This window comes from Streptomyces sp. NPDC086989, from assembly GCF_044745505.1.
Classification (GTDB): domain Bacteria; phylum Actinomycetota; class Actinomycetes; order Streptomycetales; family Streptomycetaceae; genus Streptomyces.
In genome coordinates this window covers 294,046-350,248 of the sequence record NZ_JBIVAL010000006.1, presented here as the reverse complement: position 1 = coordinate 350,248, position 56,203 = coordinate 294,046, and the positions used below count along the sequence as shown (strand labels likewise).

At 72.0% G+C, this 56,203-nt stretch carries 53 protein-coding genes and 1 pseudogene (1 of these 54 cut by a window edge); 21 read left to right on the top strand and 33 right to left on the bottom strand.

Annotated features, from left to right (window positions below; translation table 11 throughout):
• Positions 1–253 carry the end of a L,D-transpeptidase family protein gene (locus ACIPK4_RS17180; protein WP_402313404.1) on the top strand. Its footprint begins 446 nt before the window's first position, so 253 of the gene's 699 nt are visible here — the last part of the coding sequence; its start codon lies off the left edge, out of view; it ends in the stop codon at positions 251–253.
• A gap of 109 nt (positions 254–362) precedes the next feature.
• Entirely contained in the window at positions 363–1,388 is a 1,026-nt protein-coding gene (locus ACIPK4_RS17175; protein WP_402313402.1) for a sigma-70 family RNA polymerase sigma factor, read from the top strand.
• On the opposite strand, the gene ACIPK4_RS17170 is transcribed toward ACIPK4_RS17175, so the two are convergent.
• From ACIPK4_RS17170 to ACIPK4_RS17115, 12 genes and pseudogenes are all read right to left on the bottom strand, one after another.
• Positions 1,275–1,610: an STAS domain-containing protein gene (locus ACIPK4_RS17170; RefSeq protein ID WP_402313400.1), complete on the bottom strand. Its 336-nt coding sequence runs from the start codon at positions 1,608–1,610 to the stop codon at positions 1,275–1,277. The genes ACIPK4_RS17175 and ACIPK4_RS17170 overlap by 114 nt on opposite strands.
• A 130-nt stretch (positions 1,611–1,740) precedes the next feature.
• Complete coding sequence (locus tag ACIPK4_RS17165; RefSeq protein WP_054221197.1) at positions 1,741–3,018, bottom strand: thymidine phosphorylase; 1,278 nt, start codon at positions 3,016–3,018, stop codon at positions 1,741–1,743.
• Between the two features lie 99 nt (positions 3,019–3,117).
• Positions 3,118–3,507, bottom strand: coding sequence for a cytidine deaminase (locus ACIPK4_RS17160; protein WP_054221198.1), 390 nt, complete (start codon positions 3,505–3,507; stop codon positions 3,118–3,120).
• A complete protein-coding gene (locus tag ACIPK4_RS17155) occupies positions 3,504–4,769 on the bottom strand; it encodes an ABC transporter permease (protein ID WP_402313397.1) in 1,266 nt (421 codons plus the stop codon). Before ACIPK4_RS17155 ends, ACIPK4_RS17160 begins: the two co-directional genes overlap by 4 nt.
• Complete coding sequence (locus ACIPK4_RS17150) at positions 4,766–5,881, bottom strand: ABC transporter permease (protein WP_402313395.1); 1,116 nt, start codon at positions 5,879–5,881, stop codon at positions 4,766–4,768. Before ACIPK4_RS17150 ends, ACIPK4_RS17155 begins: the two co-directional genes overlap by 4 nt.
• Complete coding sequence (locus ACIPK4_RS17145; RefSeq protein WP_376197676.1) at positions 5,878–7,470, bottom strand: ABC transporter ATP-binding protein; 1,593 nt, start codon at positions 7,468–7,470, stop codon at positions 5,878–5,880. Before ACIPK4_RS17145 ends, ACIPK4_RS17150 begins: the two co-directional genes overlap by 4 nt.
• 227 nt (positions 7,471–7,697) lie before the next feature.
• The gene (locus ACIPK4_RS17140) at positions 7,698–8,759 is read right to left on the bottom strand and encodes a BMP family protein (protein ID WP_402313394.1); all 1,062 of its coding nucleotides are present in this window, start codon (positions 8,757–8,759) and stop codon (positions 7,698–7,700) included.
• 218 nt (positions 8,760–8,977) lie between these two features.
• Entirely contained in the window at positions 8,978–10,222 is a 1,245-nt protein-coding gene (locus ACIPK4_RS17135; protein WP_402313670.1) for an amidohydrolase, read from the bottom strand.
• Between the two features lie 137 nt (positions 10,223–10,359).
• Positions 10,360–11,574 carry a hypothetical protein gene (locus tag ACIPK4_RS17130; RefSeq protein ID WP_402313392.1) on the bottom strand — a complete coding sequence of 405 codons (1,215 nt, stop codon included), beginning with the start codon at positions 11,572–11,574 and terminating at the stop codon, positions 10,360–10,362.
• A 53-nt stretch (positions 11,575–11,627) separates the two neighbouring features.
• Entirely contained in the window at positions 11,628–12,539 is a 912-nt protein-coding gene (locus ACIPK4_RS17125) for an N-acetylneuraminate synthase family protein (protein ID WP_402313390.1), read from the bottom strand.
• A 47-nt stretch (positions 12,540–12,586) separates the two neighbouring features.
• Positions 12,587–13,300, bottom strand: a pseudogene (locus tag ACIPK4_RS17120) (cytidylyltransferase domain-containing protein); the annotation flags it as partial.
• 56 nt (positions 13,301–13,356) lie between these two features.
• Positions 13,357–14,694, bottom strand: a complete 1,338-nt coding sequence (locus ACIPK4_RS17115) for a DUF6716 putative glycosyltransferase (RefSeq protein WP_402313389.1) — start codon at positions 14,692–14,694, stop codon at positions 13,357–13,359.
• A gap of 176 nt (positions 14,695–14,870) precedes the next feature.
• Here ACIPK4_RS17115 and ACIPK4_RS17110 point away from each other — a divergent pair, with 176 nt between their 5' ends.
• Positions 14,871–15,848, top strand: coding sequence for a glycosyltransferase family 2 protein (locus ACIPK4_RS17110; RefSeq protein WP_402313668.1), 978 nt, complete (start codon positions 14,871–14,873; stop codon positions 15,846–15,848).
• Positions 15,848–17,230: a polysialyltransferase family glycosyltransferase gene (locus tag ACIPK4_RS17105; protein ID WP_402313387.1), complete on the top strand. Its 1,383-nt coding sequence runs from the start codon at positions 15,848–15,850 to the stop codon at positions 17,228–17,230. The genes ACIPK4_RS17110 and ACIPK4_RS17105 overlap by 1 nt, the downstream gene beginning before the upstream one ends.
• A gap of 18 nt (positions 17,231–17,248) precedes the next feature.
• Here ACIPK4_RS17105 and leuE read toward each other — a convergent pair whose 3' ends face one another.
• Positions 17,249–17,950, bottom strand: coding sequence for a leucine efflux protein LeuE (gene leuE, locus ACIPK4_RS17100; RefSeq protein ID WP_402313385.1), 702 nt, complete (start codon positions 17,948–17,950; stop codon positions 17,249–17,251).
• Positions 17,951–17,993: 43 nt separating this feature from the next.
• Positions 17,994–19,574 carry a methylmalonyl-CoA mutase gene (locus ACIPK4_RS17095; RefSeq protein ID WP_402313383.1) on the bottom strand — a complete coding sequence of 527 codons (1,581 nt, stop codon included), beginning with the start codon at positions 19,572–19,574 and terminating at the stop codon, positions 17,994–17,996.
• Positions 19,575–19,753: 179 nt separating this feature from the next.
• Between ACIPK4_RS17095 and ACIPK4_RS17090 the strand changes: the two genes are divergently transcribed.
• A complete protein-coding gene (locus tag ACIPK4_RS17090) occupies positions 19,754–20,644 on the top strand; it encodes a peptidoglycan-binding protein (RefSeq protein WP_402313381.1) in 891 nt (296 codons plus the stop codon).
• A gap of 289 nt (positions 20,645–20,933) precedes the next feature.
• Here ACIPK4_RS17090 and ACIPK4_RS17085 read toward each other — a convergent pair whose 3' ends face one another.
• The gene (locus ACIPK4_RS17085; protein WP_402313380.1) at positions 20,934–21,956 is read right to left on the bottom strand and encodes a hypothetical protein; all 1,023 of its coding nucleotides are present in this window, start codon (positions 21,954–21,956) and stop codon (positions 20,934–20,936) included.
• Complete coding sequence (locus ACIPK4_RS17080; RefSeq protein ID WP_402313666.1) at positions 21,956–22,699, bottom strand: RNA polymerase sigma factor; 744 nt, start codon at positions 22,697–22,699, stop codon at positions 21,956–21,958. Before ACIPK4_RS17080 ends, ACIPK4_RS17085 begins: the two co-directional genes overlap by 1 nt.
• A gap of 383 nt (positions 22,700–23,082) precedes the next feature.
• On the opposite strand from ACIPK4_RS17080, the gene ACIPK4_RS17075 reads away from it, so the two are divergent.
• The 6 genes from ACIPK4_RS17075 (at position 23,083) to ACIPK4_RS17050 (ending at position 28,018) form a co-directional block, all read left to right on the top strand.
• Positions 23,083–23,691, top strand: coding sequence for a 2-oxo-4-hydroxy-4-carboxy-5-ureidoimidazoline decarboxylase (locus ACIPK4_RS17075; RefSeq protein ID WP_402313665.1), 609 nt, complete (start codon positions 23,083–23,085; stop codon positions 23,689–23,691).
• Between the two features lie 152 nt (positions 23,692–23,843).
• Positions 23,844–24,224 carry a succinate dehydrogenase, cytochrome b556 subunit gene (gene sdhC / locus ACIPK4_RS17070; RefSeq protein ID WP_082410218.1) on the top strand — a complete coding sequence of 127 codons (381 nt, stop codon included), beginning with the start codon at positions 23,844–23,846 and terminating at the stop codon, positions 24,222–24,224.
• A gap of 5 nt (positions 24,225–24,229) precedes the next feature.
• Positions 24,230–24,712, top strand: coding sequence for a succinate dehydrogenase hydrophobic membrane anchor subunit (locus ACIPK4_RS17065; RefSeq protein ID WP_402313378.1), 483 nt, complete (start codon positions 24,230–24,232; stop codon positions 24,710–24,712).
• Positions 24,713–24,734: 22 nt separating this feature from the next.
• A complete protein-coding gene (sdhA, locus tag ACIPK4_RS17060) occupies positions 24,735–26,489 on the top strand; it encodes a succinate dehydrogenase flavoprotein subunit (protein WP_376197651.1) in 1,755 nt (584 codons plus the stop codon).
• The gene (locus ACIPK4_RS17055) at positions 26,489–27,247 is read left to right on the top strand and encodes a succinate dehydrogenase iron-sulfur subunit (protein ID WP_054221472.1); all 759 of its coding nucleotides are present in this window, start codon (positions 26,489–26,491) and stop codon (positions 27,245–27,247) included. Before sdhA ends, ACIPK4_RS17055 begins: the two co-directional genes overlap by 1 nt.
• A gap of 204 nt (positions 27,248–27,451) precedes the next feature.
• On the top strand, positions 27,452–28,018 hold the full coding sequence (locus ACIPK4_RS17050; RefSeq protein WP_402313375.1) for a hypothetical protein: 567 nt from the start codon (positions 27,452–27,454) through the stop codon (positions 28,016–28,018).
• Positions 28,019–28,052: 34 nt separating this feature from the next.
• On the opposite strand, the gene ACIPK4_RS17045 is transcribed toward ACIPK4_RS17050, so the two are convergent.
• The gene (locus ACIPK4_RS17045) at positions 28,053–28,664 is read right to left on the bottom strand and encodes a CAP domain-containing protein (protein ID WP_402313373.1); all 612 of its coding nucleotides are present in this window, start codon (positions 28,662–28,664) and stop codon (positions 28,053–28,055) included.
• A 227-nt stretch (positions 28,665–28,891) separates the two neighbouring features.
• Here ACIPK4_RS17045 and ACIPK4_RS17040 point away from each other — a divergent pair, with 227 nt between their 5' ends.
• The 3 genes from ACIPK4_RS17040 to ACIPK4_RS17030 are packed head-to-tail and all read left to right on the top strand — an operon-like array spanning position 28,892 to position 30,561.
• Positions 28,892–29,296: a hypothetical protein gene (locus ACIPK4_RS17040; RefSeq protein ID WP_054221486.1), complete on the top strand. Its 405-nt coding sequence runs from the start codon at positions 28,892–28,894 to the stop codon at positions 29,294–29,296.
• Positions 29,297–29,299: 3 nt separating this feature from the next.
• On the top strand, positions 29,300–29,737 hold the full coding sequence (locus tag ACIPK4_RS17035; protein ID WP_402313371.1) for a thiol-disulfide oxidoreductase DCC family protein: 438 nt from the start codon (positions 29,300–29,302) through the stop codon (positions 29,735–29,737).
• 11 nt (positions 29,738–29,748) lie between these two features.
• Positions 29,749–30,561: a TetR family transcriptional regulator gene (locus ACIPK4_RS17030; RefSeq protein WP_402313369.1), complete on the top strand. Its 813-nt coding sequence runs from the start codon at positions 29,749–29,751 to the stop codon at positions 30,559–30,561.
• Positions 30,562–30,565: 4 nt separating this feature from the next.
• Here the strand turns inward: ACIPK4_RS17030 and ACIPK4_RS17025 are convergent, their stop codons facing one another.
• From ACIPK4_RS17025 to ACIPK4_RS17015, 3 genes are all read right to left on the bottom strand, one after another.
• Entirely contained in the window at positions 30,566–32,125 is a 1,560-nt protein-coding gene (locus tag ACIPK4_RS17025) for an ABC transporter substrate-binding protein (RefSeq protein ID WP_402313367.1), read from the bottom strand.
• A 133-nt stretch (positions 32,126–32,258) separates the two neighbouring features.
• The gene (locus ACIPK4_RS17020; RefSeq protein WP_402313365.1) at positions 32,259–33,524 is read right to left on the bottom strand and encodes a metallophosphoesterase; all 1,266 of its coding nucleotides are present in this window, start codon (positions 33,522–33,524) and stop codon (positions 32,259–32,261) included.
• Positions 33,521–33,787, bottom strand: a complete 267-nt coding sequence (locus ACIPK4_RS17015) for an SCO4848 family membrane protein (protein WP_385180666.1) — start codon at positions 33,785–33,787, stop codon at positions 33,521–33,523. Before ACIPK4_RS17015 ends, ACIPK4_RS17020 begins: the two co-directional genes overlap by 4 nt.
• Positions 33,788–33,908: 121 nt before the next feature.
• On the opposite strand from ACIPK4_RS17015, the gene ACIPK4_RS17010 reads away from it, so the two are divergent.
• Complete coding sequence (locus ACIPK4_RS17010; protein WP_402313363.1) at positions 33,909–35,159, top strand: D-alanyl-D-alanine carboxypeptidase family protein; 1,251 nt, start codon at positions 33,909–33,911, stop codon at positions 35,157–35,159.
• Here ACIPK4_RS17010 and ACIPK4_RS17005 read toward each other — a convergent pair.
• The 4 genes from ACIPK4_RS17005 to glyA form a co-directional block, all read right to left on the bottom strand.
• Positions 35,156–36,073 (bottom strand): YihY/virulence factor BrkB family protein, encoded by a 918-nt coding sequence (locus ACIPK4_RS17005; protein ID WP_402313361.1) that lies wholly within the window; start codon positions 36,071–36,073, stop codon positions 35,156–35,158. The two genes, ACIPK4_RS17010 and ACIPK4_RS17005, sit on opposite strands and share 4 nt — an antisense overlap.
• 172 nt (positions 36,074–36,245) lie before the next feature.
• Positions 36,246–36,857, bottom strand: a complete 612-nt coding sequence (locus tag ACIPK4_RS17000) for a 2'-5' RNA ligase family protein (RefSeq protein WP_402313359.1) — start codon at positions 36,855–36,857, stop codon at positions 36,246–36,248.
• 85 nt (positions 36,858–36,942) lie between these two features.
• Positions 36,943–37,956, bottom strand: coding sequence for a tryptophan--tRNA ligase (gene trpS, locus ACIPK4_RS16995; protein ID WP_054223550.1), 1,014 nt, complete (start codon positions 37,954–37,956; stop codon positions 36,943–36,945).
• Positions 37,957–38,101: 145 nt separating this feature from the next.
• Positions 38,102–39,370, bottom strand: coding sequence for a serine hydroxymethyltransferase (gene glyA / locus ACIPK4_RS16990; protein ID WP_402313357.1), 1,269 nt, complete (start codon positions 39,368–39,370; stop codon positions 38,102–38,104).
• 296 nt (positions 39,371–39,666) lie between these two features.
• On the opposite strand from glyA, the gene rocD reads away from it, so the two are divergent.
• A complete protein-coding gene (gene rocD / locus ACIPK4_RS16985) occupies positions 39,667–40,854 on the top strand; it encodes an ornithine--oxo-acid transaminase (RefSeq protein WP_402313663.1) in 1,188 nt (395 codons plus the stop codon).
• A 127-nt stretch (positions 40,855–40,981) separates the two neighbouring features.
• Here the strand turns inward: rocD and ACIPK4_RS16980 are convergent, their stop codons facing one another.
• Both ACIPK4_RS16980 and ACIPK4_RS16975 read right to left on the bottom strand, forming a co-directional pair.
• Complete coding sequence (locus ACIPK4_RS16980; protein ID WP_402313355.1) at positions 40,982–42,172, bottom strand: glutathionylspermidine synthase family protein; 1,191 nt, start codon at positions 42,170–42,172, stop codon at positions 40,982–40,984.
• Positions 42,173–42,177: 5 nt separating this feature from the next.
• The gene (locus ACIPK4_RS16975) at positions 42,178–42,471 is read right to left on the bottom strand and encodes a hypothetical protein (protein ID WP_402313661.1); all 294 of its coding nucleotides are present in this window, start codon (positions 42,469–42,471) and stop codon (positions 42,178–42,180) included.
• 124 nt (positions 42,472–42,595) lie between these two features.
• On the opposite strand from ACIPK4_RS16975, the gene ACIPK4_RS16970 reads away from it, so the two are divergent.
• Positions 42,596–43,423 (top strand): hypothetical protein, encoded by an 828-nt coding sequence (locus ACIPK4_RS16970; RefSeq protein ID WP_402313659.1) that lies wholly within the window; start codon positions 42,596–42,598, stop codon positions 43,421–43,423.
• Positions 43,424–43,507: 84 nt separating this feature from the next.
• On the opposite strand, the gene ACIPK4_RS16965 is transcribed toward ACIPK4_RS16970, so the two are convergent.
• On the bottom strand, positions 43,508–44,914 hold the full coding sequence (locus tag ACIPK4_RS16965) for a PLP-dependent aminotransferase family protein (RefSeq protein WP_402313353.1): 1,407 nt from the start codon (positions 44,912–44,914) through the stop codon (positions 43,508–43,510).
• A 46-nt stretch (positions 44,915–44,960) separates the two neighbouring features.
• On the opposite strand from ACIPK4_RS16965, the gene ACIPK4_RS16960 reads away from it, so the two are divergent.
• Complete coding sequence (locus tag ACIPK4_RS16960; protein WP_402313351.1) at positions 44,961–45,464, top strand: carboxymuconolactone decarboxylase family protein; 504 nt, start codon at positions 44,961–44,963, stop codon at positions 45,462–45,464.
• 156 nt (positions 45,465–45,620) lie between these two features.
• On the opposite strand, the gene ACIPK4_RS16955 is transcribed toward ACIPK4_RS16960, so the two are convergent.
• The 3 genes from ACIPK4_RS16955 to ACIPK4_RS16945 all read right to left on the bottom strand — a co-directional run bounded on the left by ACIPK4_RS16955 (position 45,621) and on the right by ACIPK4_RS16945 (position 48,399).
• Positions 45,621–46,610 carry a malate dehydrogenase gene (locus ACIPK4_RS16955; RefSeq protein ID WP_030290642.1) on the bottom strand — a complete coding sequence of 330 codons (990 nt, stop codon included), beginning with the start codon at positions 46,608–46,610 and terminating at the stop codon, positions 45,621–45,623.
• A gap of 327 nt (positions 46,611–46,937) precedes the next feature.
• Entirely contained in the window at positions 46,938–47,435 is a 498-nt protein-coding gene (locus ACIPK4_RS16950) for a DUF3017 domain-containing protein (protein ID WP_402313349.1), read from the bottom strand.
• Between the two features lie 100 nt (positions 47,436–47,535).
• Complete coding sequence (locus tag ACIPK4_RS16945) at positions 47,536–48,399, bottom strand: bifunctional methylenetetrahydrofolate dehydrogenase/methenyltetrahydrofolate cyclohydrolase (protein ID WP_054222818.1); 864 nt, start codon at positions 48,397–48,399, stop codon at positions 47,536–47,538.
• 261 nt (positions 48,400–48,660) lie between these two features.
• Here ACIPK4_RS16945 and ACIPK4_RS16940 point away from each other — a divergent pair, with 261 nt between their 5' ends.
• Positions 48,661–49,305, top strand: a complete 645-nt coding sequence (locus tag ACIPK4_RS16940) for a hypothetical protein (protein WP_054222819.1) — start codon at positions 48,661–48,663, stop codon at positions 49,303–49,305.
• Between the two features lie 85 nt (positions 49,306–49,390).
• On the opposite strand, the gene purH is transcribed toward ACIPK4_RS16940, so the two are convergent.
• Entirely contained in the window at positions 49,391–50,986 is a 1,596-nt protein-coding gene (purH, locus tag ACIPK4_RS16935; protein ID WP_402313347.1) for a bifunctional phosphoribosylaminoimidazolecarboxamide formyltransferase/IMP cyclohydrolase, read from the bottom strand.
• Complete coding sequence (purN, locus tag ACIPK4_RS16930) at positions 50,983–51,606, bottom strand: phosphoribosylglycinamide formyltransferase (protein ID WP_376204862.1); 624 nt, start codon at positions 51,604–51,606, stop codon at positions 50,983–50,985. Before purN ends, purH begins: the two co-directional genes overlap by 4 nt.
• A 245-nt stretch (positions 51,607–51,851) precedes the next feature.
• Here purN and ACIPK4_RS16925 point away from each other — a divergent pair, with 245 nt between their 5' ends.
• A complete protein-coding gene (locus tag ACIPK4_RS16925) occupies positions 51,852–52,466 on the top strand; it encodes a hypothetical protein (protein ID WP_402313346.1) in 615 nt (204 codons plus the stop codon).
• A gap of 31 nt (positions 52,467–52,497) precedes the next feature.
• Here the strand turns inward: ACIPK4_RS16925 and ACIPK4_RS16920 are convergent, their stop codons facing one another.
• Positions 52,498–54,285, bottom strand: a complete 1,788-nt coding sequence (locus ACIPK4_RS16920) for a DUF6350 family protein (RefSeq protein ID WP_402313344.1) — start codon at positions 54,283–54,285, stop codon at positions 52,498–52,500.
• Positions 54,286–54,408: 123 nt separating this feature from the next.
• Between ACIPK4_RS16920 and ACIPK4_RS16915 the strand changes: the two genes are divergently transcribed.
• The gene (locus ACIPK4_RS16915) at positions 54,409–56,055 is read left to right on the top strand and encodes a helix-turn-helix domain-containing protein (protein ID WP_402313342.1); all 1,647 of its coding nucleotides are present in this window, start codon (positions 54,409–54,411) and stop codon (positions 56,053–56,055) included.
• Positions 56,056–56,203 lie beyond the last annotated feature (148 nt).

Genomic DNA, 56,203 nt, shown 5'->3' with positions numbered 1-56,203 from the left:
CGAGACCCGGACCGGCCTGAAGCGGATCTACTCCCGCAGCATCGACCACTGGTCGACGATCTACGACGTGCCGATGCCGTACGCGCAGTTCTTCGACGGCGGGATCGCCTTCCACTCCGTCGACAAGAGCATGTGGAACCCGCCGGGGTCGGGGGGCTGCGTGAACATGCGGCTCGCGGACGCGAGGGCGTACTGGAACCTGCTGGCCAAGGGCGACGACGTGTTCGTCTACGGCCGCAAGCCCGGCACGTAGCACGTCGTGCGGGAACGGCTTCCGGCTGCTGCGGGAACGGCTTCCGGCTGCCGTTGTCGGACCCCTCCGGTAGCTTGCGGAGTATCGGATCTACTGGGGGACGACAGCCATGAGTGACCTCGCGACCGGCACCGCGACCGCCCCGGAGTCCGACCTGGATGCGGCGATGGACCGCTACCGGGTCGAGCTCACCGGCTACTGCTACCGCATGCTCGGCTCTTCCTTCGACGCCGAGGACGCGGTGCAGGACACGTACGTCCGCGCCTGGCGCAGCCACGCGAAGTTCGAGGGCCGCTCCTCGCTGCGGTCCTGGCTGTACCGGATCGCCACGAACGTCTGCCTGGACCAGCTGAGCGCGGGCAACAGGCGGGCCCGCCCGATGGACCTCGGCGCCCCGCAGCACCAGGCCTCCGCGATCCTGAACGAGCGGCCCGAGGTGACCTGGCTGGAGCCGGTCCCGGACGGGCGGGTGCTGCCGCAGACCGCGGATCCGGCGGAGATGGCGCTGGCGAGGGAGTCCGTGCGGCTGGCGTTCGTGGCGGCGCTCCAGCACCTGCCGGCCAAGCAGCGGGCGGTGCTGATCCTGCGCGAGGTGCTGGCGTGGAGGGCGGACGAGGTCGCGGCGCTGCTGGAGACGACGGTGGCGTCGGTGAACAGCGCCCTCCAGCGGGCCCGGGCGACGATGTCGGCGACGCGGGTGCGCGAGAGCGATGCGGCGGACCCGCTGGACGCGGAGCAGGTGAAGCTGCTGGAGCAGTACCTGTCGGCCTTCGAGGCGTACGACATCTCCCGGCTGACCACCCTGCTGCACGACGACGCGGTGCTGTCGATGCCGCCGTTCGACCTGTGGCTGCGGGGCCGGGCGGACATCGCGGCCTGGCACCTGAACCAGGGCATCGGCTGCAAGGGCTCCCGCCTGGTCCCGACCACGGCCAACGGCCTGCCGGCGTTCGGCCAGTACCGGCCGCGGGCGGACGGGGGGCGGGGGCACGTGCCGTGGGCGCTCCAGGTCCTGGAGATCTCAGACGGCAAGATCGTCGGGCTCAACGCCTTCCTGGACACCGCCCGCTGGTTCCCGCTCTTCGGGCTCCCCGAGGAGCTCGGCGAGTCCGACGAGGCCGAGCAGGGCGCGTAGGGCGGGCGGGGCGCCGTCCACCCGCAGCGGCCGTCCCCGGGCGGTCAGCCGCAGCCGGGCCAGGGCCTCGACGGCGCGCAGGTCCGGCGCGGTGACGGCTGAGGCGTCGCACACCACCGCCTGCGCGCCGTCGTCGTACAGCCGGGCCAGGTGCGCGCACAGCAGCACGGCGTCGCGTGCGGTCGGGCCGGGTCCGGGCAGCACGAGTCGGGTGATCTCCATGAGGGGATGACCGGACCGCGGTGCGGAACTCATCGGTGCCCGCCGGCGCCGGCCCGCCCGGCACGACGAAGCCCTCCCCCGCCTGCGGCGCCGTGGGCGCGGGAGGCGGGGAAGGGCTCGGCGGACGGTCCTACGCGATGCGGTCCAGGACGATCGGCGTTGCGGTGAACGCCGTGCCGGCCGGGGCGATGTCGTAGGTGCCCTCCAGGGAGGCCAGCGCGTAGTCGAACTTCTCCGGGGTGTCCGTGTGCAGCGTCATCAGCGGCTGTCCGGCCACGACGGTGTCGCCCGGCTTGGCGTGGAGCTCGATGCCCGCGCCCGCCTGCACCGGGTCCTCCTTGCGTGCGCGGCCGGCGCCCAGGCGCCAGGCGCCGACGCCCACGCCGTAGGCGTCCAGGCGGGTCAGGACGCCGGACTCGGGGGCGGTGACCACGTGCTGCTCGCGGGCGACGGGCAGGGCCGCGTCCGGGTCGCCGCCCTGGGCCGCGATCATCCGGCGCCAGACGTCCATGGCGGAGCCGTCGGCCAGGGCCTTGGCCGGGTCGGCGTCCTTGATGCCCGCCGCGTCCAGCATCTCCTTGGCGAGCGCGATGGTCAGCTCGACCACGTCGGAGGGGCCGCCGCCGGCGAGGACCTCGACGGACTCGCGGATCTCCAGGGCGTTGCCGGCGGTCAGGCCGAGCGGGGTGGACATGTCGGTGAGCAGGGCGATCGTCTTGACGCCGCTGTCGGTGCCGAGGGCGACCATCGTGGAGGCGAGCTCGCGCGCGTCCTCGATGTTCTTCATGAACGCGCCGGTGCCGACCTTCACGTCGAGGACGAGCGAGCCCGTGCCCTCGGCGATCTTCTTCGACATGATCGAGGAGGCGATCAGCGGGATGGCCTCGACCGTGCCCGTGACGTCGCGCAGGGCGTACAGCTTCTTGTCGGCGGGGGCCAGGCCGTCGCCCGCCGCGCAGATGACCGCGCCGGTGGTGTCCAGGACGTGCAGCATCTCCTCGTTGGAGAGCAGCGCGCGCCAGCCGGGGATGGACTCGAGCTTGTCCAGGGTGCCGCCGGTGTGGCCGAGGCCGCGGCCCGACAGCTGCGGCACGGCCGCGCCGCAGGCGGCGACGAGCGGGGCCAGCGGGAGGGTGATCTTGTCGCCGACGCCGCCCGTGGAGTGCTTGTCGGCGGTCGGGCGGGAAAGGGAGTCGAAGTTCATCCGCTCGCCCGACGCGATCATCGCGGCGGTCCAGCGCTTGATCTCGGCCCGGTTCATGCCGTTCAGCAGGATGGCCATCGCCAGCGCCGACATCTGCTCGTCCGCGACGACACCGCGCGTGTACGCGTCGATGACCCAGTCGATCTGCTCCGGGCTCAGCTCGCCGCGGTCCCGCTTCGTACGGATGACGGAGATGACGTCCATGTGGTGCTTCCTTCTACGCGCATAGAGAGGGGGTGAGGAGAGGGGTCCGCAGAAGTGCGACGGCCCTTCGCCCGGCAGGGCGAAGGGCCGTCGGCACGGCTATCTCAGGTGGTCCGGCCCGAAGGCCTGCGGCAGCATCTCGGCCAGCGGGAGGATCCCGTTCGGGGTCTCCACCAGCAGTTCCGGTCCGCCGAACTCGAAGAGCAGCTGGCGGCAGCGGCCGCACGGGACGAGGATCTCGCCCTTGCCGTCGACGCAGGTGAAGTGCGTCAGGCGGCCGCCGCCCGTGGCCTGGAGGGAGGAGACCAGCCCGCACTCGGCGCACAGGCCGAGCCCGTAGCTGGCGTTCTCCACGTTGCAGCCGACCACGGTGCGGCCGTCGTCGACCCGGGCGGCGACACCGACCGGGAAGCCCGAGTACGGGGCGTACGCGCGGGACATGGCGTCCCGGGCGGCCGCGCGCAGGGCTTCCCAGTCCACGTCGGTCACTTGCCCTGGCCCTTGCGGTACGGCAGGCCGTCGGCCTTGGGCATCCGCAGCCGCTGCGAGGACAGCGCGAGCACGAGGAGCGTCGTGACGTACGGGGCGGCGTCGACGAACTGGCTCGGGACGGAGTCGGTCAGCGTGTACCAGACGAACAGACCGGCGGCGCACGCAGCGGCGATGGCGGCCTGGAAGTGCTTGCGCTTGTACAGCTGCCAGACGACGACCGCGACGAGGAGGATCGCGAGGAGCAGCAGCATCGCGTGGACGTTCTCGGCGCCACCGCGCAGCCGGAGGCTGTAGGTGAAGCCGAAGAGGCCCGAACCCAGCGCCATGCCGCCCGGCATCCAGTTGCCGAAGATCATGGCGGCGAGACCGATGTAGCCGCGGCCGCCGGTCTGGCCCTCCTGGTAGATGCCGGTGGAGACGATCGCGAGGAACGCGCCGCCGAGGCCGGCCATCGCGCCGGAGACGATCACGGCGATGTACTTGTACTTGTAGACGTTGACGCCGAGGGACTCGGCGGCGACGGGGTTCTCACCGCAGGAGCGCAGGCGCAGACCGAAGGCGGTGCGCCACAGCACCCACCAGGTGGCGGGGATCAGCAGGATCGCGACGACGGTCAGCAGGGACAGGTTGGTGACCAGACCGCCGATCACACCGGCGATGTCCGAGATCAGGAACCAGTGCTTGGCCTGGAGCGTGGCCATCCAGTCCGACAACCCCGGGACGGTGATCTCCGTGATCGGGTCGATGCGGGGGGACTGCTTGGAGGAACCGCCCGGGACCTTGTCGAAGGTGAAGTTCGACAGGTACTGGGTGAAGCCGACGGCCAGGATGTTGACCGCCACACCGGAGACGATGTGGTTGACGTTGAACGTCACCGTGATGATCGCGTGGAGCAGGCCGCCGAGGGCGCCGCCGATGATGCCCACGAGCACACCGGTCCAGGGGCCCCACTGGTAGCCGGCCCAGGCGCCGAACCAGGTGCCGAGGATCATCATGCCTTCGAGGCCGATGTTGACCACGCCAGCACGCTCGGCCCACAGGCCGCCGAGGCCCGCGAGGGCGATCGGCACGGCGAGCTGGATCGTGCCCGAGATCTGACCGACGGAGGTCAGGTCCTGGGCGCCGGAGATGACGCGGACCAGCGAGATCAGGGCGAGTCCGCCCGCGCTGATCAACAGGATCCAGGGCAGGGTGAGCTTGCGGCGGCCGCCGCCCTTCTTGGGCGCGGCGCTCGTCGCGGAAACGGTGCTGGTGCTCACGCCGCGACCTCCTTGTTGTCGGTCTTGAGGGCGTGCCCGGCGGCCAGCTCCTGGCCGACCTTCTGCTGCTGGCGGCGGATGCCGTAGCGGCGGACGAGCTCGTAGCTGACGACGACCGCGATCACGATCAGACCCTGCATGATCACGCCGATTTCCTGGGCGTAGCCGTTCTGGTCGAGCCCGGCGGACGTCTGCTTGATGAAGGCGAGCAGGAACGCGGAGAAGAGGATGCCGATCGGGTTGTTGCGGCCGAGCAGCGCGACGGTGATGCCGGTGAAGCCGATGCCCAGGGGGAAGGACAGGTTGTACGTGTGGGACTCGCCGAGCAGCAGCGGCATGCCGGTCAGGCCGGCGACCGCGCCCGAGATGAGCATCGCGGTCATGATCATCTTCTTGGCGTCCACGCCGGAGGCCTGCGCGGCGGACTCGCTGGAGCCGGTGGCCCGCAGGTCGAAGCCGAAGCGGGTCCGGTTGAGCACGAACCAGTAGACGATGCCGAGGGCGAAGGCCACGAAGGTGAAGCCGTAGATGTCGCCACCAGGCAGGGAGAGGGCCGGGAACCAGCCCGACTCCGGGATGTCGCCGGTCGTCAGGTCGTTCGAGCCCGCAGGCTGGACACCGAGGTTCTTCGGCAGGATCAGCCAGGCGATCAGGGAGGTCGCGATGGCGTTGAGCATGATCGTGGAGACGACCTCGCTCACGCCGCGCTTGGCCTTGAGGATGCCCGCGATGCCGGCCCAGAAGGCACCGGTGACCATGGCGACGAGCACGATCAGCAGGATGTGCAGCGGCCCGGGCAGCGAGACCGAGGCGCCGACCACGGCGGAGATCACCGCCGCGAGACGGTACTGGCCGTCCACGCCGATGTTGAAGAGGTTCATCCGGAAGCCGATGGCCACGGCCAGGGCTGCCAGGAAGTAGATGCCGGCCTGGTTGACGATCAGGACCTGGATGTCCTCATAGCCGGCCTGTTCGACCATGATGCGCAGCGGTTCGATCGGGTCCACGCCCGAGGCCGCCAGCACGATCATGGTCAGTACGAAGGCGCTGATCAGTGCGAGCGCCGGGCCGGCGGCCGCCAGGAGCAGCCGGTCCTTGTCGAATTTCTTCATCGGGCCTCGTCCTCCGTCGTGTCACCGTCGGCAGCGGCGGAAGGGTTGTCGGTGGCTTCCAGGTGTCCGCGGGCGGCACCCGTCATGGCGGTGCCGAGCTCCTCGGGCGTGATGGTCGCCGGGTCGGCGTCCGCGACCAGGCGGCCGCGGTAGATGACGCGCAGGGTGTCGGACAGGCCGATCAGCTCGTCCAGGTCGGCGGAGATCAGCAGCACGGCCAGGCCCTCGCGGCGGGCCTCGCGGATCGCGTCCCAGATCTGCGCCTGCGCGCCGACGTCCACACCGCGGGTGGGGTGGGCGGCGATGAGGAACTTCGGGGCGTGGCTCATCTCGCGGCCGACGATCAGCTTCTGCTGGTTGCCTCCGGAGAGGGAGGCCGCGGTGACCTCGATGCCCGGGGTGCGGACGTCGTACTCGCGCACGATCCGCTCGGTGTCCTTGCGGGCGGCCTTCGGGTCGAGGATGCCGCGCTTGGAGTTGGGCGCCTCAGTGACGTGGCCGAGGATGCGGTTCTCCCAGAGCGGGGACTCCAGCAGCAGGGCGTGGCGGTGGCGGTCCTCGGGGATGTAGCCGATGCCCCCCTCGCGGCGCTTGCGCGTCGGCGCGCCGGAGATGTCCTTGCCGTCGAGGGTGATGACGCCGCCGTCCGGCAGGCTCATGCCCATGAGGGCCTCGATGAGCTCCGTCTGGCCGTTGCCCTCGACACCGGCGATGCCGAGGACCTCGCCCTTGTGGATGGTGAAGTCGATGCCGGCGAGCACCTCGCGGACGACGCCGTCGGGGTCGGTGTCGGTCAGGCGCAGGTCCTGGACCTTGAGCATCGCCACGTCGGTGACCGTCGACTCGCGGGTCTCGGGCGTGGGCAGCTCGCTGCCGACCATCAGCTCGGCGAGCTGCTTGGTGGTGGCGGTCTTCGGGTCGGCGGTGCCGACCGTGGTGCCGCGGCGGATGACGGTGATGTCGTCCGCGACCTTCAGCACCTCACCGAGCTTGTGCGAGATGAAGATGACGGTCAGGCCCTCGGCCTTGAGCTCGCGCAGGTTGTCGAAGAGCGCGTCCACTTCCTGCGGCACGAGCACCGCGGTGGGCTCGTCGAGGATGAGGGTGCGCGCACCGCGGTAGAGGACCTTGAGGATCTCCACGCGCTGCCGGTCGGCGACGCCGAGGTCCTCGACCAGCGCGTCGGGGCGCACGCCGAGGCCGTAGGCGTCCGAGATCTCCATGATCTTCTTGCGGGCCTTGGCGCCGATGCCGTACAGCTTCTCGCCGCCGAGAACCACGTTCTCCAGGACGGTGAGGTTGTCGGCGAGCATGAAGTGCTGGTGCACCATGCCGATGCCGCGGGCGATGGCCTCGCCGGGGTTGTTGAAGGAGACCTGTTCCCCGTCGATGGCGATGGTGCCCTCGTCCGGCTTCTGCATGCCGTAGAGGATCTTCATCAGGGTCGACTTGCCGGCACCGTTCTCACCGATGAGGGCGTGGACCGTGCCCTTGCGGACGGTGATGGCGATGTCCTTGTTGGCGACGACGCCTGGGAAGCGCTTGGTGATGCCGTTGAGTTCTACGGCGGGGGGGCTGGACGCGTTGATGACGCACTCTCCTTGGCGCGAAAGGAGCTTTTAAAAGCCTTGTGGCAGGGGGACAGGGCGGGGAGAGAAGGTATCGCGTCCACGATGCCTCTACGCGCGTAGCACTGTCGAAAGTGAAAACTTGTGACCATGCAGGTCACAAGCCTCACGGACGCGGTTCGGGGCCCGGGAGCGGTTGAGACCGCGTTCCCGGACCCCGAGACCGTTACTTCACGTCAGGGACGGCCTTACGGGGCGGTCTTGACGGTGATCTTCTTGGCGATGATGTCGGCCTTGGCCTTCTCCACCGCGGCGATGACGTCGGCCATCTTCTTGTACTCGGGGTTGGAGTCGGCCAGGCCGACACCGCCCTTGTCCAGGCCGTAGCGGATCTCACCGGTCGCCGGGGTGCCGTCCTGGACCGACTTGATCTCGTTGTAGACCGCGTCGGAGACGTCCTTGGTGACCGAGGTCAGGATGTGGTCCTTGTACTTCGACAGACCGGCCTGGTTGTACTGGTCCGAGTCGACGCCGATGGCCCACTTGCCCGCGTTGGCGGTGGCCTCGATCGCACCCGAACCGGCGAGACCGGCGGCGGCGTAGATCACGTCGGCGCCGCTGTCGAGCTGGCCCTTGGCGGTGGCCTTGCCGAGGTCGGGCTTGGCGAAACCGGTGAAGTCCGGCGGCTGGGTCAGGTAGGCCGACAGCACCTTGGCGTTCGGGTTGGTGTCCTTGACGCCCTGGGTGAAGCCCGCCTCGAACTTCTTGATCAGCGGAACCTCGACACCGCCGATGAAGCCGACCGTGCCGGTCTTCGAGGCCTTGGCGGCGGCGACGCCGGCCAGGTAGGAGCCCTGCTCCTCGTTGAAGACCAGGTTCGCGATGTTCGGGCCGGTCACCGAGGTGTCGTCGATGAGACCGAAGGTCGTCTTCGGGAACTTCTCGGCGACCTTCTTGATGGCCGGGGCGTAGGCGAAGCCGACGCCGATGACCGGGTTGTTGCCCTTGCGCGCGAGCTCGGTGAGGCGCTGGACCTTGTCGGCCTCGCTCTCGCCCTCGGTGGGCTCGGCCTCCGCGGTCTTGACCTTCAGTTCCTTCGCGGCCTTCTCGAGACCCGCGTACGCGGCGTCGTTGAAGGACTGGTCACCACGGCCGCCGATGTCGTAGGCGAGGGCAACGGACTTGGCACCGCCCGACTCCGAGGGGGAGGAGGAGGTGTCCGACGACTTCTTTCCGCCACAGGCGGTGGCCGAGAGGGCCAGCGCCGCGGACGCGAGGCCCACGGTGGCGATCCTGGTGATCCGGCGCAAGGGGAGGCTCCTTCAAAACCTGACCGAAGCGCCACGACCGGCGCTGGTTTCGCGGCGATCGTAACGCGCGTAGATGTCAGTTAAAGGCCCGTTCATGAGTCGTTATCGGATCGTCGTGAATCGGACAGTGACCGAACGGTAACTCTCCACCTGTCCGGCCCTTGTGTACCAAGGGCCGGACAGGTGTGATCGCAGGCGCTCAGATGTTGTAAGAATTTTTACCCGATCGGCCGGGATCGACGTCCGTCGAGCAGGGCGGCGGCCGTGAAGAACTCCACGCCCACCCCGATCGCGGACTCGTCCACGTCGAAGTCGCCCCGGTGCAGGTCCCGCTTGGCGCTCGCGCCCGGGGCGTGCACACCGAGCCTGGCCATGGCTCCCGGCACGTGTTCCAGGTACCAGGAGAAGTCCTCGCCGCCGAGGCTCTGCTCGGTGTCCTCGATCGACTCCTTGCCGAGCCGGGCCGCCATCGACTCCCGCAGCAGCTCCGTGATCACCGGGTCGTTGACGACGGGCGGGACCCCGCGCACGTAGGTGATCTCCGACTTGGCGCGGTGCATTGCGGCGATCTCGTCGATCGCGGCGTGGATCTGGTCGGGTGCCTCGTGCCAGGCGTTGATGTCGAGGCAGCGAATCGTTCCGGACAGCTCGGCGTGCATCGGGATCACGTTGCAGGCGTGCCCGGCCTCGATCCGGCCCCAGGTGACCGACATGCCCGAGCGGGCGTCCATCCGGCGGGACAGGACGGCCGGCAGATCGACGGCGACCCGTGCGGCGGCGGTCACGAGATCGGTGGTCAGGTGCGGCCGGGCGGTGTGCCCGCCGGGACCGGCGAGCGCGATCTCCAGCCTGTCGCAGGCGGACGTAATGGCTCCGGTCCGCAGTCCGATCTTCCCGGCGTCGACCCGCGGGTCGCAGTGCACCGCGATGATGCGGCCCACGCCGTCCAGGACGCCCGCGGCGATGGCGTCGGTGGCCCCGCCGGGCAGCACCTCCTCGGCGGGCTGGAACAGCAGCCGGACGGGGCGGGGCAGCAGGCCCTGCCGGTCGAGGTCGGCGAGGACGAGTCCGGCGCCGAGGACGACGGCGGTGTGCACGTCGTGGCCGCAGGCGTGGGCGCGGTCGGGGAAGGTCGAGCGGTACGCGACGTGCGTCTTGGTGTCCGGAATGGGCAGGGCGTCGATGTCCGCGCGCAGGGCCAGCATCGGCCGGCCCCCGTCCCACGTGCCCACGTCACAGATGAGGCCGGTTCCGGACTTGAGTACGCGTGGGCGCAGGCCCGCTTTCTCCAGCCGGGCCTTGATCGCCGCCGTGGTGCGGAACTCCTGGTGTCCTAGCTCGGGGTGCATGTGCAAGTCCCGGCGGAAGGCGATCAGTTCGGCGCGCAGGTGGTCCGGAAGCTTGCCGGGCAGCTCGGGCCGGTCGGGCGTGCCGGGCAGGGCGGTCTGGGACTCGCGGGACATCAACTGGTTCACCCGTTGAAGGGTAGGCGCACGGATGGCTCAACTGGCCGGAGATCACCAAAAGTTCATGCCGTTAGGGGAAAAAAACCAGACCTCTGGACGCATGACCGGATGCGCCCGGGGGTAAACTCGCGCGCTCATCCGGCCGCAGAGGCCGTCTGGGCAGGGAGTCTGTGCACATCACGGGCGGTCTCCGTGACCCCGGCGAGGAAGGTGCGGGCCCGCGGCGAGGCGGAGCCCGTGAGCCAGGCGGGGTCGACATCGCATACGGCGACGGTCACACCGGTACCGGTCAGCGCGTACGGCAGGGTGTGGACGACCGTGGACGGAAAGCTGACGATCGTTCGGCCGACCGGTCCGCGCCGGGCGATCAGCTCCAGCGGCAGGTCCGGCCGGACGATCTCCAGCCCGGTCGCCTCGCTGAGCAGCCGGAGTTTCTCCGGGGACTCCCGGCGGTGCGCGAAGTAGCGGGTGGCTCCGTGCTCCAGGGTCAGGGCGCGTACGGCGTCCAGATAGCGGGCCGGGTCGACCACACCGGTCTCCACGAGGGAGGTGCCGACGAGGTCGGTGCCCTTGGTCAGGCGCGGCGGGCCGAACCGGGACCGGGTCCAGGCGAACTCGTTGACGCGCAGCGTCATCGCGCCGTGGACGGTGACGGGCATCGAGCTGAACACCTCGACGCGCCGCCCCGTACCCGCGGCCGGGGTGAAACGGCGCCGGGCGTTGGCCGAGACCGGCGCGTACGCGAGCTCGCGGACGCGGCCGGGCAGGCCTCCGCCGCCGACCCGGTGCCAGCGGACGAGGCGTTCGCCGCGGGCGGTCTGGGCGACGAACTCCATGGTGGCGGTGCCGTCGTCGACCACCACGAGCTCCTCGGCCCGTACGAGGGTGAGCAGCAGCTGCACGTAGCGGGAGAAGGGGTCCCCGACCACGACCCGGCGGGCCGCGCGCACGTCCCGGGCGAGTGCGGCCAGCGCCCTGAACGGGGCGAGGTGGCCGCCGCGGGCCTCCTGCCAGCGCACCTCGTACCCCTCGTCCCGCGCCAGAGCGGCCATCCGGCGCAGCTGCCCGCGGGACATCGGGTCGGTGGGGGGCAGGACGACGATCCGCAGCCGGGCCGCCGCACCGGCCGGACGCTCCGGGGCGCCGGCCGTCCCGTCGGCGGCCGTCCCGTCGGCGGCCCCGGGCTGCGGGGCCGGGCCGCGTGCGGCGCGGCTGGGCTGGCGGGGGACCGCGTCGAGCAGGGGGGCACCGCCCGGCGGGGACACGGCTTCGGTGTGCGCCCACTCCAGCACGTTCAGGAGCTGGACCGGACTCTCGACGAAAGCCAGGGTGGAGGCTGAGGGGGTCACCACGTACTCCTCGTCTGGGGCGGGGCGGGCGTCGTACGGGACGGGCCGCGGGTTCAGACCGAGGCGAGTACGCCCTGGACCCGGCGGAGCTTCTTCATGGGGCCGAGCTCGGAGTCGTAGACGCGCTTGATGCCGTCGCCGAGGGCGGTCTCGATGGTGCGGATGTCGCGGACCAGGCGGGTCAGGCCGCCGGGCTCCACGGAGGCGGCCTGGTCGGAGCCCCACATGGCGCGGTCGAGGGTGATGTGCCGCTCGACGAAGGTGGCGCCGAGGGCGACCGCCGCGAGGGTGGTCTGCAGGCCGGTCTCGTGGCCGGAGTAGCCGATCGGGACGTTGGGGTACTCCTCCTGGAGGGTGTTGATCACCCGCAGGTTGAGCTCCTCGGCCTTGGCCGGGTACGTGGAAGTGGCGTGGCACAGGAGGATGTTGTCGCTGCCGAGGACCTCCACCGCGTGCCGGATCTGGCGCGGGGTGGACATGCCGGTGGAGAGGACGACGGTGCGGCCGGTGGCGCGCAGGGCGCGCAGCAGCTCGTCGTCGGTGAGGGAGGCGGAGGCCACCTTGTGGGCGGGGACGTCGAACCTCTCCAGGAAGGCGACGGCCTCGGTGTCCCACGGGGAGGCGAACCAGTCGATGCCGCGCTTGGCGCAGTGCTCGTCGATGGAGCGGTACTCGGCCTCGCCGAACTCCACGCGGTGCCGGTAGTCGATGTACGTCATCCGGCCCCAGGGGGTGTCGCGCTCGATGTCCCACTGGTCGCGCGGGGTGCAGATCTCCGGGGTGCGCTTCTGGAACTTGACGGCGTCGCAGCCCGCTTCGGCGGCGGCGTCGATGAGGGCGAACGCGTTGCCGAGGTCGCCGTTGTGGTTGATGCCGATCTCACCGACGACGTAGACGGGGCGGCCGGGGCCGGCGGTGCGCGAGCCGAAGGTGCGCAGGCGGGAGTTGGGGGTGGCGACGGTCATGGCAGCTGAGGTCCTTCGTTCGGTGCGCGGGGGTGCGGAGGGGGTGTGAACAGGGGGGCGAGGAGGCGGGCCCGGGCCAGGTCGTGCGGGTCGTCGATCTCCAGGACCCGGGCGGGGTCGGTGGCGACGGGCAGGGTGCGCCCGAAGAAGCGGTGCCGGGCGCTGCGGAAGCCGGCGGCGTCCATGGCGTAGGCGGCGCCGGTCTCCAGCAGGTCCCGGGGGCGGTCCTGCCGTCGGGGGCGTACGGCCTTGTCGTGGTTGACGCCGGCGGCGTCGCCGTCGGCCTCGCGCCAGAGGAAGCCGTGGAACGGGGCGACGGTCAGGGCCGAGTCGGCCGCGCCGGTGGCGACGGCGGCGGCGACCGACTCGACGTCGGAGGAGGTCAGGAAGGGGCTGGTGCACTGGACGAGGAGGACGACGTCCACGGTGACGGAGTGGAGTTCCTCGAAGGCGTCGAGCGCGTGCAGTACGGCGGCTTCGCTGCTCGCGGTGTCCCCGGAGATCGCCGCGGGCCGCCGGATCGTGTCGGCCCCGGCGGCGCGGGCGGCGTCGGCGATGGGCCCGGCGTCGGTCGAGACCACGACGTCGGTGACGGTGGCGGCGCCCCGGCAGGCCTGCACGGCCCGTACGACGAGGGGGACTCCGGCCACCTCGGCGAGGTTCTTGCCGGGGACTCCCCTGGACCCGCCCCGGGCCGGGATCACCGCCAGCACCCGGGGCCGCACGCTGGAGCCCGCGGCCGGGTCCGGGGCGGGGCGCACGGTGGTGCTCGCCGTGGTGTCCCCGGCGGTCGTCGCAGGCGTGCCCGCGGGCCGGGTCACAGTTCGCCCAGCCGGCGGATCATCGGGGCCACGCGCTGCACCCCGTGCCGGTACACCCCGCGGGCGGCCTCGCGCAGGTGCGCACGGAGCCGCCGGCGCAGCCGGGACCGACCACCGCTCTCGCGGACGGCGCCGGGCAGCGGGGTCCCGTCGGGGGCGAGGTGGTACCGGGCCAGGATCCCGGGTAGGTACCCGGGCGCGGTGACCCGTGTGTAGAAGGGGGCGACGGCCGGGAGCACCCCGCGCCCCAGCAGTTCGTCGAGGCGGGCGCGGGCGGCTCCGAAGGCGCCCTCGGCGCCGGTCACGCCCTGGTCGGCGAGCCAGTCCGGGTCGCCCTGCGGCAGCAGGCCGGCGTCGAGCTGGTCCCAGGAGGCCAGGCAGCCCGAGCCGAGGAAGTGGTGGTTGCCGAGCACCTCGCGGATGCCGAGGTCGGTGAGGACGGCCGTCGGGATGCCGCGGTGCAGGGATTCCAGGGCGGCCGTGGAGGAGACGGTGACCAGCAGGTCCGTGCCGTCCAGGACCTCGCCCATGTTCCCGTACACCAGACGGCAGTTGGCGGGCAGTCCGCCGGGGATCCGCTCGGCGAGCCGCTGGTACGGCTGTTCCTCCAGGTGGGTGGTGTGCTCCCCGGGGCGGCTGCGCAGCTTGATCAGCACCTCGCGCCCGGGGTGCAGCCGGGCGTGCCGGGCGGCGCGCTCCAGCAGGTAGGCGCGGTCGGTGCGGCTTTCGGGCACGGACGGCTGGACGGCGAAGACGACGGTGTGGGCGCGGTCGCCGACGCGCTCGTACGCCGCTCCGCCCAGGAACGGCAGTGCCGTCTCCGTGACGGCGCCGGCGTCGGCGCCGACGCCCTCGTACACCGCGCGGAAGCGTCCCGCGTCGTGGCGGGAGTTGGCGAGGACGAGGTCGGCGCCGTGCCGCAGCAGCAGCCCGTCGGCGAGCTTCTCGTACACGACGCCCACGTACCCGGTGACGAGCACGGGCCGGGCGGCCGGCTCGGGCCACAGGGCGCGGACCCCGTGCAGCACGGCCTGGACGGCCCCGCCGACGAGGGCGAGGACGAGGACGTCGTACCGCTCGCGCTCGACCTCCGCGAGGAACTGTGCGCAGGTCACCTCAGAGAGCCGGTCCGCCCGGACGCCCACTTCGCCGAGCTGGCGCGCGGTCGGGGTGGCCCGGCCGCGGAGCAGGTATCCGGTGAGGTGCGGCTGCGTCGCGAGGCGGCGGGCGGTGAGTGCGCCCCATTTCCAACGCGTATCGGAATCGGCGAGTACGGCGATGCGAAGGGCAGAACCGGGATGAGTACGAGATGCTGCGCGATTGCTGGCTGGCACCCGGCAGAAGCTATTCCGCGATTTCGGTGATCGGCCCAACGAACGCACAACAGCGGGTTAACAACCCGTCGACTTAATGCGAAACCGCACCGGTTAACGCGCCCGCCCTGCGTCGTTCACATGGAATCCGCATTCGAGCCATGGTGAATGCCGGACGGCGCCTTAATGTCTCGCAGGTGCTCAAGCTCTCTGTTGTCGTGCCGTTCTACAACGTGCAGACATACGCACCGGATGCCCTGAAAAGCCTCGAACTCAACGCCCGGGACGATTTCGAGTTCCTGCTCGTCGACGACCGCTCCACGGACGGGACGCCCGAACTCCTGGAGCGGGCTGCGCGCGAACTGCCGGGGGCGGTGCTCCTCCGGCACGGACGCAACGGCGGCCTGGCCACGGCCCGGAACACCGGCCTGGACGCGGCCCGGGGCGAATACCTCGCCTTCCTGGACGGCGACGACTGGCTGGCGCCCGGCCATCTCGCCCGCACGCTGGCCATCATAGAGGCTCTGAACTGCGATTTCGTCCGCAACGACCATGTCCAGGTGACGGGCCGGAGCCGCAGCGTGCAGCGTGTCCCCTACGGCCCGCAGCTGGTCGTCGGCGATCCGCGCGCCGGGATCCCGCCCGCTTCCCGGGCGACTTCGGTCGACTACCCGTATGCCTGGGCCGGCATGTACCACCGGCGCCTGCTGGACCGCGGGCTGCTGCACTTCACCGACGGGCTGCGGACGGCCGAGGACCGGCCGTGGATCTGGCGGCTGCACCGGGAGGCCCGCTCGTTCGCGGCGATCGGGCAGCCGGGGATCTTCTACCGGCGCGGCGTGGCGACCTCATTGACGCAGATCAAGGACGAGCGCCAGCTCGATTTCATCAAGGCATTCGACCAGGTTCTGGCGGAGACGGCCGAGGATCACGACAGCGATCTTCTCCTGCCGAAAGCCGTCCGAACATATTGTGCAATTATCGCGCACCATATCGGGTCCATCGAAAGGTTCGAACCGGCCGTGGCCAAGAAACTCCGTTCGATGAGCACGGCCGCCCTCGGACGCATGCCCCAGGACGTCCTGGACCATGTTCTGAACTCGATGGACGCGGACCGGTCCGGCCTGCTGCGCCGTCTGCGCCGCCGCCCGGCGCGAACGGGAGCCGCTGCCTGATGGCCGCTCCGAGCACCGCGTGCACCCAGATCTTCCTCGCCTCCACCCTCTACGGCATGGCCACGCTCGCCGCCGGCATCGACGCGGGCAGCTTCCCGCCGGCCGGCCGCCGCATCCTGCTCACCAGCAACCACTCCCTCACCGCCGAGATCTCCCCCGGCCTCGCCGACATGCCGGGCTTCGCCGCCCTGCGCACCCGCTTCGACGAGGTGCTCGACTGGAACGCCGCCATCGCCCCGCAGCACCCGAGCACCTGGGCGCCCCGCCCCGAGGACGTCCCCCTGTGGGAGCGGCAGCTGCGGGCCGTGTGGGGACTGGGCGAGGACCGCGTCGAGCTCATCGTGGAGTCCATCCAGGTCCCGCCCGCCCGGACCCTGTGCACGCTCTTCCCCGGCGCCGCCGTCGACGTCTACGCCGACGGGCTGATGAGCTACGGACCCACCCGCTTCCGCCTCGACCCGCAGCTCGGCATGCGCGTGCGCCGCGTCCTGCACCTGGACCTGGTGCCGGGACTGGAACCGCTGCTGCTCACCGAGTTCGACGTACGGCCGGAACTCGTCCCGGCCGCCGAGTTCCTGAAGGTCCTCGCCGAACTCCCCTCGGACGGGCCCGGGCCGGCCGGCGCGTGCGAGGTGGCCGGCGCCGGCGAGGCCCCCGCGCTGCTGCTGGGCCAGTACCTCTCCGCCCTGGAACTCCTCTCCCCGCAGGAGGAGGAGGACCTGCACGTGGAGATGGTCCGCGGCGCGCACGCCCTCGGCCATCGCGAACTCGTCTTCAAAGCCCACCCCAGCGCGCCCGCCGAGTACTCCCGCCGCGCCGAGGCCGAGGCCGGGCGGCTCGGCGCCCGCCTCACCGTCGTGACCGCCCCGGTGCTCGCCGAGACCCTCTACCAGCGGCTGCGCCCGGCCCTGGTCGTCGGCTGCTTCTCCACCGGGTTGCTGACCGCCGCCACCCTGTACGGACTGCCGGTCGCGCGCACCGGGACCGAGGCCGTACTGGCCCGCCTCACCCCGTACCAGAACAGCAACCGGATCCCGCTGACGCTGGTCGACGCGCTGCTCCCCGCGCTCACCGACGCCCGGGCCGTCGCCCGCTGGAGCGCGCCCGGCCCCGAGGAGGTCGGGGGGACGCTGACCGGACTGCTCACCGCGGTCGGGTTCACCATGCAGCCGCAGATCCTGGCGTCACGCCGCGCGGAGGCCGAACGGTATCTGGCCGCCTGTCTGGACGACCGGACCTGGCGCTACTTCACACGGCGTCGGCTGACCACGCTCGGGCTGCCCGGCGGCATCCCGGCCCAGCTGTCCTTCCTGCCGGCGAGCCCGGCCGTGCGCCGCGTGGTCCGCCGGCTGCGCCGGCTGCGGGCGGCCCGCACCGGGTGAGCACCGCCGCGCGCGGCCTCAGCTGACGGCGAGCTTGGCGGCGAAGCCGAGGAAGAGGACGCCCGCGGCCGAGGTGGCCCCGGCCGAGAGCCGCTTGCGGCGGCGGAACGCTGCGGACAGCCGGGTTCCGCCGAAGATCAGCAGAGTGAGGTAGAGGAAGCTGCCGAGCTGGAGCAGCGTGCCCAGCAGGAGGAACGAGAGCGCCGGGTAGGCGTACGAGGGATCCACGAACTGCACGAAGAAGGAGACGAGGAACAGGATCGCCTTGGGGTTGAAGAGGCTGATCAGCAGCGCCCGCCGGTACGGCTTCTCCCCCTCGCCGCCGTCCACGGCCGCCGCGTCGGCCGTGCCGGCTCCGGCGTGGTCGGCCTGCCCCGCCCGCTCGGTCCGCTCGGTCAGCTCCGTCCGCTCGGTCCGCGAACGCCACAGCGCCCACGCCCCGCGCAACATGGCGACGGCGAGCCAGGTCAGGTAGCCGGCGCCGAGCAGTTTGACGATGCCGAAGGCCACCGGGCTGGCCTGGAGCAGCGCCCCCGCCCCGGCGGCGGCGAGCACCATCAGCACGGCGTCGCCGGTGAACACCCCGGCGGCGGCCTTGTACCCGGTGCGCACGCCGCGACGGGCCGCGACGGAGAGCACGTACAGCGAGTTCGGCCCCGGCAGCAAAATGATCAGTATGAGCCCGACGAGGTAGGTCGGCAGATCGGTGACACCCAGCATGGGCAGGAGTGTCCCATAGGGACGCTCCTGACGTGGCTGGATTTCACCATGTGGAATCCGTCGGCTCGTACGTCCCCCACACCTCCCGCAGGGCGTTGCAGACCTCGCCCACCGTGGCCCGGGCGCGCAGGGCCTCCTTCATCGGGTAGAGGACGTTCGCGGTCCCGGCCGCCGCCTCGCGCAGCGCGTCCAGCGCGCTCGTCACCCTCCCGTTGTCGCGGTCCGCGCGCAGGGCGGCCAGCGCCTCCCGCTGGCGCTCCTCGATCTCGGGGTCGACGCGCAGCGGCTCGTACCGCTCCTCCTGCTCCAGCGCGAAGCGGTTGACCCCGACCACCACCCTCTCGCCGTCGTCGGTCTCGCGCGCGATGCGGTACGCGTTCCGCTCGATCTCCCGCTTCTGGAAGCCGGCCTCGATGGCGGCCACCGCCCCGCCCAGGTCCTCGACCCGTCGCATCAGCGCGAGCGCCGCCTCCTCCACGTCGTCCGTCATCCGCTCCACCGCGTAGGAGCCGGCGAAGGGGTCGACGGTGTGCGGCACGTCCGTCTCGTACGCCAGCACCTGCTGGGTCCGCAGCGCCAGGCGCGCCGATTTCTCCGTCGGCAGGGCGATCGCCTCGTCGAAGGAGTTGGTGTGCAGGGACTGCGTGCCGCCCAGGACCGCCCCGAGCGCCTGCACGGCCACCCGGACGAGGTTCAGCTCCGGCTGCTGCGCCGTCAGCTGGACCCCGGCGGTCTGGGTGTGGAAGCGGAGCATCAGCGACTTCGGGTTCCGCGCCCCGAACTCCTCCCGCATGACCCGGGCCCAGATCCGACGCGCGGCCCGGAACTTCGCCACCTCCTCCAGCAGGGTGGTGCGGGCGACGAAGAAGAAGGAGAGCCGCGGCGCGAACTCGTCGACCTCCATCCCGGCGGCGAGTGCCGTCCTCACGTACGCGATGCCGTCCGCCAGGGTGAAGGCGATCTCCTGCGCGGGCGAGGCCCCGGCCTCGGCCATGTGGTAGCCGGAGATGGAGATGGTGTTCCAGCGGGGGATCTCGGCCTTGCAGTACCGGAAGGTGTCGGCGGTCAGCCGGAGCGAGGGCCCGGGCGGGAAGATGTAGGTGCCCCGGGCGATGTACTCCTTGAGCACGTCGTTCTGCACGGTCCCGGTCAGCCGGCCGCCGTCGATCCCGTGCTCCTCGGCGACCAGCTGGTACATGAGGAGCAGCAGCGCCGCGGGCGCGTTGATGGTCATGGACGTGGAGACGCGGTCGAGCGGGATCCCGTCGAAGAGCACCCGCATGTCCTCGACCGAGTCGATCGCGACGCCGACCTTGCCGACCTCCCCGTGCGCGAGCGGCGCGTCGGAGTCGTGGCCCATCTGCGTGGGCAGGTCGAAGGCGACCGACAGCCCGGTGCCGCCGCCGGCGATGAGCTGCCGGTAGCGGCCGTTGGACTCGGCCGCCGTCCCGAACCCGGCGTACTGCCGCATGGTCCACGGCTTGCCGGTGTACATGGTCGGGTAGACCCCGCGCGTGTATGGATACGCCCCTGGTTCTCCCAGTTTGCCCTCGGGATCCCACCCCGTCAGATCCCCCGGCCCGTAGACGGGTTCGATCGGGATCCCGCTCTCGGTACTCGCCATGCGACCACGCCCTCCATCGAGCAGACGGCCCCCGGGCCGACACGGCCTTCCCCGTGACGGCTGCGGACGTTCCCTGACGGCCGCTGGTCACAATGGCGCAACATCCCCGGATCGTCTGCAACTCTCCACGCCCGCCAGGCATCACCTAGGTAACACGACGTAGAAATCGGGGGACTGCCATGCACCGCCAGAGAGTAATAATCCGCACGCTCGGGGTGGCCACCGCCGTCGCGCTCGCCGCGACCGCCTGCGGGCCCCAGAAGGCGCAGCCGGCCGGCTCCGCCTCTTCGGTTCCGTCCGCGTCCGCGGCGGGTTCCACCCCCGAGACCTCCCCGTCGGCGGACAACAAGCCGGCCGACGCCTCGCCCTCCGCCTCGCCCTCACCCTCGCAGTCCGCCCCGGAGCCGGCCTCGCCGTCCGCGTCCCCCTCCCCGGCCGTCAAGGCGGTCATGGCGAACGGCGACGAGAGCGAGCAGGTGCGTGAGCTCCAGGCGCGCCTGAAGCAGCTCAAGTACATGACGGTCGCGCCGACCGGCTTCTACGGCTCGAAGACGACCGCCGCCGTCAGGTCCTTCCAGGAGAAGAACGGTCTGACGGCCTCCGGCTCGGTCGACGAGGCCACCTGGAAGAAGATCCAGAGCCTCAGCAAGAAGCCCACCGCCGACGAGCTGCGCCCGCCGACCGTCAACGAGGTCGCCGCGCCGGACCCGCGCTGCATGACGGGCCGCGTCATGTGCATCAGCAAGGAGAGCCGCACGCTCGCCTGGATGATCGACGGCAAGGTCGTCTCCACGATGGACGTCCGCTTCGGCTCCGAGAACACCCCGACCCGTGAGGGCCAGTTCAAGGTGGAGTGGAAGGCCAAGGACTGGACGTCGACGATCTACCACACGCCGATGCCGTACGCGATGTTCTTCAGCCAGGGCCAGGCGGTGCACTACTCCGCCGACTTCGCGGCCCGCGGCTACGCCGGCGCCTCGCACGGCTGCGTGAACGTACGGGACAAGGGCAAGCTCGCGACGCTGTTCGAGCAGGTTCAGGTCGGCGACAAGGTCGTCGTCTACTGGTGACCGCGGGATCCCGGTGCCTGCCCGGCGCTCCCGGGCGGTTCCGGTGACCCCGGGGATCCGGTCGGAGAGGTAAAGGGCGCGGGCAGGGCCGGGGGAACGAACCCCGCCCGCGCCGGGTGCGCAGAGCCCAGGGGTACGGGGGGAACCCCGGCTCGTGCGCGGCCGATGACCAGTCGGCTCGTTATGTACTGCGCCGCAGGTTCGAAAAGTGTTACAGGCTGTTCGTGCAGCGGCCGGGAGCCCGCGCACGGAGCGGGCACGGACCACCCGGACGACGGCCGCCGGTGCGTCAGTGCGCCGGCTGGCCGGCGGGCAGGGACACCGCCGGGCTCGCCTGGGGCAGCGTCGGCGCCTTGAGTACGTCGCCCCCGTCGTCCGAGGTGCGCGGGGCGCCCGGGGGCGGCGGCCCGTCGAGCAGCGCCTCGCAGTAGTGCGGGATGCGCGACAGCCCCTGCGCCAGCTTCGAGAGCCGGGTGCGGCGGTCGGAGGTCATGTGCCCCGACCGGTAGGCCTCGCACAGGTTCACCGCCCGGAGCCGGGTCTGCTTGTCGGCGTCCTTCAGCGACGACGCCCCGCCCAGCTGGGCGTCCTTGCCGTCCTTCTCGTCCTTGCCGCCCGCGGCGTCCGTGTCCGCGGCGCCGCCGGACGCGTCCGGGCCGGTTCCCGTTCCGGTTCCGAACCCCTGGACGGCGCCCGAGTCGGCGCCCTGCGTCTGCCCGCCGCCCGGACCGGGCAGGGTGCCGTCGGCGCTGCGGAGCGGTTCGGGGCGCACCGGTGCCTGCGTCGGGCCCGCGGTGTCGCCGGCCGGCGACGGGCTCACGTCGGCGCTGAGGGACACCGCCGGTACGGGGCCGGCCGTGTCGTGCGTCTCCCGGTCCAGCAGCCCGGCCCCGGCGGCGACCGCCAGGCCGCCGACGGCGACCCCGGCCAGCGCGGCGACCAGCCCGAACCGCATGGGGCGGGTGCGCCGGGGCGCGGGGGCGGGGACGCTGAGCGGGATGATCCTGCCGAGTTCCACGAGGGGGGCGGTGTCGGCTCCGGCCGGTGCGGGCATACCGCGCGTCCCGGCCATTTCAGACGCCCCGGGTGCGGCGGCCACCGTGCGGGCCGCGCGGAAGGCGGCCACCGCGGCGGCCTCGCCGGGCAGTTCCGCTCCGGCGGGCTGCCGCGGCCCGGCCAGCACGTCGAGGGCGGCCCGGAGGCGGGCCTCCGCCGCGCGGGCACGGGGGTCGGCGCCGGGTACGCCCTGACCGCCGCGCAGCACTCGTTCCACCGCCGCCCGGTCCAGCCACCTGTTGCGCTCGTCGGCCATCACATGTCCTTCTGCGTCCGCCAACGTGAATGCGTCACACCGCTTTTCTCCACGAGGCCACCCCCCCGGCCGCGCTGAGCGGGCACGGCGTCGAGATCCCTCGCGCCCCCGCCGTCCCGTGCCGGGCCACCGGCATTATGGCCGACCGGACCGGCCCCGTCCGAGTCCGTACCGGAGTCCGGCGGGAAGCCGCCCTCCGCACAGAGCAGCTCGGCCAGTTTCTTCAGGCCCCGGTGGGCTGCGGTGCGTACCGCCCCGGGCCGCTTGCCCAGGGTCTCGGCGGCGCTCTTGGCGTCGAGGCCGACGACGACGCGGAGCACCACGGCCTCGGCCTGGTCCTGCGGAAGCTGGGCGATCAGCGCCATGGTCCGGCCGGTCGACAGGGCCTCCATCGCCTCGCCGGCGGTGTCGCTGTCGGCCGCACGGCCCGTCAGCTCGGTCTCGTCGCCGCCGATGGCGGGACGGCGTCCGCGCATGCGGATGTGGTCGAGGGCCCGGTTGCGGCCGATCCTGGCGGCCCAGCCGCGGAAGCGGTCGGCGTCACCGGTGAAGGAGTCGAGGTCGCGGGCGATCTGCAGCCAGGCCTCGGAGGTCACGTCTTCAGCGTCGGCGTCGCCGACGAGCGTGCGTACGTAACCGAGCAGGCGCGGGTGCACGGCGCGGTACACAGCACGGAACCCGCTCTCGTCGCCGCCCTGTGCCGCGAGCACCGCGGCGGTCAGCTCCGCGTCGTCCCCCAGCAAAGTCCCCAACCCGTTCACTGTCCTGTACGTGTGGCGCAAATCAGCACGTTACGGCTTTCAAGTACCTTCGTCCACGAGTTGTACGGGGAGCAACCGATCGTGCGCGAAGCGGGGTGTGACAGAAAACGCACTCGTGACGCTGACAAAAATACGGGCTTGTCGCACGAGCCCGTATCGGACGGCGACCGGGGCCTCTCCTGTGGGGGGTGGCGGCCTCGGTCGTCTTCCTCCTCCCCCTCCCGGCCCGGCGCGCCCCCTCACCGGCGCTGCCGCCATCATCCTTTCGGCTCACTTCCGGGTGAAAACCTCGGATGGGTACGACACACCGGGCCCGGCGTCGCTAGCGTGGCGGTGCACCCGCGCCACGCCCCGAGGAGCCCCCGCTGTCCAGCCACCTTCCGGCACAGGCCCATGGGCGCACCTCCCCGGGGCCACGCCTGGGAGAGGAGCCCGGGGGATCCTGCGACCCCTCCCCCGGTTGCGGACTCGCGCGGTTCAACGTCCTGTCCGCCGAAGCCGCCGAGGCCGTCCTGCTGCACTGCTGCGGCAGCCGGCGCTGGGCGCAGCGGGTGGCCGCCCACCGGCCGTACCCGGACCCGGGCGCGCTGCTGGCCGCCGCCGACGAGGCCTCGTACGACCTCTCCCAGGCGGACCTGAGCGAGGCGCTGGCCTCGGAGTTCCCGGTGGAGCTGGACCACGGGGCGCCGTACGCCGCGCTCCTGGCGCTGGACGCCGCCCATGCGGAGTACGAGCGCAAGTTCGGCCACGCCTTCGTGATCTGTCTGGACGGGCACCCTCCGGACGAGCAGGCGGGCCAGCTGCTGGCCGCGATCCGGCGCCGGATGGGGCTGGAGGCGGACGAGGAGCGGTCGATCTCGGCGGACGAGCTGCGCCGGCTCGCCCAGGTGCGGCTCGCCGACCTGACGCATTGGCTGAACTCACCGGACGGTTCGTCCGCCGCCGATTCCGGGCTATTCGCCCCTGTGGGATAGTCCGTCCGTGCCTGTTTGATCACACCGCTGGACCCGGCGCGAGGGAACCGACAAAGCGTCGCTACGATGTCCGGGGCCGGAGGACCGTACCCGGCCGGGCCCGACCGACAAAGAAGCCGGCTGGCCCCCGCCCCGCTTCCGGAGGGTTTTCCGTGCCGGCTGGAACGTTGTACCGCGGCCGGGAAGGAATGTGGTCCTGGGTGGCTCATCGAGTCACCGGCGTCCTCATCTTCTTCTTCCTGTTCGTACACGTCCTCGACACCGCTCTCGTCCGCGTCTCCCCCGAGGCGTACGACGATGTCGTGGCTACCTACAAGACTCCGATCGTCGCGCTGATGGAGTACGGCCTCGTGGCCGCCATCCTGTTCCACGCGCTCAACGGTCTCCGTGTGATCGCCGTGGACTTCTGGTCCAAGGGCCCCCGCCTCCAGAAGCAGATGCTCTGGGGCGTGATGATCATCTGGATCATCCTGATGGGCGGGGCCCTGTACCCCGTCCTCGGCCACGCAGCTGCTGAACTGTTCGGGAAGTGACACGCATGTCTTCTGACACTTCTTCCGCCCAGGCCATCGGTGACGTGGAGGGCGTGAGCCTCTACGACGTCGACAACCCGGCGCCGTACATCGAGGCCCCGCGCAAGCGCACGGGCAAGACGCCGCGCTCGACCCGCGGCAACTTCGAGATGGCCGCCTGGCTCTTCATGCGCCTCTCGGGCATCGTCCTCGTCGTCCTGGTCATCGGACACCTCGTCATCCAGCTGGTGCTGGACGGCGGCGTCTCCAAGGTCGGCTTCGCCTTCGTGGCCGGCCGCTGGGCCTCCCCGTTCTGGCAGGGCTGGGACCTGCTGATGCTGTGGCTGGCCATGCTGCACGGCGCCAACGGCCTGCGTACCGTCATCAACGACTACGCGGAGCGCGCCGCCACGCGGCTGTGGCTGAAGGGCCTGCTCTACACCGCCACGGTGTTCACCATCCTTCTGGGCACGCTGGTGATCTTCACCTTCGACCCGAACATCCGCTAGGCAACGGGGCTGAGGCGAAACAATGAAGATCCACAAGTACGACACCGTCATCGTCGGCGCAGGTGGCGCCGGCATGCGCGCCGCCATCGAGTCGACGAAGCGCAGCCGCACCGCGGTGCTGACGAAGCTCTACCCCACCCGCTCCCACACGGGCGCCGCGCAGGGCGGCATGGCCGCCGCGCTGGCGAACGTGGAGGAGGACAACTGGGAATGGCACACCTTCGACACGGTCAAGGGCGGTGACTACCTGGTCGACCAGGACGCCGCCGAGATCCTGGCGAAGGAGGCCATCGACGCGGTCCTCGACCTGGAGAAGATGGGCCTGCCGTTCAACCGAACCCCGGACGGCACCATCGACCAGCGCCGCTTCGGCGGCCACTCGCGCAACCACGGCGAGGCCCCGGTGCGCCGGTCCTGCTACGCCGCGGACCGCACGGGCCACATGATCCTCCAGACGCTGTACCAGAACTGCGTCAAGGAGGGCGTGGAGTTCTTCAACGAGTTCTACGTCCTGGACCAGCTGATCGTCGAGGAAGACGGCGTCAAGAAGTCGGCCGGTGTGGTCGCGTACGAGCTCGCCACCGGCGAGATCCACGTGTTCCAGGCGAAGGCCGTCATCTACGCCTCCGGCGGCACCGGCAAGTTCTTCAAGGTGACCTCGAACGCGCACACGCTGACGGGTGACGGCCAGGCGGCCTGCTACCGCCGCGGCCTGCCGCTGGAGGACATGGAGTTCTTCCAGTTCCACCCGACGGGCATCTGGCGCATGGGCATCCTGCTGACGGAGGGCGCCCGCGGTGAGGGCGGCATCCTCCGCAACAAGGACGGCGAGCGCTTCATGGAGAAGTACGCGCCGGTCATGAAGGACCTCGCCTCCCGTGACGTCGTCTCGCGCTCCATCTACACCGAGATCCGTGAGGGCCGCGGCTGCGGTCCGGCCGGTGACCACGTGTACCTGGACCTGACGCACCTGCCGCCGGAGCAGCTCGACGCGAAGCTCCCGGACATCACCGAGTTCGCGCGCACCTACCTGGGCATCGAGCCGTACACGGACCCGATCCCGATCCAGCCCACCGCGCACTACGCCATGGGCGGCATCCCGACGAACGTCGAGGGTGAGGTCCTGGCGGACAACACCACCGTCGTCCCGGGCCTGTACGCGGCCGGCGAGGTCGCCTGCGTCTCCGTGCACGGCGCCAACCGCCTCGGCACGAACTCGCTGCTGGACATCAACGTCTTCGGCAAGCGTTCCGGCATCGCCGCGGCCAAGTACTCGCAGGAGAACGACTACGTCGAGCTCCCCGAGAACCCGGCGCAGCAGGTCGTCGACCTCGTCGAGCGCCTGCGCAACTCCACGGGCAAGGAGCGGGTCGCCGACCTGCGCCTGGAGCTCCAGGAGACGATGGACGCGAACGTGATGGTGTTCCGTACGGAGCAGACCATCAAGACCGCGGTCGAGAAGATCGCGGAGCTGCGCGCGCGCTACAAGAACGTGTCCGTCCAGGACAAGGGCAAGCGCTTCAACACGGACCTGCTGGAGGCCATCGAGCTGGGCAACCTGCTCGACCTGGCCGAGGTCATGGCCGTGTCCGCGCTGGCGCGCAAGGAGTCCCGCGGCGGTCACTACCGCGAGGACTACCCGAACCGCGACGACGTCAACTTCATGCGCCACACCATGGCGTACCGCGAGGTCGGAGCCGATGGCTCGGACTCGGTCCGGCTCGACTACAAGCCGGTCGTGACGACCCGCTACCAGCCGATGGAGCGTAAGTACTGATGGCTACCCCCACCCTCGACAAGATGGAAGAGGCGGCTGCGGCCTCCCCATACATCACGGTCACGTTCCGGATCCGCCGCTACAACCCCGAGATCTCGGACGAGGCGCAGTGGCAGGACTTCCAGATCGAGATCGACCCGAAGGAGCGCGTGCTCGACGGTCTCCACAAGATCAAGTGGGAGCTCGACGGCACGCTGACCTTCCGCCGGTCGTGTGCGCACGGCATCTGCGGCTCCGACGCGATGCGGATCAACGGCAAGAACAGGCTCGCCTGCAAGACGCTGATCAAGGACATCAACCCGGAGAAGCCGATCACCGTCGAGGCCATCAAGGGCCTCACGGTGATGAAGGACCTCGTGGTCGACATGGAGCCCTTCTTCCAGGCGTACCGCGACGTCATGCCGTTCCTGGTCACCAAGGGCAACGAGCCGACGCGTGAGCGCCTGCAGTCCGCCGAGGACCGCGAGCGCTTCGACGACACCACCAAGTGCATCCTGTGCGCCGCGTGCACGTCCTCGTGCCCGGTGTTCTGGAACGACGGCCAGTACTTCGGCCCGGCGGCGATCGTCAACGCCCACCGCTTCATCTTCGACTCGCGTGACGAGGCCGGCGAGCAGCGGCTGGAGATCCTCAACGACAAGGACGGCGTGTGGCGCTGCCGCACGACCTTCAACTGCACCGACGCGTGCCCGCGCGGCATCGAGGTCACGAAGGCGATCCAGGAAGTCAAGCGCGCCCTGATCACGCGCCGCTTCTGACCTGACGGTCCGCGTTCGCACGAGGGCCCCGCACCCCGGTCCGGCACCGGGGGGCGGGGCCCTCGCCCGTTCGGGTGATCACGCGGCCTCCGGCCGCGGGGCCCCCACCCGTCCTACGACGATGCTCTCGACAGCAGCCCACGGGAGGCACGGCCTCGCCCGATCGGGTACGTGCCCGGGCGGGGCTGTGGAAAGATCGAGCACATGAGCGAGCAGCAACCGAATCCGTACTCAGGCGACAACGGCGCTCCCGGGGGCCCGGGTTACGGGTATCCGCAGGGATATCCGGCGACTCCGGGGGCCCCCGGCTACGGGTACCCGGCCACTCCGCCCGCGCCCGGGTACCAGCCGACCGTCGGCGGCGCGGGCTTCCCGGCCCAGCCCCCGATGACGCCCCCGCCGTACCCGGGCGCCCCGCAGGCGGGCGGGGGCTCCGGGCTCGCCCTCGGGGACATCACCATCGCCGGGGACCAGATCATCACCCCGTCCGGCCCGATGCCGCTCAAGGGCGCGATGTGGAACGCGACGGACTTCTCGCGCACCGAGACGAAGATCCCGACGCACGCGGTGGTGCTCGCGATCGTCTTCTTCCTGTTCTGCCTGCTCGGCCTGCTCTTCCTCCTCATGAAGGAGAAGACCACCACCGGCTACATCCAGGTGACGGTCACCAGCGGCGGCCGCCACCACTCCACGATGATCCCGGCGGTCGACGCGAGCACCTTCCCCTGGGTGATGAACCAGGTCAACTACGCCCGCTCCCTCAGCATCTGACGGGCAGTCGCCGGACCGGCGGGGCGGGCGCCGGTCACTGCTGGCAGCGGCCGAACGTCACCACGTAGGTGCCGGCCTGGCTCGCGCCCGCTCCGGCGGGGTCGGCCGCTCCCGGCTGGGCCCAGGCGCCGATCTCCTTCAGCGTGGGGTCGAGGACGATCTGGCGGTGGCCGTACGTGCTGACGTTCACCCACCAGTTGACCGCCGCCTGCGGGGTTCCCGAGCCTCCCCACCCCGTGTACGTGATCTCGGCGACCGCCCATGACCTGGGGTTCGGGCAGTAGCCGGCGGCCATGATGCGGCTCTGCGGCGTCGAACCGGTCTGCGGGTTGCGGTGCGAGTCCTTGCCCGGTCCCCACCACTTCAGCTGCACGGCGGCGGCGGAGTGCTGCTGCGCCGCCGTCGTCAGGGCCTGGTTGACGGTGAGGGCCGGCAGGCCCCGCTGGGTGCGCTGGGCGTTGATCAGGCAGATCAACGCCGTACGTGCGGCGGTGTCGTTGCCGCTGGTCGGGGCACGGGCCGAGGCGGCGGCGTCACAGGTGACGGCCGTCGCAGGCGCTGCCGTGACCGGTACGAGTGCGGTCGACAGGGCCGCGGCCACGGCGAGGCCCAGAGCGGTCCGGGTGAGCGAAGCGTGCCTGTTCAAGGAGGACACCTCCAGCGGTGGCGGCGCCGGGCGGCGGGCACACCGACATGGGGCCCGGCCCGGGCACTGCGGCTTCTCCTCCAGGCTGCCACCCGGGCAGCCTGCCTGCCATCCGGGTCCGTACCGGCGTACCGGCGGGCGGCACCGCACAACGCTTGAACCTGTTCAAAAAGAGGTCTACAGTCAGTCATGCCAGCGAATTGAACACGTTCAAGGGGGGCGAGGGCATGGACCTCACCGTCGTCGCGTACGTCATCTACCTGCTCATCAGCATCGGCCTGACCGTATGGGTGGCCCGTACGCTCAGCCGCAACGGCCGCGTCTTCATCGCCGACGTCCTGCACGGCAACGAACAACTCGCGGACGCGGTGAACCACCTCCTGGTGGTCGGCTTCTACCTCGTCAACATCGGATTCGTGACCCTGTACCTGCGCTCGGACGACGCGATCGGCTCGGCGCGCGAACTCTTCGAGGCCCTGTCGGTCAAGCTCGGCGTCGTCCTGCTGGTCCTCGGCGTCATGCACCTCGGCAACGTGTGGGTGCTGAACAGGATGCGCCGCCGCGGGATCATGGAGCGTCAGCAGACCCCGCCGGTCGCCCCGAACGCCTGGACCGCTCCGGCCGGGGCCTGACCGGTGGCAGCGCGCACACCGGCCACCCGGTATCTGACCGTCCTGTACGACGCCGACTGCCCGCTCTGCGTCCACATCCGGCACTGGCTCCTCGGCCGGCGCCAGTTGGTGCCGCTCCGGCTGCTGCCGGCCGGGTCCCGGGTGGCACGGGAGCGCTACCCGCAGCTCGACCACGCGGCGACGCTCCGAGAGATCACCGTCATCGGGGACACGGGGCAGGTGTGGCGCGGTACCGATGCCTTCATCGTGTGCCTGTGGGCGCTGGAGGAGCACCGGCCGAAGGCGAACTGGCTCGCCACCCCGGCGGGCCGGCCCTTCGCCCGGGCCGCCATGTACACGGCCTCGGCATGGCGCCAGGCGGTACGTTCCGAGGGCGTACCGCAGGGGCGGGCGGACCCGGAGGCACCGGCCTGTGACGACCACTGCGCCGTACCCGGCTAGGCTCGTACACCGTGACTGATCAGAAGGCTCCCAAGAGCGAGCAGACCCGCACGCTCATCCTCGAAACCGCGCTCCGCCTCTTCCAGGAACGCGGTTTCGACAAGACGACCATGCGGGCCATCGCCAAGGAGGCAGGGGTCTCGGTCGGCAACGCCTACTACTACTTCGAGTCGAAGGAACACCTCGTCCAGGGGTTCTACGACCGGATCGGCGCCGCGCACCAGGCGGCGGTCCGGCCCATCCTGGACAGCGAGACCGACCTGCAGAAGCGGCTCGCGGGCGTGCTGACGAGCTGGCTCGACATCGCGGCTCCGTACCACGAGTTCGCCTCGCAGTTCTTCAAGAACGCGGCGGACCCGGAGAGCCCGCTCAGCCCCTTCTCCCCCGAATCGGAACCCGCCCGCAAGTCGGCGATCGACATGCACCGCGAGGTGCTGGCCGGCGCGAAGACGAAGGTCCCGGACGAACTGGCCGACGTACTGCCCGAGCTGATGTGGCTCTCGCAGATGGGGCTCGTCCTGTACTGGGTCTTCGACCGCTCCCCGGACAGCGAGAAGACGCGGCGGCTCGCCGAGCGCGGCGCGCAGCTGACGACGCGGGGCATCGTCCTGGCCCGGTTCCGGGTGCTGCGGCCGCTGGTGCGCGAGGTCCACGAGCTGTTCGCGGACTTCCTGCCGGGGATGGCGCAGACGGCGGTGTCGAAGAAGAAGCGGGCCTCCGACCCGGACGCCGACTTCGACCCCGGCTTCGACCCCGAGGCCGAGACCGACTCCGCACCCGGTGCCGGCACCCGCAGGCGCCGGGGCCGGCGCCCTGCGGACTGACCGGCTAGAGCCAGTTGAGCTCCCACAGGCGCCAGACCCCGGTGCCGTCGGAGAGGTACTGGGCTCCGGAGACGGCCTCGCGGTACATCACGTAGTCCTTCTTCTGCCAGAGGGGCAGCAGCGGGATCTGCTGGGACACCAGCTTCTGGAGCTCGCGGAAGTCGGCGGAGGCCTGGGCGCGGTCCGAGAAGGACTGGGTGCGGGAGATGAGACCGTCGACGGCCTTGTCGGAGAAGCCGTTGTTCATGCTGGAGTCGGCGCCGACGAGCGGCGCGAGGAAGTTGTCCGCGTCCGGGAAGTCGGCGATCCAGCCGATGGTGTAGGCGTCGAACTCGCCCGCCGCGTAGGCCTTCTGGAAGTCGGCCCACTGTTCGACGACCTTGACCTTGACCTGGAAGAGTCCGGTGGACCGGAGCTGCTTGGCGATCTCATCGGCCTCGACGACGTTGGGGCCGCGCGTGTTCACGCCCAGGGTCAGGGAGACGGGGGCGGTGATCCCGGCCTCCTTGAGCAGCTTCTTGGCGGTGGCGCCGTTGGGCGACGGGTAAGCGTCGAAGAACGGCGTGCCGTGGGCGGCGACACCGGCCGGGACGAGGGAGTAGAGCGGGGTCACCGTGCCCTTGTGGACCTCCCCGGCCACCTTGGAGCGGTCCAGGACGGCGGCGATGGCCTGGCGTACGGCGAGCGGGGCCGTGGTGGAACCCGGGCGGACGTTGAAGACCATGCTGCGGGTCTCGGTGCCGCCCGACGCCTGGTACCGGGTGTCCTTCAGGCCCGGGTTGAGCCCGGCGAGCACCTCCGGCGGCATGTCGCGGTGGGCGACCTCGACCTTGTGGTCCTTCCAGGCCTGGTCGAGCTCGGCCGAGTCCTTGTAGTACCGGACGGTGACGGCCGTCCTGGCGGGCTTGGACTGGCCGAGGTAGGCCGCGTTGGGCTTGAGCTCGGCGCCGGCACCGGCCTGGTACGCGCCGAGGGTGAAGGGGCCGGAACCGTCGGCCTTGCCGTCCTGGCGCAGCGCCTTCGCCGGGTACTTCTCCTTGTCGACGATCGAGGCGGCACCCGTCGCGATCTTGAAGGGGAAGGTGGCGTCGGGCGCGGAGAGGTCGAAGGTGACGCTGCGGCCCTCGGCCTTGACCGACTGGAGGGTGTTGAACAGGGGCGCCGGACCCTGGTCGGAGTTGATCGCCTTGATCCGGTCGAAGGAGTGCTTGACGTCCTCGGCCGTCACGGCGCGCCCGTTCGCGAACTTCAGGCCGGGGCGCAGGTCGCACTGGTACGTGGTGAGCTTCTGGCCCACGAACTTGCAGGCGGAGGCCGCGTCCGGGACGGGGGTGTCGGAGCCGGGCCTGATGGTCAGCAGCGACTGGTAGATGTTGCTGAACAGGGCCCAGGAACCGGCGTCGTAGGCCCCGGCGGGGTCGAGGGAGGAGACGACGTCGCTCGTCCCGACCCGCAGGGCGGTCCCGCTGCCGCGGCCCTCCTCGGGCAGCAGCTGCCAGGCCCCGACACCGGCCACGCCGATCACCAGCCCCGCCGCGATGACCTTCGAGCGGACAGACTTCATCCTTGACCCCACCCCACCCATGCCATGGATATACCGTCAACCGGATCCCCATGTCCGATTAACGGACATCCCATCATGGAAAATCAGCCCCGGGAAGGCCGAATCACGGCGGGTCGTTGCCGGTTGCGCCCGGTCAGGAATGGTATGAGGCGAGTTCCACGACCGTGATGTCGGACGGCGCGCCGACCCGGACCGGCGGTCCCCAGGCGCCCGCGCCGCGCGAGACGTACAGCTGGGTGTCGCCGTAGCGTTCGAGGCCGGCGACCGTGGGGTTGGCGAGCTCGGCGAGGTAATTTCCCGGCCAGAGCTGGCCGCCGTGGGTGTGACCGGAGAGCTGGAGGTCGACGCCGTTGCGGGCGGCCTCGTGGATGACGACGGGCTGGTGGGCCATGAGCACGGCCGCGCGCGCCCGGTCCCGGTCGCCGAGCGCCGCCGCGAAGTCCGGGCCGTGGCCCTCCGACTCGCCCTGCACGTCGTTGACCCCGGCGAGGTCGAAGTACGGGAGGGCCCGGCGCGCGTTCTCCAGGGGGGTGAGGCCGAGTTCACGGACGTGCTCGATCCACTGCCGGGCACCCGAGAAGTACTCGTGGTTGCCGGTGACGAAGTACGAGCCGTGCCGCGCCCGGAGCAGGCGCAGGGGTTCGGCGGCACTGCCCAGGTCGTGCACGCTGCCGTCGACGAGGTCGCCGACGATCGCGATGAGGTCGGGCTGGGTGCGGTTGACGGTCTCGACGATGCGGGTGGTGTGGGCGCGGCCGAGGACCGGGCCGAGGTGGATGTCGCTGACGACGGCGATCCGGAAACCGTGGGCGGCGCGGGGCAGTTTGGCCAGGGGGACCTCGACCCGCTTGACGCGCGGGCCGCGCAGGACCCCGTACGTGCCGTAGCCGACGGTCCCGACGGCGGCCGCGGCGGCGGCACCGCCGACCGCCCGCGCCACGAACCGCCGCCGGCTGACGCCGTCGGGGGCGGGGGCGGGGTCGGGCGCAGAGGCGGGGTCGCCGGCCGGCGCGGCGGGACCCGGTGTCAGTGCGGCCGGCGCCGGCGCGGTCTCTGGGAGGACGCGGGCCGGTGCGGCCGGGGCCGTGCGGCGCAGCAGCAGGGCGCGCACGGGTTCGGCGACCAGCATGGCCAGCGACAGGTACAGGAGCACCGCGAGCCACATGTAACCCGGCCAGGCCACGGCCTGTTGGAGCGGGAAAGGGGCCCCGGCGCGGCCCGTGGTGAGGGCGGCCAGGGAGAGGAGCGGCAGTGCGAAGGCGAGGGCGGTGCCGATCCGGCGGGCCGGGCCGCGCGGGCGCGTCGTATCGCGGACCAGCCGGACCCACAGCCAGCGGTGGACCAGGACCAGCAGCGCCAGGACCACCAGGGCGATCACCGCGAAGAGCGCGACCTTCATGCAGACGAATCCGGACCGCGCCGTGATTCACGCCGCAGCGCGAGAACGCCGCGCAACCCGATCACACCAACGGCCGTCCCCAGGAGAAAGGACGCGATCGCCAGGAGAAGGTGGACCCAGAAGTAGGCCGTCGGCTCGCCCGCCGCGTCGAAAGCCAGACCGCTGGCGTCCTTCCACAGGTTCCGGACGAAAGTTACCCAGATGAACCAGCTCCACACTCCGAAGGCGAGCAGGAACCAGGAGACGGAACGGCTGAGTTTCATGCCCCCAGTATCGGTTCGGTCCCCAGGACGGACGCGTCGGGGTGGGCTGTACCGGGGGTGGTTCGGCCACGTTGGCCGGTCCCGGACGGCAGACAGCCGATCGGGATGTACTTTCACCTGCGTGTCTGCCAAGAAGACCGCGCTGACGGTCCTTTCCGCCGGGCTGCTGGTTCCCGCGATGCTCGTGGTTCCCGCGCACGCCGCGCCCACCCCGCCGACGGACGGGAAGGGGCAGCCCGCCAAGGCGGCCGCGCCGCCGGCGTCGATGTCCACCGTGGGTGGTGCCCTGCTCGGCAAGCCGGGGGTCCAGGTCAATCCGCTGGCCGGCGCCCCGGCGCTGCCGACGACCCTGACGGGCCGTTCGTGGATCGTCGCCGACGCCGAGACCGGCGAGGTCCTCGCCGCGAACAACGCGCACTGGCGGCTGCCGCCGGCCTCCACCATGAAGATGCTGTTCGCCGACACGGTGCTGCCCGCCCTCCCGAAGGACCAGGTGCACAAGGTCACGACTCAGGACATGGAGGGCGTCGGCCCGGGTTCCAGCCTGGTCGGGGTCAAGGAGGACCTCGAGTACTCCGTCCACGACCTGTGGCTCGGGGTGTTCCTGCGGTCCGGGAACGACGCCGTCCACGTGCTCGCCGCCATGAACGGCGGCATCGACAAGACCGTCAAGGACATGCAGGCGCACGCCGAGGAACTCCAGGCCCTCGACACCCACGTCGTGTCCCCGGACGGGTACGACGCCCCGGAGCAGGTGTCGAGCGCGTACGACCTCACCCTCATCGCGCGCTCCGGCCTGCAGAAGCAGGACTTCCGGGAGTACTGCGGCACGGCGAACGCGAAGTTCCCCGGAAAGCAGGAGCCCGGGAAGCCGCGCGAGTACTTCGAGATCCAGAACACCAACCGGCTGATGACGGGCGCGTCCGGCCTGTCCCCGTACAAGGGCATCGCCGGGGTGAAGAACGGCAACACCACCATGGCCGGCTCCACCTTCACCGGCGTGGCACAGCAGGGTGACAAGAAGCTGCTGGTCACGGTGATGAACCCGAGTGCGGGCGGGCTGAACTCCGTCTACGAGGAGACCGCCAACCTCTTCGACTGGGGCTTCGCGGCGATCGGCAAGGTCAAGCCGGTGGGCGAGCTCGTCCCGCCGAAGAGCGCGGACGCCTCCCCCTTCGGCTCCCCCGCCCAGATGCACGAGCACAGGAAGCCCTCGGCGGCCGGGGAGGAGGCGGGCGGCGGCATCGGCACCGCGCTCGGGGTCGCGGGCGGGGCACTGGCCGTGATCGCGGGCGGGGCCTACGCCGTCAACCGCCGCTGGCCCCGGGGTCCCCGCGGCCGCCGCGACGGCGGGCGCCCGGACAGCCCTTAGGCCTTCGGCTGCGCGGGCTCGACGGGCTCCACGGGTCCGACGGGCTCGGCGGACCGTTCGCCGCCCTGGGCGGAGGTCGCCGTCCAGGCGGAGCAGTACAGCAGCAGCTTCGCCATCAGATTGATCCAGATCAGCAGGGCGACCGGCACGCCGAAGGCCCCGTACATGCTCTTCGCGGCGACCCCGCGCATGTAGCCGCTGAGCACCAGTTTCAGCAGTTCGAAGCCGGCTGCGCCGAGGAGGGCGGCCTGGATCAGGCTGCGGCGCGGCGGCTCGACGCCGGGCAGCAGGGTGAGCACGTACAGCAGGATCAGGAAGGCCGCGACGACGCCGACGAGGAAGGCGCCGACGCGCAGGAGCACCCCGCCCGCGCCGCTCTGCGGCACGCCCAGCCAGCCGCCGAACTTGCCGACCGCGCTGGAGCCGAGGGTCGAGGCGGCGGCCGAGGCCAGGCCCACGCCGCCGAGGCCGACGAGCACGAGCGCGTCCTTGCCCTTGCGGACGACGGGGTTGCCCAGGTCCTCGTCGTCCTTGTGCCACACCGCGCGCAGACAGTCCCGCATCGAGGCGATCCACCCGATGCCGGTGACCAGCAGCAACAGGCCCGCGACGAGTCCGATCGTCCCCGCGTTGGCGACGAGACCGTTGATGTCGAGCTGCCCGGAGATGCCGGGGACCTGCTCGGCGAGGTTCTTCTGCAGCCGGTCCAGCTGCTCCTGGCTGAGCAGCGTCGCGCCGATGGCGGCGGCCACGGTGATCAGCGGGAAGAGCGCGATGAAGCTGATGAAGGTGATCGCGGCGGCGAGACGGCTCCAGTGGACCCGGTCGAGGCGCTCGTACGCATGCCAGGCGTGCGTCCGCATCACCCGCACCACCAGCGGGCCGATCACCGGGAGTTTCGTCAGCCAGTCCATGGGATCACCGTAAATGAGCCGATGTAAATAGCCGGGATTGTCGGTATTGGGCACTACGGTCGTCGATTGTGACTTTTCGCGAAACCCGTTCGACGGGCCGGGGACGGCCGTTCCGGACCCTGGTCCTGCGCACGCTCCGGTTCCACGCCCGCCAGACCCTCAGGCCCCTGCGTCAGGAGTTGCGTCCCGCGGTCCCCGCCGCGCCCGCGGCCTCCGCCTGCTCGTCGGCCGGTGAGCCCGGCTGTGCCGGGACCCCCGGGCCGCTGCCGAAGGGGTACTCGCACAGTTTGCGCCAGACCCCGTCCGAGCCCTGCTCGTAGAGCGCGAAGCCGGTGCAGGTCCACTGCGCCGCGTAGTCGGCGAGGGTGGCGAACGCCAGGTCCATCGCCTCGTCGGAGATCCCGTGGGCGACCGTGACGTGCGGGTGGTACGGGAACGCCAGTTCCCGGTCGAGCGGCCCGTCCGGGTCGCGGACCAGGCCCTGGAGCCGGCTGCACGCCGTACCGCCCTCGACGACCTGGACGAAGACGACGGGCGAGAGCGGGCGGAACGTGCCGGTGCCCTCCAGCCGCATTCCGAAGGGCCCGAAGGCGGCCGCGACCTCCGCGAGGTGGGCGCGGATCGCCGGCAGCCGGTCCGCCTCGACCTCGGTGGGCGGGACGAGGGTGACATGCGTGGGGATCCCGTGCGCGGCGGCGTCCCCGAAGCCGGCGCGCAGCTCCTGGAGCCGGCTGCCGTACGGCTCCGGGACCGCGATCGAAACGCCGAGCGTTACGGTCCCCACGTATGTCTCCTCCGTCGTCTGGTGCGTATGGCCTGCCGACCCAGTGTGGGGCCAGCACCCCCCGGATTGCCAGGGCCTCCCGCGGTCAGTGCTTCGCGGGGACCAGGCCGAGGCGGTCGTACGCCTGCGCCAGGGTCTCGGCGGCGACCGCGCGGGCCTTCTCCGCGCCCTTGGCCAGGATGGAATCCAGCGTCTCCGGGTCGTCCAGGTACTCCTGGGTGCGCTGCTTGAAGGGTGTGACGAAGTCGACCATCACGGCCGCCAGGTCCGTCTTCAGCGCGCCGTAGCCCTTGCCCTCGTACGAGGCCTCCAGGGCCGGGATCGACTCGCCCGTGAGGGTGGAGTAGATCGTGAGCAGGTTGCTGACGCCCGGCTTGTTCTCGGTGTCGAAGCGGATCTCGGCCTCGGTGTCCGTGACCGCGCTCTTGATCTTCTTCTCGGTGGCCTTGGGCTCGTCGAGGAGGTTGATCAAGCCCTTGGGGGACGACGCGGACTTCGACATCTTGATCGACGGGTCCTGGAGGTCGTAGATCTTCGCGACCTCCTTGACGATGTGCGCGGCGGGCAGCGTGAAGGTCTGGCCGTAGCGCTGGTTGAAACGCTCGGCCAGGTCGCGGGTCAGCTCGATGTGCTGGCGCTGGTCCTCGCCGACGGGGACGGCGTTCGCCTGGTAGAGCAGGATGTCCGCGACCTGGAGGATCGGGTACGTGAACAGGCCGACGCTGGCGCTGTTGACGCCGCCCTTGGCGGACTTGTCCTTGAACTGGGTCATGCGGCTGGCCTCGCCGAAGCCGGTGATGCAGTTCATGACCCAGGCGAGCTGCGCGTGCTCGGGGACGTGGCTCTGGATGAACAGCGTGCAGCGCTCGGGGTCCAGCCCGGCGGCGAGCAGCTGGGCCGCGGAGAGCCGGGTGTTCGCGCGCAGGTCCTTCGGATCCTGCGGCATGGTGATCGCGTGCAGGTCGACCACCATGTAGAAGGCGTCGTGCGTCTCCTGCAGGGCGACGTACTGGCGGATCGCTCCGAGGTAGTTCCCGAGGTGGAACGAACCGGAGGTGGGCTGGATACCGGAGAGCGCGCGAGGACGATCAGAAGCCATGCCTTCATTCTCTCAGGTGCGCCGCCCGTCTCCGCCCGCCCGCCACGTTTCCGGGGATCCGTCCGCACGCCGGGCCGCCCGGCGCCCCAGGACCGGGGGCCCGGCCCGGGCAGGGGCGGCGGGAGGGCAGGGGCGGCGGGAGGGGTCAGGCCAGGGGGAGCCCCGGGGCCGGGAAGACCGCCATCAGGTCGGCCACCTCGGCGCGGATCGCGGACAGGGCCTGCTCGTCCTCCTTCGCGGCCGCGTCCACCGCCCGGGAGATCCAGTCCGCCACCACCGGCATGTGCTCCGTCCCCAGCCCCCGCGAGGTCAGCGACGGCGTACCGATCCGGATGCCGGACGGGTCGAACGGCTTGCGGGGGTCGAACGGCACCGTGTTGTAGTTCACCACGATCCCCGCCCGGTCCAGCGCCTTCGCCGCCACCTTGCCCGCGACCCCCCGGGACGTGAGGTCCATCAGGATCAGGTGGTTGTCCGTGCCGCCCGACACGAGGTCGAAGCCCCGCTCCAGCAGCGCCCCGGCCAGCGCCCTCGCGTTGGCGACGACCGCGTGCGCGTACGCCGTGAACGACGGCTGCGCCGCCTCGTGCAGGGCCACCGCGATGCCCGCCGTCGTCTGGTTGTGCGGTCCGCCCTGGAGGCCGGGGAACACCGCCTTGTCGATGGCCTTCGCGTGTTCCTCGCGGCACATCAGCATCGCGCCGCGCGGCCCCCGCAGGGTCTTGTGGGTGGTCGTGGACACGACGTCGACGTGCCCGACGGGCGACGGGTGCGCCCCGCCCGCGATCAGGCCGGCGATGTGGGCCACGTCCGCGACCAGGACCGAGCCGGCCTCCTGTGCGATCGACGCGAACGCCTCGAAGTCGATCGTCCGCGGCAGGGCCGTACCGCCACAGAAGATGATCTTCGGGCGCTCGGCCAGCGCCAGCTCCCGCACCGCGTCGTAGTCGATGCGGCCCGTCCCGGCCGTGACCCCGTACTGGACGCCCCGGAACCAGGAGCCCGTCGCCGAGACCCCCCAGCCGTGCGTCAGGTGGCCGCCCATGGGCAGGGCCATGCCCATCACCGTGTCGCCGGGCTTGGCGAACGCCAGGTAGACCGCGAGGTTCGCCGGCGAGCCGGAGTACGGCTGGACGTTGGCGTGGTCCACCCCGAACAGGCCCTTCGCCCGCTCGACGGCCAGCGCCTCGACGCGGTCGATGTTCTGCTGGCCCTCGTAGTAGCGGCGGCCCGGGTAGCCCTCGCTGTACTTGTTCTGCAGCACCGTGCCGGAGGCTTCGAGCACGGCGGCGGACACGTAGTTCTCGCTGGGGATCAGGCGCAGGGTCTCGGCCTGCAGGGTTTCCTCGGCGGCGACGAAGGACGCCAGCTCGGGGTCGGTCGCAAGAAGGGCGGGGTGGCGGCTCGCGCTCATGGCGGCTCCTCCGGGGTCGATGTCAGATCTCGTCCCCGCGAGGCCCAGGCGAGCGGCCCTGTATGCGGTCGTGCGCGCACGACTCCCCCGGAGTTGGTTCCCCGTACGCCAGTCGCCGTGCGTACCGCTCACCTTAGCGGGCGCTCCACAAGAAAGGTTTCCCCGTCCGGTATTCGAGCGACGTATAGCCGTATACAAGGTGGGGCGGGTGACGCCACCCTCGTCACCCGTGCCACCCGCCAGCCCGGCCCGCCCGACCGACGATCGGAGACCCCGTGTCGACAACTGCTGAAGCGATGCGTTCCGCCGAGGCGCACAGCGCGCACAACTACCACCCGCTGCCCGTCGTCGTGGCGTCCGCGGAAGGCGCGTGGATGACCGATGTGGAGGGGCGCCGCTTCCTCGACATGCTCGCGGGCTATTCGGCGCTCAACTTCGGCCACGGCAACCGGCGGCTGATCGACGCGGCCAAGGCGCAGCTGGAGCGGGTCACCCTCACCTCGCGGGCCTTCCACCACGACCGGTTCGCCGAGTTCTGCACCGAACTCGCCGCACTCTGCGGCAAGGAGATGGTGCTGCCGATGAACACGGGCGCGGAGGCCGTGGAGACGGCGGTGAAGACGGCCCGCAAATGGGGTTACGAGGTCAAGGGCGTTCCGGACGGACAGGCCAAGATCGTGGTCGCGGCGGGCAACTTCCACGGCCGGACGACGACGATCGTGAGCTTCTCGACGGACCACGAGGCCCGCGACCACTTCGGGCCCTACACCCCCGGGTTCGAGATCGTGCCGTACGGGGACCTCACCGCGCTGGCCTCGGCCGTCACCGCGAACACCGTGGCCGTCCTGCTGGAGCCGATCCAGGGCGAGGCCGGCGTACTGGTGCCGCCCGCCGGGTACCTGCGGGGCGTACGGGAGCTCACGCGCGAGCGGAACGTCCTGTTCATGGCGGACGAGATCCAGTCGGGGCTGGGCCGGACCGGGAAGACCTTCGCGTGCGAGCACGAGGACGTCGTGCCCGACGTGTACCTGCTCGGCAAGGCGCTGGGCGGCGGCGTGGTCCCGGTCTCGGCCGTCGTCGCCGACCGGGACGTGCTCGGGGTGTTCCGGCCCGGCGAGCACGGCTCCACCTTCGGCGGCAACCCGCTGGCCTGCGCGGTCGCCCTGGAGGTCGTCGCGATGCTGCGCACCGGTGAGTACCAGCAGCGCGCCGCCGAGCTGGGCGACCACCTGCACCGGGAGCTGAACCTGCTGGTGGGCGGGGGCGCGGTGACCGCCGTGCGCGGGCGGGGGCTGTGGGCGGGCGTCGACATCGACCCGGCGCACGGCACGGGCCGGGAGATCTCCGAGAGGCTGATGGAACTCGGGGTGCTGGTCAAGGACACGCACGGCTCGACGATCCGGATCGCGCCCCCGCTGGTGATCAGCAAGGAGGACCTGGACTGGGGCCTGGACCAGCTGCGCGCCGTCCTGGCGGCCGGCTGAGCCGGCGGCGGACCACCGCGGGCGCGGCCGCCGGGCCGTGACGGCTCCCGGCCGCGCCCCCGGTCGCGCCCCCGGCGGCGGCACGGGCCGCGGGCGGCCGGGGGCCGGGGGCCGGGGGGCCGGGGCGCTAGAGGATGACGTGGGGCAGGAAGCGGGCGTACTCGTCCGTGACCGGCCCCGCCGACTCCCGGATGCCCAGCCCCGCCGCCTCCTCCTCGACGACCCACGCGCCGAGCACGACGCGGTTGCCGTCGAAGTCGGGCAGCGGGGCCAGGGCCTGGAAGACGTACGTCTCCCCCTCGGCCGGGGTGAACGGCTCGCCGCCGACCGGGTGCAGGGTGACCCCGGCGCCCTCACGGCCCAGCAGCGGCTTCGCCGCGTACCCGGTGGTCTCCGCGAGCTCGCGCGGGCCGTCGAGGTACGCGGGCAGCAGGTTCGGGTGTTCCGGGAAGAGCTCCCACAGGATCGCCAGCAGCGCCTTGTTGGACAGCAGCATCTTCCACAGCGGTTCGATCCACGCCGTGGTCCCCGAGCCGCCGCCGTGGTCGTACGTACCGAGGACCTGCGGGCCGAAGTCGTCGCCGGCCAGCCACTCCCACGGGTAGAGCTTGAAGCAGCTGCGGATGAAGCGGAGCCTCTGGTCCACGAACCGGCCCGACAGGCTGTCCCAGCCGATCTGTTCCACGGACAGCGCCCCGGTCTCCAGGCCCGCTTGTTCGGCGGTCTCCTGGAGGTAGGCGACCGTCATCAGGTCCTCGCCGAGCTCGTCGGTCTCGGAGTGCGCGAAGTGCAGCGGGCCGGGCGGCAGCAGTTCGGCCTGCCGGCGCCAGGCCTCGACGAGCCGCTCGTGGAGGGAGTTCCACTGGTCGGCGCCGGGGAAGCGCTCCTCCATCCAGAACCACTGCGGACTGGCCGCCTCCACGAGGGAAGTCGGGGTGTCGGCGTTGTACTCCAGCATCTTGGCCGGGCTGCCGGAGCCGTCGTAGCGCAGGTCGAACCGGCCGTAGAGGGAGGGCTGTTCGGCGCGCCGGCGCCACGACTCGGCGATGAGCGGGGCGAGGCGCGGATCGGTGATGCCGAGGTCCGCGAAACGGTCGTGTTCGACGATGTGCGCGGCCGCGGCCAGGCACATCGCGTGCAGCTCCTCGACGACGTCCTCCAGGGCCTCGACCTCGGGGAGCGAGAAGGAGTAGTACGCGCTCTCGTCCCAGTAGGGGCGCAGGGAGTCGTCGGGATAGCGGGTGAGGGGGTAGATCAGCCCCTGCTCCTCGACGGTCTTCTGCCAGCCGGGCCGCGGCTCGATGGTGTGACGGCGCACGCGGGTCAGCCGCCGCTGGAGCCGGAGTGGCCGCCGATGCCGCCGCGGGTGACGGCGGACTTGTCGAAGCTGCCGCCGCTGACGCGGTTGTTGGAGACGGAGCCGCCGTAGTAGTAGGCGCCGTGGCTGCTGCTCCCGCTGCCGCTCTTGCACTCCTTGGTGTTCAGCTTCTCCAGGGTGGCGCGGTCCACGCAGCGCTTGTCCGGCTCGCTGCTGCTGCCGCAGGCCACGAGAGCGGCGGCGAGCAGGCCCATACCACCGAGGGCCACGCTGCCGGAGCGCATGCGGCGTCGGGCCATGCCGTCACTTCCACTGCTGTCGTCCATGGCGGCAAGACTAGAACGGGGCGGCGGAGCGATGGAATCCGGCCGTCGAAACCCCCTCATGACCTCCATCACCTAGAGTCGATTCGTGCTCCTCGGGATGATGTGCGCACTTGGTGCGGCGATCTGCTTCGGCACGGCGTCGGTCCTCCAGGCGATGGCCGCGCGGGCGGCGGAGCCGGGGACGGGCTCCGGGGTGGACACGGCGCTGCTGCTGCGGGCGGCCCGGCAGTGGCGGTACGTGCTGGGCCTCGGCCTGGACGCGACCGGTTTCGTGCTCCAGATCATCGCGCTGAAGCACCTGCCGATCTACGCGGTGAGCGCGGCGCTGGCCGCCAGTCTCGCGGTGACGGCGGTGGTCTCGGCGCGGCTGCTGCACGTACGGCTGAGCGGGGCCGAATGGGGCGCGGTGGGGGTGGTCTGCGCGGGCCTGGCGATGCTGGGGCTGGCGTCGGGCGAGGAGGGCTCGGGGACCGGGACGTTCGCGCTGAAGCTGGGGCTGCTGGCGCTGGCCGGGCTGGTGCTGCTGGTGGGTGCGGTGGCGGGCGGCCTCCCGGACCGCTCCCGCGCGCTGGTCCTGGGCCTGGCGGCGGGGACGGGCTTCGGGGTGGTGGAAGTCGCCGTCCGCCTCATCGACGGCATCTCGTTCACGAACCCGGCGGTGTACGCGCTGCTGCTGGGCGGGGGCTCGGCGTTCCTGCTGCTCACCTCGGCGCTCCAGCGGGGCTCGGTGACGGTGGCCACGGCGGGCATGGTGCTCGGCGAGACGATCGGCCCGGCGGTGGTGGGCGTGGTCTGGCTCGGCGACCGCACCCGCGAGGGCCTGGCGTGGCTGGCCGTCCTCGGCTTCGCGGTCGCGGTGGCAGGGGCCCTGGCCCTGGCCCGCTTCGGCGAACCCCCGCCCCCCTCCACCCCCGCGCACGCATGACCGGACGGAGCCCGGGGCCGGCCGGCGACGGCGCCGCGGGCGAACGGCTCCCCGCCCCGGACGGGGCCGGCGGCGTGCGCGGCGTCAGGGGAGGGACGCGGTCAGGGCCGCCAGGGTCGGGGTCCAGGCACTGGTGGGCGGGGTGCCGTAGCCGACCACCAGGGCTTCGCGGGGCAGCAGGCCCGCCTCCGGGTGGACGTAGCGGGACAGGGTCTCCAGTGCCAGGTCCTGCCAGGCCGCGGCCCGCAGGACCGGGCCTTGCGTCCCCACAGGGAGGTCCAGCACCGCGTGCAGCCCCGCCGCGATGCCCGACACCGCCACCCGGCCGGAGACGGCCGCGACCAGTTCGTCCCGGCGCCTGCGGTACTGCAGCCGCATCCCCCGGACGTGCCGGTCGTACGCCCCGGACCGGATGAACTCGGCCAGGGTCAGCTGCTCCAGCGCACTCGACGTCCAGTCGGTCCGCCCCTTCGCCTCGACGACCTCGTCCAGCAGCCCCGGCGGCACCACCATCCAGCCCATCCGCAGCCCGGGCGCGAGCGATTTGCTGGCCGTGCCGAGGTAGACCACCCGGTCGGGATCCAGCCCCTGCAACGCCCCCACCGCCTGGCGGTCGTAGCGGAACTCGCCGTCGTAGTCGTCCTCCAGGATCAGCCCGCCCGTGGTCCGCGCCCAGTCGACCGCCGCCGCCCGCCGGGCCGGGGTCAGCGCCACCCCGGTGGGGAACTGGTGGGCGGGGGTCAGCAGCACCGCCCCCGACTCCCCCGTCAGGTCCGGCGTCCGCGCCCCCGCGGCGTCCACCGTCAGCGGCCGGGTCCGCAGTCCCGCCCCCGTGAGCAGTTCCCGGTGCAGGTCGAGGCTGTACCCCTCCACCGCGACCTGCCGTACCCGGCGCGCCCGCAGCACCCCCGCGAGCAGGGTCAGGGCGTGCACGAACCCCGCGCACAGCACGATCCGTTCCGGGTCCGCGTACACCCCGCGCGCCCGCGCCAGGTACCCGGCGAGCGCCTCGCGCAGTTCCACCCGGCCGCGCGCGTCGTCCCCGTACCCGAAGGCCTCGTTCGGTGCGTCGGTCAGCGCCCGCCGGGCCGCCGCCAGCCAGCCGGCGCGCGGGAAACCGCCCAGGTCGGGGGTGCCGGGCACCAGGCTGTACGCGGGCCGGTGCGGCGCCGGCCGCCGGGCCCGGGCGGCGCCGGCCGGCCGTCGCGGCCGGGCCCGCTCCGCGACGCGGGTGCCGGAGCCCTGCCGGGCCGTGAGCCAGCCCTCGGCGACGAGCTCGGCGTACGCCTCCGCCACCGTGTTGCGCGCGATCCCGAGATCGGCGGCGAAGGACCGCGAGGACGGCAGCCGGGTCCCGGGCGCCAGCCGGCCGCTGCGCGCGGCCTCGCGCAGCGCCTCGACGAGCCCGGCCCGCAGCCCGCGTCCGGCGGCGAGGTCCAGGTGCAGGTCCGCGCCGACGCCGGCCCGGAAAGTGGCCCATGATTCCGTCATGGATATGGACCATATCGGCGGGCCGCATGCTTCCTAGGGTGGGGACATGACCACCACGCACGAGCACACCGACGCGTACGCCCCCGAACACACCCCCCGCCTGGGCTGGGCCGAGCACGCGCCCGACGTCTACAAGGCCATGTCGGGCCTGGAGATCGCTTCGAAGAAGGGCCTGGACCCGGTCCTGGTCGAGCTGGTCAAGATCCGCGCCTCGCAGCTGAACCACTGCGCGTTCTGCCTCGACATGCACACGAAGGACGCGCTCGCCGCGGGCGAGACGATCGAGCGGATCGTCCAGCTCAGCGCCTGGGAGGAGTCGCGCCACTTCTACACGGAGAAGGAGGCCGCGGCGATCGCGCTGACCGAGGCCGTGACCGTCCTGACCGACGGTTTCGTTCCCGACGAGGTGTTCGACAACGCCGCGGAGCACTTCGAGGAGAAGGAGCTCGCCCGGCTGATCGCCGCGATCGTGACGATCAACGCCTGGAACCGCTTCGCGGTGACCACCCGTATGGTCCCGGGCCACTACAAGCCGGGCATGTTCACGTAGGGCCGGCCACCCGGGAGTGGTCCGGCCACCGGGAACTCCCCTCGGTCGGGCACGGGACGGGGCGGATCGTGCCGAAGGGCCCCGGCGCGGTGCGCCGGGGCCCTTCGGGTGTTCCGGATCGGGCCGGCCGCATCGGGCCGGCCGCATCGGATCGGATCAGATCAGGCCGAGCTCACGGACCGCGTCGCGCTCCTCGACGAGCTCCGCCACGGACGCGTCGATGCGCGTGCGGGAGAACTCGTTGATGTCGAGGCCCTGGACGATCTCGTACTTGCCGTCCTTGCAGGTGACGGGGAAGGACGAGATGAGGCCCTCCGGGACGCCGTAGGAGCCGTCCGACGGGATGCCCATGGAGGTCCAGTCGCCGGCGGCGGTGCCGTTGACCCACGTGTGGACGTGGTCGATGGCGGCGTTCGCGGCCGAGGCGGCCGAGGACGCGCCACGGGCCTCGATGATCGCGGCGCCGCGCTTGGCGACGGTCGGGATGAAGGTGTCGGCGAGCCACAGCTCGTCGCTGACGACCTCGGCGGCGTTCTTGCCGGCGATCTCCGCGTGGAAGATGTCCGGGTACTGGGTCGCCGAGTGGTTGCCCCAGATGGTGAGGCGCTTGATGTCGGTGACGTCGGCGCCGGTCTTCTTGGCGAGCTGCGAGATCGCGCGGTTGTGGTCCAGGCGGGTCATCGCGGTGAAGCGCTCGGCCGGTACGTCCGGAGCGGCGGCCTGCGCGATGAGCGCGTTGGTGTTGGCCGGGTTGCCCACGACCAGGACCTTGATGTCGTCCGCGGCGTGCGCGTTGATCGCGGCGCCCTGCGGCTTGAAGATGCCGCCGTTGGCGGAGAGCAGGTCACCGCGCTCCATGCCCTTGGTGCGCGGGCGGGCGCCCACGAGCAGGGCGACGTTGGCGCCCTCGAAGCCCGCGTTCGGGTCGTCGAAGATGTCGATGCCCTTGAGCAGCGGGAAGGCGCAGTCGTCGAGCTCCATGGCGGTGCCCTCGGCGGCCTTCATGCCCTGGGGGATCTCCAGGAGGCGGAGCTTGACCGGCACGTCCGCGCCGAGCAGGTGGCCGGACGCGATGCGGAAGAGCAGCGCGTAGCCGATCTGGCCGGCGGCGCCGGTGACGGTGACATTCACGGGAGTGCGGGTCATGGCCTTCTCCGTTAGACAGCTGGCGGTGGGGCGTCGCTGCCCCATGTGCTGGCGGACGCCGCTCCCCTGCGAATCTTGACGTGAAGAGACATCCGGCGTCAGGCTATCCGACCTTCCGGCGCCCCAATCCCCCGGTCTGTGTGGTGCATGGCACACGGACCGGGAGTTCGAAGGCACGGAGGGGCATTTCCCCCCGCTTTTCCACCCTCCGACACCCCCCGGACGGGTGTACGAGTGCCCCGGCGGGCGATACGGAGACCGTTTCAGCGGACGGCGGGATTCAGCCGCGGGTTTCACCGGACGGCGGGTTTCAGCGGACGGCGGGTTTCAGCGGACGGTGAAGCGGACCGCGCTCTCCAGGAACGGGAGGTGCAGCACCGGCTTGGGCTCGATCACCAGTGCGATCAGCGTGATCGCCACACCCAGCAGCCCGTACGTGACCATGTCCGTGAACCGGGAGCGCACCGCGAGCATGCCCACGGACGGCAGCACGCGCCGCAGCACGGAGGCCGAGATCAGCGCCACGCCGATCACCAGGCAGCCGGCCCGGGGATGCCCCAGGGCGGTCAGGAGCAGGCCGATCGCGGTCGCGGCGAGCACGCTCAGCATCGGCCACTGGCGGGCCGCGAGCGCGTCCCCGGGGGCGGCACGGCCGTGACCCTCGGGGCGGGCGGTGTCCTGGGTGATGGACGGGAACCGGCGCGACTTGGCGGCCTCCGGACCGGCCGCAGCTCCGGCGGCCGGGGTTCCGCCGGCCGGGCCTGCGGCGGCCGGGGGTGCGCCGGCCGGGGGTGCGCCGGCCGGGGCTGCGGGGGCTGAAGGCACGGCCGCCGTGCCTTCGGCCCCGGTGGCGGGACCGGGAGCGGCGTCAGGGCCGCCGGGGACGGGACCGGCCTCCGCGCCGGTCCCGGCCTCCGCTTCGTGCTCAGCCCGCACTGGTCGACGTCCGTTCCGCCGCCTCGACGACGTTCACGAGCAGCTGCGCCCGCGTCATCGGGCCGACGCCGCCGGGGTTCGGGGAGATCCAGCCGGCCACCTCGGCGACCCCCGGGTGCACGTCGCCGACGATCTTGCCGTTCTCGTCGCGGCTGACGCCCACGTCCAGGACGGCCGCACCGGGCTTCACGTCCTCCGGCTTGACCAGGTGCGGGACGCCCGCGGCCGCGACGATGATGTCCGCCTGGCGCAGCTGGGCGGCCAGGTCGCGGGTGCCGGTGTGGCACAGGGTCACGGTGGCGTTCTCCGACTTGCGGGTCAGCAACAGGCCCATGGAGCGCCCGACGGTGATGCCACGGCCGAGGAGCACCACGTGTGCGCCGTTGATCTCGATGTCGTGGTGGCGCAGCAGCTGGACGATCCCGTACGGGGTGCAGGGCAGCGGCCCCGGCTCGTTCAGCACCAGCCGGCCCAGCGACATCGGGTGCAGGCCGTCGGCGTCCTTCGCCGGGTCCATCAGTTCCAGCACCCGGTTGGTGTCGATGCCCTTGGGCAGCGGGAGTTGGACGATGTAGCCGGTGCACTCCGGATTCGCGTTGAGTTCCCGTACGACCGCCTCGATGTCCTCCTGGGAGGCGGTCGCGGGCAGTTCGCGCTGGATGGACGCGATGCCGACCTCGGCGCAGTCCTTGTGCTTGCCGTTGACGTACCAGCGGCTGCCCGGGTCGTCGCCGACCAGCAGGGTGCCGAGACCGGGGGTGATGCCCCGGGCCTTGAGCGCCGCCACGCGGGCGGTCAGTTCGGACTTGATCGCGGCGGCGGTGGCCTTGCCATCGAGAATCTGGGCGGTCATGCCCCCATCCTCCCGGATGGGGTGCCCCCGGTTCCAGTCGTGGGGCCCGGGCCGCGCTTCTGTCACAGGCTTGAACCATTCATTGCACTTGCACAACAAGTGACGGGCCCGTCGCACGGCCGCTGGACAACTCCGGTCCGATCGGACCACGATGACGGAAAAGAGTGCCGCGGGCAGTGCCGGGGGGGCGGACCGCAACGTCGCAGTATCTCCTCCGTGCGTGCCGTGCGTCCCCGCACTTCCACGGAGGAACACCCCAAGATGAGCTTCGGCGACCCGAACAACCCGTACGGGCAGCAGCCGCCGGCCCCGCAGGGCCAGCCCGGCTACGGCTACCCGCAGCAGGCCCCGCAGGGCATCCCGCCGCAGGGTGGCTACGCCTACCCGCAGCAGGCCCCGATGGGCTACCCGAACCAGGGCTACCCGGCCGGCCCCGGCGGCTACCCGGGCATGCCCATGCAGATGCCGGGTGTGCTGAAGACCGCCCGCGTACTGCTCTTCATCATCGCGGGCCTGCAGCTGATCGTCGGAGCGTTCGCCCTGCTGGGTGCGGCCTTCCTCTCCAGCGCCGACTCGGCCAGCGGCCTCGGCAGCAGCTCCTCGGGCCAGATGGCGGCCGGCCTGATCGCCGTCATCGCGCTGATCGCCATCGGGTTCGCCGTGTGGGCGATCGTGCTCGGCGTGAAGTTCGCCAAGGGCGGCAACGCCACGCGGATCACGACGATCGTCTACTCCGTGCTCTTCCTGCTCAGCAGCCTCGCGAACTTCACGAACATGAGCGGCAACAACGGCAGCACGCCGGCCGGCGTGCTGGGCGGCATCATCGGCCTCGCGATCGGCGTGGTCATCCTGATCGCCGCGGTCAACAAGGACTCGGTGGCCTGGTTCAACCGCCCGCGCTACTGATCCCGGCAGCGCACCGGCACCACGGCGAAGGCCGCCACCCGCACACGCTGCGGATGGCGGCCTTCGCCGTGGTGGCGGTACCGGCTCAGTGGAAGAAGTGCCGGGTCCCGGTGAAGTACATGGTCACGCCGGCCGCCTTGGCCGCCTCGATCACCTGCTCGTCACGGACCGAACCGCCCGGCTGGACCACGGCCTTGATGCCGGCGGCGGTCAGGATCTCCAGCCCGTCGGGGAAGGGGAAGAAGGCGTCGGAGGCGGCGTACGAGCCCTGCGCGCGCTCGGCGCCGGCCCGCTCGACGGCGAGCTTCGCCGAGTCGACGCGGTTGACCTGGCCCATGCCGACGCCGACCGAGGCACCGTCCTTGGCGAGCAGGATCGCGTTGGACTTGACGGCCCGGCAGGCCTTCCAGGCGAAGGCGAGCTCGGCGAGCTCCTCCGGGGAGAGGGCGTCGCCGGTGGCAAGAGTCCAGTTCGCCGGGTCGTCGCCCTCGGCCTGGCCCCTTCCCTTTTCAAACGTGTCACTCTGCTGGAGCAGCACGCCGCCGGAGATCGGCTTCAGGTCACCCGGCTGGTGCGGGGTGCCGTCGACCTTGAGGACGCGGATGTTCTTCTTCTTGGCGAGGATCTCGACCGCGCCGTCCTCGTACGCCGGGGCGGCGATGACCTCGGTGAAGATCTCCGCGACCTGCTCGGCGAGCTCGACGGTCACCGGGCGGTTGACGGCGATGACGCCGCCGAAGGCCGACAGCGGGTCACAGGCGTGGGCCTTACGGTGCGCGGCGGCCACGTCCTGGTCCACGGCGATGCCGCACGGGTTGGCGTGCTTGATGATCGCGACGCAGGGCTCGTCGTGGTCGTACGCGGCGCGGCGGGCGGCCTCGGTGTCCACGTAGTTGTTGAAGGACATCTCCTTGCCGTGCAGCTGCTCGGCGTTGGCGAGCCCGCCCGGCTGCCCGTCGGTGTAGAGGGCGGCGGCCTGGTGCGGGTTCTCGCCGTAGCGGAGGGTGGACTTGCGGTCCCACGCGCCGGCCAGGAACTCGGGCAGGACGGCCTCCGGCTCCGGGGCGTACGCATTCGTGAACCAGGAGGCCACGGCGACGTCGTACGCGGCGGTGTGCTGGAAGGCCTCGGCCGCCAGCCGCTTGCGCGCGGTGAGGTCGAAGCCGCCGCCCTGGGCCGCGGCGAGGACGTCGGCGTACCGTGCGGGGCTGGTGACGACGGCGACCGAGGGGTGGTTCTTGGCGGCGGCCCGGACCATCGACGGACCGCCGATGTCGATCTGCTCGACGCACTCGTCGGGGGTGGCGCCCGAGGCGACGGTCTCCCGGAACGGGTACAGGTTGACGATCACGAGGTCGAACGGCTCGACGCCGAGCTCGGCGAGCTGGCGCCGGTGGTCCTCCAGGCGCAGGTCGGCGAGGATGCCGGCGTGCACGCGCGGGTGCAGGGTCTTGACCCGGCCGTCCAGGCACTCGGGGAAGCCGGTGAGCTCCTCGACCTTGGTCACGGGCACGCCGGCAGCGGCGATCTTGGAGGCGGTGGAGCCGGTGGAGACGAGCGAGACGCCCGCCTCGTGCAGACCGCGGGCCAGCTCCTCCAGTCCCGTCTTGTCGTAGACACTGACGAGCGCGCGCCTGATCGGTCGCTTCGACGAGGTGGTGCTGCTCTCTACGGCGGTCACTGGATCGTTACCTTTCGTCCCTCAATGCGGTAGCCGTGCCGGGCCAGGCGCCCCACGACGTCGACGAGCAGCTGGCGCTCGACTTCCTTGATGCGCTCGTGCAGAGCGGCTTCGTCGTCCTCGTCCCGGACCTCGACCACACCCTGGGCGATGATCGGACCGGTGTCCACGCCGGCGTCCACGAAGTGGACCGTGCAGCCGGTGACCTTCGCTCCGTAGGCGAGGGCGTCCCGTACGCCGTGGGCGCCGGGGAAGGCGGGGAGGAGGGCGGGGTGCGTGTTGATGAAGCGGCCGCCGAAGCGGCCGATGAACGACGCGCCCACGATCTTCATGAACCCGGCCGACACGACGAGGTCCGGCTCGTGGGCGGCGGTCGCCCCGGTCAGTGCGGCGTCCCACTCCTCACGGGTCCCGTACGCCTTGACCGGGCACACGAACGTGGGGATGCCCGCCTTCTCGGCCCGCTCCAGGCCGACGATGTTCTCGCGGTCGGCCCCCACGGCGACGACTTCGGCACCGAAGCCCTCGGCTCCGCCGGGATGGGCGTCGATGGCGTCGAGCAGGGCCTGGAGGTTGGTGCCGGAACCGGAGACCAGCACGACCAGGCGGGAGGCGGCCATGGGAGGCCCTTTCTGCGGGAATGCTTCCGTACATCTTGTGTGATCGGACGAAAACGGGATGCCCTCGTATACGGGGGACCCTACGAAGCCGCCGACCGCCTGCAACGATACCGGCACACCGGACAGCCCCCGAGGGACGGGGGGACGGGTGAGGGGTAGCGTCTGGCATACAAGCCGCATACGACGCTCACGACCGACGCCACGACGTCCACGACGTCCACGACACAGGGGAAGTAACGCACTCGATGCCGGACCGCCGCCAGCCCGACTCCTCCACCGACGACAACCCCTTCGCGGCTCCCCCGGAAGGCCGGCCCGACCAGCCGTGGCAGCCGCGCAGCGGGGGCGACGGCGGAGGCTGCCCGGGCGAGGACCCCGGTTCCGCCTCCGGCGGGCCGGTGCGCTGGGACCCGACGGACCCGGTCCAGCGGCGCGCCCGGTACGCGTTGCTGGCCGGGATGTGGGGCTTCTTCTTCGGGATCTTCGGGATCCCGTCGGTGGGGCTGCTGCTCGGTGCACTCGCCCTGTACTGGGGCATCAGCGGCCTGCGCGGAAAGCCGGCGGCGGCCACCCGGACCGCCGCGGAGGACCTGACCTCCGGCGCTCCGGCCGCCCCCGCCGCCCAGGGCGGCCTGGCGGCCCTCGGACCGGCGGCCCGCCCCCAGCGGACGGCGGCGATCGGCGGCCTGGTCACGGCCTCGCTGGCGATCCTGCTGGCCATGACCTCGTACGGCCTCCAGCTGGCCTACAAGGACTTCTACGTCTGCCGCGAGGACGCTCTCACCAAGTCGGCGGAGCTCCAGTGCAACGACCTGCTGCCGGACAGCGTGCTCGGCAAGATTCTGAAGGTGCAGCGGTAGCAGCGGCGGCGCGGCCCCGCGGCCCCCACCGTCAGGCCGGGGGCTTGCGGCGGGCCAGCACGCGGGCGCCGGCCACCGGTGCCACGGCGGGCCGGGGCGGCTCGGCCGGCGGCGCCGCCGGCTTCGCCGGAGCCGGAACCGCCGTCAGGTCCAGGTGAAGCCCCGTCATGACGGTGAGCCGGCGAGGGGCTTTGGCGGGGACGGTGGCGGCGGCCTGGGTCTCGGGCACCGTCGGCACGGGCACCGGCTCCCGCCCGGGCCCCTGTACCTGCTCCGGCTCCGGCCCGTGCCCCTGTACCTGCTCCGGCCGCGGCCCGTGCCCGTGCTCCGGCCCGTGCCCCTGCTCCGGCCGCGGCCCGTGCCCGTGCTCCGGCCCGTGCCCCTGCTCCGGCTGCGGCTCCGGCGGGGGCGGCGGGGCGTCCTGGGCCAGGTCGGGGATCAGCGAGCCCGCGGCCCGGCGCAGCGCCTCCCAGCGCAGCTCCCGTACACCGCTGTCGTGCCAGTCGTCCTCCGCCTCCGTCGCGAGGGCGTCCTGCTGCCGGGCGGGCCTGGTCCGCCAGGAGTGCACCGCCACCGCCACCGGCACCGCCGGGACCAGCGTCCAGGCGAAGGCCGCCGCCCCGGTCGCCCACCACACCGGACCGAAGCTCGCCAGCCCCCGCGAACCGAGCGGCCCCGCGGCGGCCGCCGCGAGTCCGGCCATCAGCAGGGCGCACACCAGCGCGCCCAGAGCCGCCGTCAGGGCGGTCTCCCGGTACCGGACTTCACGCGCCCGGCGTACCGCGAACCACCCGACCGCCAGCCCGGCCACCAGCGGCACCCCCGCGGCCGCACAGGTCAGCAGCGTCCCCGGCCCCTGCGGCGGCAGCGCATCCAGCAGCGGGAACCTCGGCAGCGCGGGCGATCCGGCGAAGCCCAGCGGGGTGGCGGTCGCGCCGGCGCCGAGGTCGAATCCGGGACCGAGGGCGTAGGCCGCGCCCCACACCACGGCGTTCGGGAGCAGTGCGAGCGCGAGGAGCAGCACCGCGAAGCGGCCGGACCAGACCCCGGTCAGCGCCAGGAAGGACCCCTGGACCTCCGCCGCGTGCCAGGCGAGCGAGGCCCCGACGAGCAGCGCGCCGCCGCCCAGCAGGACGAGGGTCCCCGCGGCTCCGGCGCGCAGCGCGACCGCGTAGCGGGGACGGGCGACGGCCCGGCGCACGGCTTCCGGGACCCGGTGCGACAGCGGGCCGGCCGGACGCCCCTTGGCCGCCCACACCCCGCCGGCGGCGGCGAGCACGGCGACCAGCGGTACGTGCCAGGCGGCGCTCAGCGGGTCGGCGGGCATGGGGCCGCCGGCCGCGTAGACGGTGACGAGCGATCCGACGCAGAGGTATCCGCAGGTCACGGCCGAGAAGACGGCGCCGGCGGGCAGGATCTCGTCGCCGTCCCCTTCCTCGCCGCCGTCACGGCCGTCGCCCGAGGCGCTGCCGAGGCGGGCTGCGCGGCGCATCAGCAGCGCGGGAAGCCCGACGAGCAGCAGCGGGGTCACTCCGACGGGCGCCGGCACCCCGGACAGCGTGTCGTAGCGGACGAGCTCGGTCCCGTGGGCGAGCAACCAGAGCCCGGCGGCCAGGTGCAGGGCTCCGCCCGGGCCGCTGTCGGGGTACGGGGAGCTGATCCACAGCACGATGACGAGCACGGCCAGGAAGCCGAGCCCCAGCCCGGCGGCCATGGCCCCGCCCAGTACACAGGCGGCGGCGGCCGGCGAACGGCGCCGCCCGGCGGCGGCCCGCCGGGCCGTCGGCAAAGGGGTCCCGCGTTCGGTCACTTGGGTCACTCCGCCATGGTGCCAACGACACGCGCTATGGGCGGGTAACAGGCGAATGTCCGTGGTGTCGCTCAATATACGCTTTATGTACTTTTCCGCCCGGGTCTGTCGGCAGGTCAAGGGGAGTGTGGCATGACTGCAAGCGTCGAGGAGCCGAAGCTCCCCTCGCCCAAGGAACGCCGCAGACTGCGCGAGGCGGCGGACCTGACGTACGAGGACGTCGCGGCGGCGGTGGGCGTGACCGTCACCACGGTCCGCTCCTGGGAGACGGGCCGCACGGCCCCCCGGGGACGCAAACGCGCGGCCTACACCCTCTTCCTGGCCTCCCTCACCGCCCCGCCCCCACCGCCCGAGGCCCCTGCTCCGGCCCCGGCCCCGGCCGAGGGCCCTGCTCCCGCCCTGCCCATGACGCCGCCTCAGGACCCCGCGCCCCGGGCCACCGCTCCGGCGCCCGCGCCGCCGCCGTCCGGACCCCTGCCCGGGACCCCGGCCGCGGCCACCGCCCTGACACCGCCTCAGGGCCTTGAGCCCGACGCCCGCGGCGGGCGATCCCCCGGGGCGGCGGACGCGGACCTCCCGCCGGCGGGGGGCGCAGGCTCACCGGAGGCGGCTTCCCCGGCCCCCGGCGTGGCGCCGGCGCCCGGCCACATGGGCGCCGGTGCACCCGGCCCGGCGTGCGCGGCGGCTGACGTCGGGTCGGACGGGGTCGAGGGGAGGGCGTCGCGGATGGCGGCGGCCTACCGGCCCTTCGGCATCTGCGGGCACGGGCCGCAGCCCCGGCCGCCCGTCCCGGCCGAATCCGGCGCCCTGCCGCGGCACGGTGCCGGGTTCACCGCCAGGGCCGCCGCCGGCGGCATCGGCGTGCCCGGCCCCGGGGCCTCCTGGTCGCCCGTCCGCCCCCCGGACCCGGACCCGGCCCCCGACCCGGCCCCGCCGGAGCCGGTCCCGCCGCGGCCCGAGCGGCCGCCCGGGCCTCGGGAGGCGTTCGACGCGATGTACGACTACGCCGCCCCCGCCCTCACGCGGCAGGCGTACCTGCTCACCGGACGCCGCAGCCTCTCCCAGGAGGCCGTCGAGCAGGCGTTCCAGCAGGCCTGGGCGCGGTGGCCCGAGGTGGCCGTCGATCCCGACCCCGTCGGCTGGGTGCGCGCGGCCGTGTACGAGTACGCCCTCTCCCCCTGGCACCGGTTCCGCCGCGCCCACAAGCACCCCGACAAGGCCCCCGCAGCCCCGGCCGACCGGATCCTGATGGACGCCATGCTGGCGCTCCCCGCGGCCCACCGCCGTACCGTGCTGCTCTACGACGGCGTCGGCCTCGACCTGCCCGACACCGCGGCCGAGACGGAGGCCACCACCGCCACCGCCGGCAACCGCCTGCTGTGCGCGCACGCCGCCCTCGCCGACCGGATCCCGGAACTGGCCGCCGCGCCGCCCGGGAAGGAGTCCGCGGTGCTGCGCGAGCGGCTCGGCGCGGTCACACCGGCCGTCCGGCTGGAGCCCCGGCCCGCGGCTGTCGTCCGCATGGCCGCCGAACACCGTGTCACGCGGTGGACCCGCGCGTTCCTCGGTCTGACGGCCGTGATCGCCGTCGCGACCGCGTACACCACCGTGACCGCGCCCCGCCAGTACGAGCCCCCCGTCGCGCCCGGCGCCAGCGTCTCGGGGGTCCCGCCGCTCAGCGGCCCCCAGCGGCTCACCGAGGAGACCCGCCGGCTCCACGACAAACTGCGCGAACACCCTGCGCACAAGCCGGACCGGCTCGCCCCGAGCCTCGAATAGCGGCGGACGGACCACGGAAACGGGCGTGGGGCCCCGCCCCCCGGGGGGGGGGGGCCGCCCCGCCCCCCCCACCACCGCCCCCCCCCCCGTAAGAGCGGGGGGGTGATTGTAGACCGCCGCCGGGGGGGGGGGGGGGCGGCGGAGTGAC

Bases quoted from the DNA above. Each gene is read 5' to 3' on its own strand.
- ACIPK4_RS17175 (WP_402313402.1), top strand. From the start codon at position 363: ATGAGTGACCTCGCGACCGGCACCGCGACCGCCCCGGAGTCCGACCTG.
- ACIPK4_RS17170 (WP_402313400.1), bottom strand. From the start codon at position 1,610: ATGGAGATCACCCGACTCGTGCTGCCCGGACCCGGCCCGACCGCACGC.
- ACIPK4_RS17165 (WP_054221197.1), bottom strand. From the start codon at position 3,018: ATGGACGTCATCTCCGTCATCCGTACGAAGCGGGACCGCGGCGAGCTG.
- ACIPK4_RS17150 (WP_402313395.1), bottom strand. From the start codon at position 5,881: ATGAAGAAATTCGACAAGGACCGGCTGCTCCTGGCGGCCGCCGGCCCG.
- ACIPK4_RS17135 (WP_402313670.1), bottom strand. From the start codon at position 10,222: ATGTCCCGCGAGTCCCAGACCGCCCTGCCCGGCACGCCCGACCGGCCC.
- ACIPK4_RS17125 (WP_402313390.1), bottom strand. From the start codon at position 12,539: ATGACCGTCGCCACCCCCAACTCCCGCCTGCGCACCTTCGGCTCGCGC.
- ACIPK4_RS17105 (WP_402313387.1), top strand. From the start codon at position 15,848: ATGGCCGCTCCGAGCACCGCGTGCACCCAGATCTTCCTCGCCTCCACC.
- leuE (WP_402313385.1), bottom strand. From the start codon at position 17,950: ATGCTGGGTGTCACCGATCTGCCGACCTACCTCGTCGGGCTCATACTG.
- ACIPK4_RS17095 (WP_402313383.1), bottom strand. From the start codon at position 19,574: ATGGCGAGTACCGAGAGCGGGATCCCGATCGAACCCGTCTACGGGCCG.
- ACIPK4_RS17090 (WP_402313381.1), top strand. From the start codon at position 19,754: ATGCACCGCCAGAGAGTAATAATCCGCACGCTCGGGGTGGCCACCGCC.
- ACIPK4_RS17085 (WP_402313380.1), bottom strand. From the start codon at position 21,956: ATGGCCGACGAGCGCAACAGGTGGCTGGACCGGGCGGCGGTGGAACGA.
- ACIPK4_RS17065 (WP_402313378.1), top strand. From the start codon at position 24,230: ATGTCTTCTGACACTTCTTCCGCCCAGGCCATCGGTGACGTGGAGGGC.
- sdhA (WP_376197651.1), top strand. From the start codon at position 24,735: ATGAAGATCCACAAGTACGACACCGTCATCGTCGGCGCAGGTGGCGCC.
- ACIPK4_RS17055 (WP_054221472.1), top strand. From the start codon at position 26,489: ATGGCTACCCCCACCCTCGACAAGATGGAAGAGGCGGCTGCGGCCTCC.
- ACIPK4_RS17050 (WP_402313375.1), top strand. From the start codon at position 27,452: ATGAGCGAGCAGCAACCGAATCCGTACTCAGGCGACAACGGCGCTCCC.
- ACIPK4_RS17040 (WP_054221486.1), top strand. From the start codon at position 28,892: ATGGACCTCACCGTCGTCGCGTACGTCATCTACCTGCTCATCAGCATC.
- ACIPK4_RS17025 (WP_402313367.1), bottom strand. From the start codon at position 32,125: ATGAAGTCTGTCCGCTCGAAGGTCATCGCGGCGGGGCTGGTGATCGGC.
- ACIPK4_RS17020 (WP_402313365.1), bottom strand. From the start codon at position 33,524: ATGAAGGTCGCGCTCTTCGCGGTGATCGCCCTGGTGGTCCTGGCGCTG.
- ACIPK4_RS17015 (WP_385180666.1), bottom strand. From the start codon at position 33,787: ATGAAACTCAGCCGTTCCGTCTCCTGGTTCCTGCTCGCCTTCGGAGTG.
- ACIPK4_RS17005 (WP_402313361.1), bottom strand. From the start codon at position 36,073: ATGGACTGGCTGACGAAACTCCCGGTGATCGGCCCGCTGGTGGTGCGG.
- trpS (WP_054223550.1), bottom strand. From the start codon at position 37,956: ATGGCTTCTGATCGTCCTCGCGCGCTCTCCGGTATCCAGCCCACCTCC.
- glyA (WP_402313357.1), bottom strand. From the start codon at position 39,370: ATGAGCGCGAGCCGCCACCCCGCCCTTCTTGCGACCGACCCCGAGCTG.
- rocD (WP_402313663.1), top strand. From the start codon at position 39,667: ATGCGTTCCGCCGAGGCGCACAGCGCGCACAACTACCACCCGCTGCCC.
- ACIPK4_RS16975 (WP_402313661.1), bottom strand. From the start codon at position 42,471: ATGGCCCGACGCCGCATGCGCTCCGGCAGCGTGGCCCTCGGTGGTATG.
- ACIPK4_RS16970 (WP_402313659.1), top strand. From the start codon at position 42,596: ATGATGTGCGCACTTGGTGCGGCGATCTGCTTCGGCACGGCGTCGGTC.
- ACIPK4_RS16965 (WP_402313353.1), bottom strand. From the start codon at position 44,914: ATGACGGAATCATGGGCCACTTTCCGGGCCGGCGTCGGCGCGGACCTG.
- ACIPK4_RS16960 (WP_402313351.1), top strand. From the start codon at position 44,961: ATGACCACCACGCACGAGCACACCGACGCGTACGCCCCCGAACACACC.
- ACIPK4_RS16955 (WP_030290642.1), bottom strand. From the start codon at position 46,610: ATGACCCGCACTCCCGTGAATGTCACCGTCACCGGCGCCGCCGGCCAG.
- ACIPK4_RS16945 (WP_054222818.1), bottom strand. From the start codon at position 48,399: ATGACCGCCCAGATTCTCGATGGCAAGGCCACCGCCGCCGCGATCAAG.
- ACIPK4_RS16940 (WP_054222819.1), top strand. From the start codon at position 48,661: ATGAGCTTCGGCGACCCGAACAACCCGTACGGGCAGCAGCCGCCGGCC.
- purN (WP_376204862.1), bottom strand. From the start codon at position 51,606: ATGGCCGCCTCCCGCCTGGTCGTGCTGGTCTCCGGTTCCGGCACCAAC.
- ACIPK4_RS16925 (WP_402313346.1), top strand. From the start codon at position 51,852: ATGCCGGACCGCCGCCAGCCCGACTCCTCCACCGACGACAACCCCTTC.
- ACIPK4_RS16915 (WP_402313342.1), top strand. From the start codon at position 54,409: ATGACTGCAAGCGTCGAGGAGCCGAAGCTCCCCTCGCCCAAGGAACGC.